The sequence below is a fragment of the Shewanella algidipiscicola genome (assembly GCF_003605125.1).
Classification (GTDB): Bacteria; Pseudomonadota; Gammaproteobacteria; order Enterobacterales; family Shewanellaceae; genus Shewanella; species Shewanella algidipiscicola.
Map to the genome: position 1 here is coordinate 1 of NZ_QPQT01000014.1, position 57,671 is coordinate 57,671.

Annotated in this window: 44 protein-coding genes and 4 tRNA genes (1 of these 48 running past the window's edge); 24 read left to right on the top strand and 24 right to left on the bottom strand. The window is 46.3% G+C overall.

What is annotated here, in order from left to right; all coding sequences use genetic code 11:
* The 8 genes from DVO77_RS14740 to DVO77_RS19390 all read left to right on the top strand — a co-directional run.
* The coding region (locus DVO77_RS14740; RefSeq protein WP_119978860.1) for a type I secretion C-terminal target domain-containing protein at positions 1-5,209 on the top strand (5,209 nt) is incomplete at its 5' end.
* Positions 5,210-5,342: 133 nt separating this feature from the next.
* On the top strand, positions 5,343-7,523 hold the full coding sequence (locus tag DVO77_RS14745) for a type I secretion system permease/ATPase (protein ID WP_119978861.1): 2,181 nt from the start codon (positions 5,343-5,345) through the stop codon (positions 7,521-7,523).
* Positions 7,516-8,898, top strand: coding sequence for an HlyD family type I secretion periplasmic adaptor subunit (locus tag DVO77_RS14750; RefSeq protein WP_119978862.1), 1,383 nt, complete (start codon positions 7,516-7,518; stop codon positions 8,896-8,898). The genes DVO77_RS14745 and DVO77_RS14750 overlap by 8 nt, the downstream gene beginning before the upstream one ends.
* A 31-nt stretch (positions 8,899-8,929) precedes the next feature.
* Positions 8,930-10,342 carry a TolC family outer membrane protein gene (locus DVO77_RS14755; RefSeq protein ID WP_119978863.1) on the top strand — a complete coding sequence of 471 codons (1,413 nt, stop codon included), beginning with the start codon at positions 8,930-8,932 and terminating at the stop codon, positions 10,340-10,342.
* Positions 10,342-10,947 carry an OmpA family protein gene (locus tag DVO77_RS14760; protein WP_110459077.1) on the top strand — a complete coding sequence of 202 codons (606 nt, stop codon included), beginning with the start codon at positions 10,342-10,344 and terminating at the stop codon, positions 10,945-10,947. Before DVO77_RS14755 ends, DVO77_RS14760 begins: the two co-directional genes overlap by 1 nt.
* A gap of 19 nt (positions 10,948-10,966) precedes the next feature.
* The gene (locus tag DVO77_RS14765) at positions 10,967-11,674 is read left to right on the top strand and encodes a transglutaminase-like cysteine peptidase (RefSeq protein WP_119978864.1); all 708 of its coding nucleotides are present in this window, start codon (positions 10,967-10,969) and stop codon (positions 11,672-11,674) included.
* Positions 11,675-11,682: 8 nt separating this feature from the next.
* Positions 11,683-13,605 (top strand): bifunctional diguanylate cyclase/phosphodiesterase, encoded by a 1,923-nt coding sequence (locus DVO77_RS14770; RefSeq protein ID WP_119978865.1) that lies wholly within the window; start codon positions 11,683-11,685, stop codon positions 13,603-13,605.
* 127 nt (positions 13,606-13,732) lie between these two features.
* Positions 13,733-14,122 (top strand): hypothetical protein, encoded by a 390-nt coding sequence (locus DVO77_RS19390; RefSeq protein WP_119978866.1) that lies wholly within the window; start codon positions 13,733-13,735, stop codon positions 14,120-14,122.
* A 22-nt stretch (positions 14,123-14,144) separates the two neighbouring features.
* Here DVO77_RS19390 and DVO77_RS14780 read toward each other — a convergent pair.
* The 4 genes from DVO77_RS14780 to DVO77_RS14795 form a co-directional block, all read right to left on the bottom strand.
* Positions 14,145-14,221, bottom strand: a tRNA-Pro gene (locus DVO77_RS14780).
* 51 nt (positions 14,222-14,272) lie between these two features.
* A tRNA-Pro gene (locus tag DVO77_RS14785) sits at positions 14,273-14,349 on the bottom strand.
* Between the two features lie 63 nt (positions 14,350-14,412).
* Positions 14,413-14,488 (bottom strand) — tRNA-His (locus DVO77_RS14790).
* Between the two features lie 45 nt (positions 14,489-14,533).
* A tRNA-Arg gene (locus DVO77_RS14795) sits at positions 14,534-14,610 on the bottom strand.
* 236 nt (positions 14,611-14,846) lie between these two features.
* Between DVO77_RS14795 and DVO77_RS14800 the strand changes: the two genes are divergently transcribed.
* Positions 14,847-17,489 (top strand): sensor domain-containing diguanylate cyclase, encoded by a 2,643-nt coding sequence (locus DVO77_RS14800; protein WP_119978867.1) that lies wholly within the window; start codon positions 14,847-14,849, stop codon positions 17,487-17,489.
* Positions 17,490-17,518: 29 nt separating this feature from the next.
* Here DVO77_RS14800 and rep read toward each other — a convergent pair whose 3' ends face one another.
* On the bottom strand, positions 17,519-19,531 hold the full coding sequence (gene rep / locus DVO77_RS14805; protein ID WP_119978868.1) for a DNA helicase Rep: 2,013 nt from the start codon (positions 19,529-19,531) through the stop codon (positions 17,519-17,521).
* Between the two features lie 169 nt (positions 19,532-19,700).
* Here rep and ubiK point away from each other — a divergent pair, with 169 nt between their 5' ends.
* From ubiK to DVO77_RS14825, 4 genes are all read left to right on the top strand, one after another.
* Positions 19,701-19,961: a ubiquinone biosynthesis accessory factor UbiK gene (gene ubiK, locus DVO77_RS14810; RefSeq protein ID WP_110459072.1), complete on the top strand. Its 261-nt coding sequence runs from the start codon at positions 19,701-19,703 to the stop codon at positions 19,959-19,961.
* Positions 19,962-20,095: 134 nt separating this feature from the next.
* Positions 20,096-20,905, top strand: a complete 810-nt coding sequence (locus DVO77_RS14815; protein ID WP_162924200.1) for a phosphatase PAP2 family protein — start codon at positions 20,096-20,098, stop codon at positions 20,903-20,905.
* A gap of 25 nt (positions 20,906-20,930) precedes the next feature.
* Positions 20,931-21,416 (top strand): Lrp/AsnC family transcriptional regulator, encoded by a 486-nt coding sequence (locus tag DVO77_RS14820; protein ID WP_119978869.1) that lies wholly within the window; start codon positions 20,931-20,933, stop codon positions 21,414-21,416.
* A gap of 275 nt (positions 21,417-21,691) precedes the next feature.
* Positions 21,692-23,050 carry a sodium-dependent transporter gene (locus DVO77_RS14825; protein WP_119978870.1) on the top strand — a complete coding sequence of 453 codons (1,359 nt, stop codon included), beginning with the start codon at positions 21,692-21,694 and terminating at the stop codon, positions 23,048-23,050.
* 200 nt (positions 23,051-23,250) lie between these two features.
* On the opposite strand, the gene DVO77_RS14830 is transcribed toward DVO77_RS14825, so the two are convergent.
* The 7 genes from DVO77_RS14830 to ilvC all read right to left on the bottom strand — a co-directional run bounded on the left by DVO77_RS14830 (position 23,251) and on the right by ilvC (position 33,131).
* Positions 23,251-24,393 (bottom strand): pyridoxal-phosphate-dependent aminotransferase family protein, encoded by a 1,143-nt coding sequence (locus DVO77_RS14830; protein WP_119978871.1) that lies wholly within the window; start codon positions 24,391-24,393, stop codon positions 23,251-23,253.
* 260 nt (positions 24,394-24,653) lie between these two features.
* A complete protein-coding gene (ilvA, locus tag DVO77_RS14835; RefSeq protein WP_119978872.1) occupies positions 24,654-26,204 on the bottom strand; it encodes a threonine ammonia-lyase, biosynthetic in 1,551 nt (516 codons plus the stop codon).
* A gap of 1 nt (position 26,205) precedes the next feature.
* Entirely contained in the window at positions 26,206-28,056 is a 1,851-nt protein-coding gene (ilvD, locus tag DVO77_RS14840; protein WP_119978873.1) for a dihydroxy-acid dehydratase, read from the bottom strand.
* Between the two features lie 161 nt (positions 28,057-28,217).
* On the bottom strand, positions 28,218-29,141 hold the full coding sequence (locus DVO77_RS14845; RefSeq protein WP_119978874.1) for a branched-chain amino acid transaminase: 924 nt from the start codon (positions 29,139-29,141) through the stop codon (positions 28,218-28,220).
* A gap of 22 nt (positions 29,142-29,163) precedes the next feature.
* Positions 29,164-29,466 (bottom strand): acetolactate synthase 2 small subunit, encoded by a 303-nt coding sequence (ilvM, locus tag DVO77_RS14850; RefSeq protein ID WP_119978875.1) that lies wholly within the window; start codon positions 29,464-29,466, stop codon positions 29,164-29,166.
* On the bottom strand, positions 29,463-31,136 hold the full coding sequence (gene ilvG, locus DVO77_RS14855) for an acetolactate synthase 2 catalytic subunit (RefSeq protein WP_119978876.1): 1,674 nt from the start codon (positions 31,134-31,136) through the stop codon (positions 29,463-29,465). The genes ilvM and ilvG overlap by 4 nt, the downstream gene beginning before the upstream one ends.
* A gap of 513 nt (positions 31,137-31,649) precedes the next feature.
* Positions 31,650-33,131: a ketol-acid reductoisomerase gene (gene ilvC / locus DVO77_RS14865; RefSeq protein WP_119978877.1), complete on the bottom strand. Its 1,482-nt coding sequence runs from the start codon at positions 33,129-33,131 to the stop codon at positions 31,650-31,652.
* Between the two features lie 179 nt (positions 33,132-33,310).
* Between ilvC and ilvY the strand changes: the two genes are divergently transcribed.
* Positions 33,311-34,201, top strand: a complete 891-nt coding sequence (ilvY, locus tag DVO77_RS14870) for an HTH-type transcriptional activator IlvY (RefSeq protein WP_119978878.1) — start codon at positions 33,311-33,313, stop codon at positions 34,199-34,201.
* A gap of 33 nt (positions 34,202-34,234) precedes the next feature.
* Here the strand turns inward: ilvY and paeA are convergent, their stop codons facing one another.
* On the bottom strand, positions 34,235-35,551 hold the full coding sequence (paeA, locus tag DVO77_RS14875) for a polyamine export protein PaeA (RefSeq protein ID WP_119978879.1): 1,317 nt from the start codon (positions 35,549-35,551) through the stop codon (positions 34,235-34,237).
* A gap of 383 nt (positions 35,552-35,934) precedes the next feature.
* On the opposite strand from paeA, the gene DVO77_RS14880 reads away from it, so the two are divergent.
* The 3 genes from DVO77_RS14880 (at position 35,935) to DVO77_RS14890 (ending at position 39,582) form a co-directional block, all read left to right on the top strand.
* Complete coding sequence (locus tag DVO77_RS14880) at positions 35,935-37,458, top strand: YifB family Mg chelatase-like AAA ATPase (protein WP_119978880.1); 1,524 nt, start codon at positions 35,935-35,937, stop codon at positions 37,456-37,458.
* Between the two features lie 264 nt (positions 37,459-37,722).
* Positions 37,723-38,607, top strand: a complete 885-nt coding sequence (locus tag DVO77_RS14885; protein WP_119978881.1) for a 1-acylglycerol-3-phosphate O-acyltransferase, YihG family — start codon at positions 37,723-37,725, stop codon at positions 38,605-38,607.
* A gap of 27 nt (positions 38,608-38,634) precedes the next feature.
* Positions 38,635-39,582: a 1-acylglycerol-3-phosphate O-acyltransferase, YihG family gene (locus tag DVO77_RS14890; RefSeq protein WP_119978882.1), complete on the top strand. Its 948-nt coding sequence runs from the start codon at positions 38,635-38,637 to the stop codon at positions 39,580-39,582.
* 305 nt (positions 39,583-39,887) lie between these two features.
* Here the strand turns inward: DVO77_RS14890 and DVO77_RS14895 are convergent, their stop codons facing one another.
* Both DVO77_RS14895 and DVO77_RS14900 read right to left on the bottom strand, forming a co-directional pair.
* On the bottom strand, positions 39,888-40,991 hold the full coding sequence (locus DVO77_RS14895; protein ID WP_119978883.1) for a branched-chain amino acid aminotransferase: 1,104 nt from the start codon (positions 40,989-40,991) through the stop codon (positions 39,888-39,890).
* A 173-nt stretch (positions 40,992-41,164) separates the two neighbouring features.
* Positions 41,165-42,583 (bottom strand): lipase family protein, encoded by a 1,419-nt coding sequence (locus DVO77_RS14900; protein ID WP_119978884.1) that lies wholly within the window; start codon positions 42,581-42,583, stop codon positions 41,165-41,167.
* A gap of 198 nt (positions 42,584-42,781) precedes the next feature.
* Between DVO77_RS14900 and DVO77_RS14905 the strand changes: the two genes are divergently transcribed.
* Together DVO77_RS14905 and DVO77_RS14910 are read left to right on the top strand one after the other, a co-directional pair.
* Positions 42,782-43,372, top strand: a complete 591-nt coding sequence (locus tag DVO77_RS14905; RefSeq protein ID WP_110459090.1) for an outer membrane beta-barrel protein — start codon at positions 42,782-42,784, stop codon at positions 43,370-43,372.
* Positions 43,373-43,694: 322 nt separating this feature from the next.
* Positions 43,695-43,901 (top strand): cell division protein ZapB, encoded by a 207-nt coding sequence (locus tag DVO77_RS14910; RefSeq protein ID WP_110459054.1) that lies wholly within the window; start codon positions 43,695-43,697, stop codon positions 43,899-43,901.
* 23 nt (positions 43,902-43,924) lie between these two features.
* On the opposite strand, the gene DVO77_RS14915 is transcribed toward DVO77_RS14910, so the two are convergent.
* The 6 genes from DVO77_RS14915 to DVO77_RS19140 form a co-directional block, all read right to left on the bottom strand.
* Positions 43,925-44,137, bottom strand: coding sequence for a DUF1107 domain-containing protein (locus tag DVO77_RS14915; protein ID WP_110459053.1), 213 nt, complete (start codon positions 44,135-44,137; stop codon positions 43,925-43,927).
* A gap of 405 nt (positions 44,138-44,542) precedes the next feature.
* Positions 44,543-45,154, bottom strand: coding sequence for a thiol:disulfide interchange protein DsbA/DsbL (locus tag DVO77_RS14920; protein ID WP_119978885.1), 612 nt, complete (start codon positions 45,152-45,154; stop codon positions 44,543-44,545).
* Positions 45,155-45,283: 129 nt separating this feature from the next.
* On the bottom strand, positions 45,284-46,288 hold the full coding sequence (locus DVO77_RS14925) for a serine/threonine protein kinase (RefSeq protein ID WP_119978886.1): 1,005 nt from the start codon (positions 46,286-46,288) through the stop codon (positions 45,284-45,286).
* A complete protein-coding gene (locus DVO77_RS14930; protein WP_162924201.1) occupies positions 46,285-46,596 on the bottom strand; it encodes a DUF3630 family protein in 312 nt (103 codons plus the stop codon). The genes DVO77_RS14925 and DVO77_RS14930 overlap by 4 nt, the downstream gene beginning before the upstream one ends.
* Complete coding sequence (locus DVO77_RS14935; RefSeq protein WP_110459049.1) at positions 46,566-46,862, bottom strand: hypothetical protein; 297 nt, start codon at positions 46,860-46,862, stop codon at positions 46,566-46,568. The genes DVO77_RS14930 and DVO77_RS14935 overlap by 31 nt, the downstream gene beginning before the upstream one ends.
* A 366-nt stretch (positions 46,863-47,228) precedes the next feature.
* Positions 47,229-47,996, bottom strand: a complete 768-nt coding sequence (locus DVO77_RS19140; protein WP_119978887.1) for a hypothetical protein — start codon at positions 47,994-47,996, stop codon at positions 47,229-47,231.
* Between the two features lie 603 nt (positions 47,997-48,599).
* On the opposite strand from DVO77_RS19140, the gene DVO77_RS14950 reads away from it, so the two are divergent.
* The 4 genes from DVO77_RS14950 (at position 48,600) to DVO77_RS14965 (ending at position 53,219) form a co-directional block, all read left to right on the top strand.
* Entirely contained in the window at positions 48,600-48,986 is a 387-nt protein-coding gene (locus tag DVO77_RS14950) for a nitrous oxide-stimulated promoter family protein (RefSeq protein WP_110459089.1), read from the top strand.
* 265 nt (positions 48,987-49,251) lie between these two features.
* Entirely contained in the window at positions 49,252-50,148 is an 897-nt protein-coding gene (locus DVO77_RS14955) for a hypothetical protein (RefSeq protein WP_110459047.1), read from the top strand.
* A gap of 93 nt (positions 50,149-50,241) precedes the next feature.
* Positions 50,242-52,323 carry a S9 family peptidase gene (locus tag DVO77_RS14960; RefSeq protein WP_119978888.1) on the top strand — a complete coding sequence of 694 codons (2,082 nt, stop codon included), beginning with the start codon at positions 50,242-50,244 and terminating at the stop codon, positions 52,321-52,323.
* A gap of 317 nt (positions 52,324-52,640) precedes the next feature.
* Positions 52,641-53,219: a lipid-binding SYLF domain-containing protein gene (locus tag DVO77_RS14965; RefSeq protein WP_110459045.1), complete on the top strand. Its 579-nt coding sequence runs from the start codon at positions 52,641-52,643 to the stop codon at positions 53,217-53,219.
* Between the two features lie 1,097 nt (positions 53,220-54,316).
* Here the strand turns inward: DVO77_RS14965 and DVO77_RS19070 are convergent.
* From DVO77_RS19070 to DVO77_RS14975, 3 genes are all read right to left on the bottom strand, one after another.
* The gene (locus tag DVO77_RS19070) at positions 54,317-54,505 is read right to left on the bottom strand and encodes a hypothetical protein (RefSeq protein ID WP_162924202.1); all 189 of its coding nucleotides are present in this window, start codon (positions 54,503-54,505) and stop codon (positions 54,317-54,319) included.
* A 277-nt stretch (positions 54,506-54,782) separates the two neighbouring features.
* Positions 54,783-55,187 carry a DUF1801 domain-containing protein gene (locus tag DVO77_RS14970; RefSeq protein WP_094182979.1) on the bottom strand — a complete coding sequence of 135 codons (405 nt, stop codon included), beginning with the start codon at positions 55,185-55,187 and terminating at the stop codon, positions 54,783-54,785.
* A 900-nt stretch (positions 55,188-56,087) separates the two neighbouring features.
* Positions 56,088-56,660 carry a hypothetical protein gene (locus DVO77_RS14975; protein WP_119978889.1) on the bottom strand — a complete coding sequence of 191 codons (573 nt, stop codon included), beginning with the start codon at positions 56,658-56,660 and terminating at the stop codon, positions 56,088-56,090.
* Positions 56,661-56,997: 337 nt separating this feature from the next.
* Between DVO77_RS14975 and DVO77_RS14980 the strand changes: the two genes are divergently transcribed.
* On the top strand, positions 56,998-57,671 hold the 5' portion of the coding sequence (locus tag DVO77_RS14980; RefSeq protein ID WP_119978890.1) for a LysR family transcriptional regulator. 289 nt of this gene lie beyond the right edge of the window; only the first 674 of its 963 coding nucleotides appear in the window; it begins with the start codon at positions 56,998-57,000; the stop codon falls past the right edge of the window.

The following is a 57,671-nucleotide window of genomic DNA, read 5'->3' on the forward strand; positions in this document are numbered from 1 at the left end:
CCTAACCGATGGCGTCTATGAAGGGGCCGAAGATTTCACTGTCACCATCGACAGCGTCACCGGCGCCGATGCCACCATTGGTACTGACAATAGCGCCGACACCACCATCGTCGATGCGCAAAACCCTCCAAGCATAGGTAATATTACCAATGTAGCCGTATCTGAAGAGGGTCTAACCGATGGCGTACCTGATAATATCGGCGATACGGATACAACTGATGCAGTGATCGCTAATGGTACCATTGAGCTGCAGGATCCAGACAACGACGAGCTGGAAGTGACTCTCAGCGGACCCGCCGATATTACCTCTGGCGGAGTCGATGTCACTTGGAGTTGGGATGCAGACACTCAAACGCTTACAGGCTCAGCAGGCTCAACTGTCGTGATGAGTATTTCGCTCAAAGCCCCTGATGGTAACAGCAGCGGTGATTGGACTTATGAAGTCACACTGCATGCACCACTGGATCATCCGGTTGCCAACGTTGAAGATGTGCTCAATCTGAATTTCGGTATTGATGTAGCGGATGGTTCTGGAGCGACAGACTCAAGTTCATTCCAAGTTACGGTCGAAGATGATTCGCCCGTTGTCGATTTTGAAGCCATTCAGAATGGGGTTAACACGATTGGCACCTATACAGGAGTCATGAACACGTCAGGTGCTGATAAAGACTATAGTGCCGATCTAAGTAGCAACGTCAATGGATGGGATGCCAACTCTAATACATACTTTGGCGCTTCAGACATCACCGCTGGGGGTAAGACTGTCTTCTTCTTCGTCGATCCGGCCAAGCCAGATCAACTGCTTGCCTATACAAGCAATGAAAATCCTGTGGCCGTTTATGATGAAGATAATCCAGAACAAACATTGATCTTTACGCTCAGCACAGATCCAAACAATGACAGCTATCAACTGGATATACTGCAGAGCATAGATAAGCTCGAAGAGATCGACATAGGTGCATTAGCCGGTGGTAAGGGAGGGATCAGTGGCACCGTTTATGTCACATATGACAGCGCTTCTGACGAATACAACGTTTATAACGATATAAACGCTATTCCCTTAGATGCCAACGTTTCCTTTACCTTATTAGGCCAAGACGCCAATGGTAACCCAGCCGACGTCAATGGTACTAACAATGGTTTCGGGGTTGCTAACCCATGGGTTTCAGAGGGAGAAACTCTGATCATTGAGTACGCTGAAACAGTTGCCAGTGCAAGCTTCAACTTTAATGTGGGTAATGGCGATCCTGAGATGGTGTACTTCAAGGCTTATGATGCCAGCGGTAATCTGCTAGGTGAAGGCGAGATAGGCCCTAATGAAGTTATTAGTGATCTCGGTGCCATAGACTATATAGAACTAAGCGCTGTAACAGCTGATGGCGCCAAGTTCCAACTAACGGGCACGACAGCTCAGGAAATTGTAAGCTCCACAGAATCTTTGGATCTAGGCTTTAACGTTGTTGTCACAGACAGTGATGGCGATCAAACCGATAACAATCTTGATATCCATCTAGAAGCCCCTGGAGAAAACCCAAGCGCTATTATTTCCCACGCATTGGCTAACTTAGACGAATTTGGCTTGCAGGATGATAACCTAGATACGGATCAACAGTCACTGCGATTCAAAGCTGGCGACAGTGAGCTTTCCAACTTTGGCTTCAACTACCATAATGATGATTTCAGCGGAATTACTGTTGAAGGTATCAGAGAAAACTTCCCATTAAGCTGGAGACTGGAAGACGGTTATCTGATTGCCTCTATGCCAGGTAATGGGCCCAATAAAGATGTGCTTAAAATTAGCCTCGATTGGTCAGCCATCGAGGCAGGCAGTGAAGGTAATGTGATTGTTCACGCCGAACTGATGGGCAATCTACCACATAACATAGATGTCGACTCCTTAAAGATTTCGGGAATTGAGATTGTCGGCACAGATAACAACAATCAGACTGCAGTATCGACTCTGGATGTTAAAGTCGACAAATACACTGCGGCTGTGGATGACTTCAAGGAAGTCAGCGAAGGTCAACTGGCTATCGGTAACATTTTTGAAAATGACACAGGTGAATTCAGCAATGGTCAAGACCTAGAATTGACTAGCTTCACTGTAGCCGGAGATAGCCAGGTTTACAGCGCAGGAGAGAGCGTTACAGTCGAAGGTGGCAGCCTGAGCATAGACTTAGATGGTAACTATACCTTTACACCAGACACGAACTGGAACGGTACTGTGCCTGTTATCACCTATGTGACCAATAATGGTGATACTGCGACCCTGACCATCAAGGTCAACAGTGTCAATGATATTCCCACGATTATCACGGCAACAAATACTATCGTCTCAGAGGAAGGACTTATCAATGGCTTGCCAGACTCCGTTGGCAGCAGTGATACAACTAACAGTACCGTGGCAAATGGCACCATTGAGCTTCTAGATGCAGATGGCGATGCCTTGGCAGTCACCCTGACCCCACCAAACGGTGTTACCTCTGGCGGCCAGGCTATCACTTGGCAATGGGATGCAACGACTCATACCCTGACCGGCTCAGTTGGAAGCTCGGCCGTGATGACAGTAACATTAACGCCTCCAGCCACTAATGGCAGCGGTGATTGGAACTATGAGGTTAATTTACTAGGGCCCATCGATCATCCAGATACCAGCATCGAAGATGTCAATGATATGACTTTCATTATTAATGCTGTAGACGGTAATGGTGGCTCTGTTTCAGGTGGTTTTGTGGTCAGCGTTGAAGACGATGCTCCGCACCTGCCCGATACCACACCGGTAACGGTAACAGAGACAGATATTCCTGACACTTTAACAGGTACATTCGATCTCACTTTTTCCGATGATGAGAGTGGTGATAGAAGTGAACTGGACTTTAATGGCTTTACCATCACAGCTAGGGGCTTTACTTCGTCTACAGACCATACTCTGATCTCAGCCAACATCAATGGTAGCGAGTCGGGGATAGGAGTCTCTAGTGTCGGTGCACCTTATCACAACATCGACAATGAGGTTGATTTCCGCGAATTTGCTGATGGTACCGGCGTATCTGAAGAGATCGTCATCGATCTTGATCCCAACACCTTGGCATTTGGCATGAAGATAGGATTTGCCAACATCTTTGGTGGTGAACTCGAAAGCGGCGTGGTTGAATTCTGGCGCGATGGCCAACTGATATCCACCCAAACCTTTAGCTCCGATGATGATAGTGGCGACTATGCTGCCAACTTCAGCGTACAGGATGGTGGCTTCGACCGAGTCGTAATCAAAGCCACCGACAATGGTACCCCTCTCAATAAAGAAGATAACAGCGATTTCACTATTGAATCCATCGAATTTACCGGTACAGGAAATGCACCTGCGATAGCCTATGCTTCAGGTGAAATATCAGCCGAATGGGGGGCCGATGGCCAGGGCAGTCTGGCATTAGTCGGTATGACCGACAGCCCTCTCTTCTCAGCCTCTGGAGAGGCAATTGAAATAACAGTATCGGGCAACACTCTACTGGGACAGACAGATTCTGGAGACTTAGTTTTTAAACTGGAATTTACGCCAACCAGTGGTCATTGGGATTTCTACCAGTATCAGGCCATGCAAGGTACCGATGATGGTGATTTGGACTTTGCCGTTGCCGTAACCGACCGTGATGGTGACTCCTACACGGGAAATATTGCCATTGTACCTGTATTCAATTACGAAGTTACCGAAGCGGGTCCAGGCGATCAAACGCTTGATCTTAACAACGCCGAAGATATTGTTATTGGTGATTTTGATGGCACAGTCATTAATCCAGGACAGGACTATAATATCGCCTTTATGGTTGATAGTTCCGGTAGTATTAGCCGTAGAACACTAAACACAATGAAAACCCAGCTTGAACAGGTATTCGAAACCCTCAAAGAGAGTGCCGATGGACAGCAAAGTGGTACCGTCAAAATATTCTTAGTGGATTTTGACACTAGAGTAGGCAGTAGTATCAGTGTCGATCTGAATAACTCTCAAGCACTGGAAAAATTACAAGACATATTAGACAACATGAAAAGTGGTGGCGGAACTAACTATGAAGATGTCTTTACCACAACAGCCAACTGGTTTGCCAATGGCGATGCTCAGGATAATAGTGATGCCACCAATTTAGCTTTCTTTATTACTGACGGAAAGCCCACCTATTACATTAAAGATGATGGTTCTTTGGGAGGAAATGGTCAAAATACCACAGCGACAACCATTGCAAACTCCAAAGCAGGTTTTGCACTCCTTACAGATCAAGGCATCATAGTCGAAGCCATAGGTATGGGCTCTAATATCGATGAAGACGACTTGGAGTCTTATGATACGGACGGCGATGTACAAACCAATATCGATGCCGACGAACTTGCCGACGCCATTCTCGGCGATCAAGTCTCCAACCAGCCAGGATCAGATACGATTGACGGCGGCGCAGGTAACGACATCATCTTCGGTGATGTTGTTAGATTTGACAATATTCAAGGTCAAGGTTTTAACGCTATCAAGACTTATGTGGCAGGTAAGCTTGGGCAAACAGAGGTAACCAATGCGGAGATCCACAACTATATCCGCGACAACGCCACAGAGTTTGATAGCTCAAGCAGTAATGATCGAGCCGATGCCATTAATGGGGGTGAAGGTAACGACACCCTCTTCGGCCAAGGTGGTGACGATGAGCTTAATGGCGGTAGCGGCAATGATTTATTGTTCGGCGGTACGGGCAATGATGAACTGATTGGTGGTGCAGGTGAGGATGTTCTCATTGGCGGACTAGGTGATGACACCTTAACTGGCGGCGTTGACGCTGATACTTTCGTCTGGCAACAAGGCGATACAGGTACCGACCATATTACTGACTTTAACGTCTCTCAAGACAAGCTCGATCTAAGCGACCTGCTTCAAGGTGAAACTATAAATAACTTAGAAAATTATCTGCACTTCACTGTAGAAAATGGCAACACAACTATCGAAATTGATGCCAACGATGACGGTAATATAGATCAGATGATTGTACTTGATGGTATCGATTTATTTGCTGAGCTTGGTGTTAACAGTGATGCCGAAGTGATTAATTCACTCTTAGGGACTAATGGCGATGGAGCGCTAATCATAGACGATGCAAGTTCTGCTTATTCTAGTAGCAGTACTGAACCGTTAACCCTCTTCACCCCACAAGAGCTTGATACCAAAATTATGTAGTGGATACATAAGATTTGATAGCGCTAATTAGCAACGCTAATTGGCGCTATCAATCATTTTGTTATGTGCGGTTTATACTTCTATAATAAAATCACAACAATGTTTAATAAAATCTTAAGGATATGTTTTTAAGGTGCACTCTACAGCGTCTCCAAAAACTGAGCAATGGACGATTTCAGCCTCGCAACGAGTGACTGTAGACCCTTTGTTAGACAGTTTAGTATTATTAACCGAGTATTTCGGTAGTCCCTGCTCTAGCGAATCTCTGGCCGCAGGTCTACCGCTGTCTGGCAGTGTTTTAACTCCTGAACTTGTACCTCAAGCGGCAGGCAGAGCCGGGCTCACAGCCAAACTAACCCGCAAAGGTTTAGATCAAATTTCGCCTATTTTCCTCCCCTGTATCCTGCTGCTTAAAGACCAAAAGGCCTGCTTACTTCGTGAAATAGATTTAGAAAACGATCGCGCCGTCATTCAGCTGCCCGAAACCGGTGGTGAAGAGCAGCTGACCATAGAAGCGCTCGAAGCTATGTATGTGGGCTATCTCTTTTTAGTCAAGCAACAATATCGTGGTGACATGGGCTTTGATATGCACCTACACGATAATAAAACCCACTGGCTATGGCAGACCCTAAAAGATTCAGCGCCTATCTACCGTGATGCATTAATCGCCTCGGTATTAGTTAACTTATTTGCACTGGTATCGCCGCTATTTATCATGAATGTCTACGATAAAGTGGTACCAAACCTTGCCTTTGAATCTCTGTGGGTATTGGCGATTGGGGCGGGTATTGCGTATATCTTCGATTTTATTATGCGACAGCTACGCGCCTACCTAATTGATGTTGCTGGTAAAAAAGTCGATATTATCGTGTCATCACAGCTCTTTGCCAAAGCCATTGGTATCCCATTAGAAAAACGTTCTCCCAGTGTAGGGGGAATGGCTAGGCAATTGGGTGAATTTGACAGTATTCGCGAGATATTAACATCGGCCACTATCACCACCTTAGTGGATCTTCCGTTTGCCATATTTTTCGTCATCGTCATCTATATCGTGGCTGGCGACTTGGCAATTATCCCCTTAATTGGGGGCGCCATTATTATCGTCTATACCTTATTTATGCAGCCTCGGCTTAAGGTCGCTATCGAGGAGAGTAATAAATTTGCTAGCTTAAAGCATGGCCATCTTATTGAATCGCTTGCCTCTTTAGAGTCAATCAAATCTAGTGGTGCTGAGGGGCTAGTGCAAAAAAGCTGGCAACAGATGATAGGCCACACCGCTAACTGGCAATTAAAGGCAAAAAAAATATCAACATCAGTCACCAATATTGCCAATTTCATAGTGCAACTGTCAGTCGTTTGCGTGGTTATTTTAGGGGTTTATCGAGTCGCAGATAACGCAATATCTATGGGTGGCATTATTGCCGCGGTGATTTTATCGAGCCGTGCCATCTCGCCAATGGCCCAGTTAGCCGGCTTAATGACCCGTGGTAATCATACCGCCAGCGCCCTGCGTCAGCTCGATCAGATAATGACGCAAGAAGATGAGTTTCAACATAAGGGGCACTTGGTCAGCAAACAGCGCCTACAAGGGCAAATTAACGCCGACCATGTCAGTTTTAACTACCCGGGCTCTGAACGACCAATACTGCACCCAATGACTTTATCTATATCACCGGGTGAGCGCGTTGCGATTATCGGCCGTAACGGCTCAGGTAAAAGTACCTTGGCTAAACTCCTTGTGGGCTTATATCAGCCCACTAAAGGTAGCCTGCGCTACGATGGTCTCGATGCTGCCCAAATACATCCTACCGATTTACGACGTAACTTTGGCTATTTACCACAGGACATTACGCTATTTCATGGCACCATTCGTGACAACATTCTATTTGGAACGCGCCAAGTGACCGAGCATCAATTGATTCGTGCAGTACAACTCTCGGGCGTCAACCAATTTACCGATATAGAGACCGAAGGCTTAGATCAACAAGTAGGTGAAGGTGGGCAATCTTTATCACGCGGTCAGCGCCAAACCATTGCCCTTGCCAGAGCAACCCTTAACGATCCACCCGTTTTACTCATGGATGAGCCTACTGCAAGCTTGGATGCCCGCGCCGAAAAGCAATTTATTCGCGCCATGAAAAACGTCACTAAAGAGAGAACTTTACTGCTGATCACTCATAAAATGCATCTGCTTAGCTTAGTCGATCGCATCATAGTATTAGATCGTGGCCATATCGTGGCCGACGGTCCGAAAGACACCGTACTCAATCAGCTCACCAAAGGGCTATTATCAGGAGGTCCAAAGAGTGAGTAAACACTTAACGACCCATGATTTAGAGATGGTAGATGACGTTTATGGCGCCATGATGACCGATGCACCAACTAGCCATAGGCTGATTATTTGGGCTTTGTCGGCATTAGTTGTGTGTTTTTTATTGTGGGCCTATTTTGCCGAATTAGATCGCGTCACTACTGGCATGGGTAAAGTCATTCCCTCGTCGCAAATTCAGGTGATCCAAAGTTTGGATGGCGGCATTATGCAAGAGCTATACGTTCAAGAAGGGATGATCGTCACTAAGGGGCAGCCTTTAGTACGTATCGATGATACCCGCTTTAAATCTGACTTTGCCCAGCAAGAACAAGAGGTTTATAGCCTGCAGGCTAATGTATTGCGCCTGCGCACCGAACTTAACAGTATCACCATTTCCGATGTCGCATCGGATTGGCGCGAGCAGGTCAAAATTGTTAAACAGCCACTACTGTTTTCGCAAACACTCATAGATAACGAACCCGACTTGGTTCGACGTCAACAAGAAGAGTATGAGGGACGCCTTGATAATCTCAGCAACCAACTTGAAATTTTAGCGCGCCAGATCCAGCAAAAACAACAAGAAACCCAAGAGCTGGCATCAAAAATATCAACGTTAACCACCAGTTTTCAGTTGGTAACACGAGAATTAGAGCTAACACGTCCACTGGCTAAAAAAGGCATAGTGCCAGAAGTTGAGCTACTCAAACTCGAACGTATCGTCAACGATATTCGCGGTGAACTGGCTTCGGTTAGATTGTTACGCCCAAAGGTTAAGGCATCACAAGATGAAGCAATTTTAAAGCGCCGAGAAGCATTATTTGTATTTGCCGCTGATACACGAACTCAGCTCAATGAGATGCAAACTCGCCTGTCTCGTATTAATGAGGCGCAAGTGGGCGCGCAAGACAAAGTCAGCAAAGCCGAAATAGTCTCGCCAGTCAACGGCACCATTAAAACTGTTCATATCAATACCTTAGGTGGAGTTGTTCAGCCTGGCATTGATATTATCGAAATTGTACCGTCAGAAGATCAGCTACTGATTGAAACCAAAATTTTGCCAAAAGATATCGCGTTTTTACATCCTGGCTTACCCGCCGTTGTTAAAGTGACCGCTTATGACTTTACCCGTTATGGTGGTTTAAATGGCGTTGTGGAGCACATCAGTGCCGATACAACACAGGACGAAGAGGGGAACAGTTTCTATCTTGTAAGGGTTAGAACTGAATTATCAAGTTTGACGAAAGACGATGGAACCTTAATGCCCATAATTCCGGGGATGTTGACCTCGGTAGATGTAATAATTGGGCAAAGGTCCGTGCTGGAGTACATACTTAATCCAATTTTAAGAGCAAGAGATACTGCTCTACGTGAACGTTAAGTTCACAAAAATTAACCAGGGGGGTTACAACATGAGTAAGCAAACTGTACGTCAGCTAAAACGCAGCGCCATGGCGCTAGCTATTAGCGCGATGTTACTACCAGGAGTCGGTTCTAGCCAAACACTAGAACAAGCAGTCGCTCACACACTGGATACCAATCCTGATATTCGTATCGCGTTTAACCGTTTTAAAGCACGTGAAGAGCAAGTGAGCCAAGCATATGCAGGCTACATGCCTACGGTCGATATTAGCGGTGGTTATGGCTGGGAGCAAACCAACAGCCCATCAACCCGCAGGAAGGCCGGCCAAGGCGATGTTGATAGCGATGGCGTTATCGAGCTCACTCGTGGTGAAGCCGGCTTTAGCATCAAACAGATGTTATTCGATGGTTTCTATACCTCTAGCGAAGTCGATCGTTATAGCTTTGAAGCCAGCGCCGATCAATGGGCACTGTTTGCCGCAGCCGAAGATATTGCACTCGATGTTGCCAATGTCTACATCAACTATATCCGCGCCGAACAGGTATTAACCTTGGCAGAAAAAAACCTGCAAAGTCATAAAGACATTTACGACCAAATTAAGCAGCGTACCGATTCTGGCTTAGGCTCTATTGCCGATTTATCACAGATAACGGGTCGTCTTGCACGCGCCAATGCCAATGTGATTTCGGCGAAAAACAATTTTTATGATGCCAAAGCGCAGTTCATCAGAATTGTCGAAAAAGAACCTGAAAACCTCATTGTCCCTGTACCCGATGATGACATGCTACCAGCGGACTTAAACAGCAGTATTCAAATTGCTCAAGACAATCATCCGGTACTAAAATCGGCGGCTAGCGATATCTCGGCAGCCGAATATGAACGCTCATCGGCACAATCTAATTATTATCCCAAGCTGACTTTAGAACTGGGTGGTAATTGGAATAACGATATCGACGGTGAAGATGGTTATTCACCGATTGCCTCGCAAAATGTGGGCGGGCATAGCAATGACTTAGTGGCCATGGTTCGAGTCAAATATAACTTGTTTGCGGGTGGTAAAGATGTGGCTCGTGAAAAAGAGGCCGCCTACAAACTGGGCGAAGCGAAAGAGATTCGCCAACGCGCTTATCGTCAAGTCGTCGAAGGGGTTAACTTAGCCTGGAATGCCTATGAACTGCTCGAGCCTCAAAAGATGTATATCCGTGACCATGTTATTGCTGCCAAAGATACTCAGGTAGCTTATAGCCAGCAGTTTAATCTAGGTCAGCGTACTCTGCTCGATTTACTCGATACAGAAAACGAACTATTTGAAGCACGTAAGGATTATTTAGAAGCCGAGTACGATGAGATCATTTCTGAATACCGCATTCTCAATGCCACAGGAAAATTATTAGAATCACTTCGTGTTACTCGTCCCGATGTATGGAAGGGTGAACGTGAATATGAAGGGGGAGTTAAATAATGAAAGCTCTATTAATACTCGTCAGTATCGCCTTAATTGGTGGCTGTTCTATGCGTGACACAGTCAACATGGACACTCCTACAGAGCAGGCATTTGACCTCAATGACAATGACAGAGATGGTGTCATTGTTGCCAGAGAGCGCTGCAACAACACCATCGAAGGGGCAACTATCGATAACTATGGCTGTGGTAAAATCAAACCGATTAACGAACGGCAAGAGTTAAAAATATTGTTTGCTAACGATTCTTTCTACATTGATCCTCAGTATTATGACCAGGTAGAAACCGTTGCGACATTTATGAGACAGTACCCTAATACCCAAGTTACAATCGAAGGCCACTGTAGTAAAACAGGCTCTTATGATCACAACTTAACTCTGTCACAAAACAGAGCAAATGCGGTAAGCTCATTACTGTCAGAACGTTTTGGTATTGATAATGGTCGAGTGACTGCCATTGGCTACAGCTATGACCGCCCCGTTGATCCGACTCACACGCCAGAAGCGCATAAACGCAATCGCCGCGTGATCGCTGAATTAACCGGGGAAGACACCACTGCCGATATGAAGTGGAATATCTATACTGTGGACGAAGAAGTTAAATAACCCAAAATAGTCGGAGAACATGAACACAAAATTTGGCGGACATCGACAATTATTAAAGGTCTGCCAACTTAGTGTGGTGGCGATGACCTTAGGGTTCTCATGCCTATATGCCTCTCCGACTCATCAACTGGACGCAAACCGTATCACCTCAACTTTAGAGAGCAGATACGGTGAGCGCGCCGGGAAACGCGCTAAAGCCTGGTTTAAGGTACTTAATGAAGCGCAGGGACTGAACGAGCTAGAAAAAATCACTAAAGTGAATAATTTTTTCAATCTATTTCGGTTTGTCGACGACATTAAGCTTTGGGGTGATAGCAACTACTGGGCTAGTCCAATGGAATTTATTGGTGTCAATGGCGGTGACTGTGAAGACTTTTCTATCGCAAAATATTTCACCCTGCTGCAACTTGGCATCGACGATGACAAATTACGCATCACTATGGTCAAAGCCACCTCAGTTAACCAATACCACATGGTGCTGGCCTATTATGAAACACCAGGCTCAATTCCCTTAGTACTTGATAATCTCGATCGCACCATAAAACCAGCAACGCAACGAAACGATCTTATTCCTGTATACAGTTTCAATGGTCGACAGCTGTGGTTAAACAAAGAGAAAGGACGAGGTGTGCTTGCAGGCTCATCTGAACGTCTTGAAAAATGGAATGATCTCAAACAAAGATTGGGTGTAGAGCGACTGAGAATGCCCAAATTAAGATTGGAGTAGCTAGAACAATGACACTGTTTCGACAGATATACTCACTGCTTTTGGGCCTATTTTTGGTCGTTGTCGTTAGCTTGGCTTACGTGCAGTTTACCGAGACCCAAAGTTTCTTAACCAAACAGATGGAATCTGACCTGAATAACACCAGCCACAGTTTAGGGATCATGCTAGTTCCCGACTTAGAAGCTGGCGACATTGTCGGCGCCGAAACCTTGATAAATGTGATCTTTGAAGGCGGTTACTATCAGCAAGTCAAACTGACATGGTTGATTGATGGTAAGCAACAAGTATGGGAAAACTCAGTTAAAATTGAAGGCGTTCCGCAATGGTTTATCGATCTAGGCTTTTTTGATACCATCAGCCGCGAAAGCACCATCACCTCAGGTTGGCTCCAATTAGCCAAGCTAGAAATAACCGCTCACCCAGGCTTTGGGTATAACGAGCTATGGCGCACCATGACTAATTCTATTATAGCGATTTCTATTCTGTTTTTAATCGCCATTATGCTGGCTCGCTTCGGACTTACCTGGATTCTTAAACCTCTGCACGATATCGCGGAACACGCCACAGAAGTGTCCAAGCGCAAGTTTGGTCCAGATTTGCCACTGCCAAAAACCACTGAGCTAAAGTCGGTCGTATCGGCCTTTAATAGCATGTCTCATCAGCTGAAAAAAATATTCAACTCACTCGATGAAGAAGTGACTGAGTTAAGAAAGAAAAATTTAGTCGACCAAGTTTCAGGCCTGCCTAACCGCCAATACATGATGGCACGTATCCATAGCTGGCTAAGCGAGCCTAATAATGGCGCATTAATGATGGCTAAGTTCGACTGGCTAGAGGAGGTGCACAGTAAATATGGTTACCAAGTACGTGATGAGACCATACGTTTACTTGCACAAAGACTGCAACAACAGCTCGATGAAATAGCGCCTTCTGTAATTGCCCGTATTGCTGCGTATGAATTTGCTTTTCTAATCACCAGCGCCGAACAAGAGCAAAGCAGCAAATACTTACACACGCTCATTAGAACTGTGAATCAGGAAATGTCTAAGGCAGGCTGTAAGCCTAATGAACAATTTGCTATCGGTATCGCCCACCGTACAGATTCGATGACAGTTTCAGAGTTGTTGTCACAAACAGACAATGCATTACAACAAGCTATCGCCGAAAATAACGTTTTCCACTGGTTTGAAAGCGATGAAAAACAGCTCTATAGCAAAGAGCAGTGGCGCGAACAACTTAGCGCGGCGATCACGGAAAAGCGCTTTCAATTTAAATGGCAGTCCGTGTATCTCAATAATCAAACCACAGTGTTACAGCGCGAGCTGTATTGCCAATTAACCATTGGCGAGACAGAGATCCATGCAGGACAATTTATGCCTTATGTTGAACTCTTATCATTGGGCTCTTTACTGGACCGCTGTCTTATCGAGTCCATTGTAGACAATGGCATTATTGAAAAAAATGATGAACCTATTGCGATTAATCTGACATTCCACAGCCTACGTGACCTTGAATTTCACAAATGGTTAAATCAATTTCTCCGCAATAGCCATTTTAGCCAAAGGATTGTTTTTGATATTCCCGAAGCGGGTATCTATAGCGATCCTGACGCCTGTCAGGCTCTGTGTGCCATTATTAGAGATAATGGTGCACACTTTGGCATCGACCATTTTGGTCGTCAATTTGGCTCAATGGCTTACCTACAGACACTACGCCCAAGTTATGTCAAATTGGATCAGTCCTTCGCTTACTACGATGAAAATGAACACAGTAGCGAACTCTGCCGCGCCCTAGTTAACGTGGCTAAAGGCCTCGATATTCAGGTCATTGTCACAGGTATCGAAGAGCAAGCGCAGCTAGCTAGGTTTGAACCACTCAAAACCGAGGCTTATATGGGTTATATTTCTCCACCAGAAAAAGTGCTCAACTAATAATAAAAAAGCTGCCAATGGCAGCTTTTTTATTATTCACAGACCAGCAGTAAAGACTGCAACAGACGGATAAAAATCGATGGGCTCTGGTTAAACTTCAGGATGTAAGCCGGCAACACGAGTGCAGATGCAGAGCAACCAGCATGATGATCGCCAGCATAAATCGCCGCCATTACAAATAAGACAAATAAGCTTCTCTGTCACAGCCCATACACTAGGACCTGTAGATCTTTGCTGGTTGAATTTTGCTCGAGACAAAAACGTTTTAATCGAGGCGAGTGGATTGCAGCCTAGTCATCTAAGCAAAATTCACTTAACAAAGAGTAAAGCGTTTTTAGCCGAACTCTTCGGGCAGCGTTTGTTGGGTATTTCTACTGCGTTCTCAGCTTTTTATGTTAATAACTACACCACAAAGCTTCTGCCTTGTATAAATACCCAACAATTCGCGGCAAAAACAACCTTGAAAGATCAACAGGGCATACAGGGCAACATAGCCAAAACGAAAAAAGCCTTCTGACTATTCAGAAGGCTTTCGAAAGTGGTCGGTGATAGAGGATTCGAACCTCTGACCCTCTGGTCCCAAACCAGATGCGCTACCGGGCTGCGCTAATCACCGAAAATCTTTAATTTATTGCAAATATCGAGACAGGCTCGCTATTTTATAATGTGGTCGGTGATAGAGGATTCGAACCTCTGACCCTCTGGTCCCAAACCAGATGCGCTACCGGGCTGCGCTAATCACCGAGTCTCTACTTAAACAGTAGTAGATGTTTAATGAGGTCACCCTCAATGTTGGATAAGAAGTAATGGGGTGACTGATGGGACTTGAACCCACGACAACCGGAATCACAATCCGGGGCTCTACCAACTGAGCTACAATCACCACTGATATTACTGCTTACTTGCTAACTTTAACCTCAAATCCAACTGGTGCACCCAGAAGGATTCGAACCCTCGGCCTCACCCTCCGGAGGGGTGCGCTCTATCCAGCTGAGCTATGGGTGCCTGCCTTGTTAGCGCCGCATATAATATGGATTAATTACCTGTTCGTCTATAGCAAACATCGATTTTTTTATGCGTTTGCTCAACTTTTAACAGATTTACGCCTCTGACAGCCCATTTAGGTCAAAATTCACTGCAGTAGTCAAAATAATGACTTGGTACTGTTTCTTTTTTATGCTATTTATAACCCTCATCTAATACAGTCACAGATATGATAATTATAAGAAATTGGCGGTGTCATGTTTAGGGAAGAAACAGACCAACTTGCAGATCGTGATATAGACAAATTAAGCAAAAGGATTACCCGCTTAAAAAGTCTGGCGCGAAAATATAAGCGCTCTGAGGTGATTCAGAATGCTTTACTCGATATTTCCAATATTGCTGCAAGTGCAAAACGTGCCGATGATTTTTATTCAGGCGTTCAACGAAACCTCAACAAACTTTTACCTGCTGATAATTTTTTCATTGCCCTACTTAACAGTAATACCAATGAGTTGAATGTTCCCTTTTTCATCGATGAAAAAGATCCCCACCCCAGCCAGCTTTTTCCATCGGAAAAAATTTCCAATGCGCTATACAGCGGATTGACCGGCTATGTGTTTCGTCAACAACAAGCGTTACTATGCGACAATGACAAGTTTAATCAGCTAATCGCAGCCAAAGAAATTGTCAGTCGCGGTTCTACTTGCCATCAATGGCTTGGGGTTCCTATCTTCAGCGGTGGACAGACCATAGGTGTACTGGCCGTTCAAAGTTATAATCCAGAGATCAGTTATGGCGATATTGAACTCGAACTGATCACCTTTATTAGTCAACATGTCTCAGGTGTAATTGAACGGGTGCAGTATCAGCACAACCTTGAAACCGCTATCGAGCATCGAACCAAAGAACTGAGTCTGGCTTACGACAAGCTCAAGCAAGAGGTGAATGAAAGACGCCGAGCAGAGCATCTGCAAAAATCACTATTTGAAATTGCCGAACTGTCTAACTCAAATATCGATGACACTGTGTTCTACACTGAATTACATCGGGTGATAAGCCATCTGTTACCCGCTAATAACTGCTACATCGGCTTGCTCGACGACAGTGGCCGCTATTTAAACTTTCCCTTCTATGTGTCTCAATTAAACACTGATATACCCTCTATACGTCCGCTCGCCGACGGTTTAGTTGAATTTATACTGAAACACAAGAAACCCATATTACTCGAAAAGTCTGATATCAAAGCACTGATCGACGCTAAGCAACTGTATGCTATCGCGCCCCAACTCAATCATACAGATACCATTAATCAGTGGATCGGCGTACCACTGTTTATCCAAGGAGTGGTCAAAGGTGCCTTGACCATTTACAGCTTTAGCGCTTCTCACACCTATCAAGAAAAAGATCTCGGCCTATTAACTTTTGTGTCGCAGCATATTGCCACCGCTATTGAACGTAAATTATCGGCCGAATCATTAAAGCAAAGTTATGAACAGTTAGAAGAAAAAGTCGCCCAGCGTACTCGCGCATTAGCCATGCTTAACCAAGACTTAGAAAAAGAGATCAGTCAGCGGCGCAAAGTTGAGCAACAGTTAGTACATGATGCCTGCCATGATATTCTGACCGGCTTACCTAATCGGGCACGGTTTATGGAGCGCTTAGGTCAAGCGGTTAAACATGTCAGACGCCATGGCTTAGACCGTTTTGCTTTACTGTTTATCGACTTAGATCGTTTTAAGCTGATCAATGACACCTTAGGACATTTACAAGGCGATCGTTTTTTGATTGAAACGGCTCGACGACTTAACCTGTGTATCCGTGATAACGACACACTGGCACGCATTGGTGGTGATGAATTTGTCATCCTGCTCGATAGCATTCACGACAGCAATGACGCAATTGAAGTAGCCGAACGGATTCTCGGTAAACTATCGATTCCTTACCAGCTAGCCCAGCAGAGCTTTACCTCCGGGGCCAGCATTGGTATTGCATTTAGTGGTCAAAACAACAACGACACCAGCGAATCTTTGCTCAAAGATGCCGATACAGCTATGTATCAGGCAAAATCGAATGGTAAAGGCTGTTATGTTGTCAGCGACAACCGCACAAGAGGAAAACAGGCACACGACATCACTTTAGAATTAGAATTGCGAGAAGCCTTAGTCAACAAAAGTTTAGCTCTACAATACTTCCCCATTATGACTCTAGACAGTCAAGAAATATTGGCCTATGAGCCAAGACTCTATTGGCAACATGAGCAATTGGGTAAGCTTAAACAGGCACAACTCAGTAATATCGCAGAGCATTGTAATCTCACCAAAGAGCTCGACCTTTACTTATTTGAGCAACTTAATCTCGATTACCCTCAGCTAGTGACCCTAAGTGGCCCGATACAACTGCATTTACATGTTTCTAGTCGCCACTTAAAACATAAACATGCGGTGCGCAAACTTAAAAATCGCCTTAAACAGAGCTGCAGCAAACCTGAAATGATCTGGATGTTTTTTAATGAAAAAGCGTTTGTGCAAGATACTGAAAGCCATATCAATGCGTTTGAAATGTTACATAAACTCGGCATCAATCTCGGGCTGCATGCCTATGGTAGCGCCCACAGCGCCTTGAGTAGCCTTAGCTTTTTACCATTAAGCGGCCTTAAGCTTGACCCCAGTTATATTAGCCACTTAAGTCACCCTCAGCATCAAAAGCTGCTTACCGCCCACCAACTCGCTGCTAACGCATTAGATTTAAAAATATTTGTGCAGGGGGTCAAAACCGAGGTTCAGCACCAACAGCTGCTAAACCTCGGTTTCCATCAGGGGCAGGGACTGGCACTCGGTAAGTCGATTGATTCAAAAACCTTACCCCAAACCAAGCGGGAATCTGATAGTTTGTATGCCTAATGACTCAACGCCATAAGGTCAGCGCAACACTACTTCTTAAACATATCACGTATGTTGGCAATATTGGCTTTACCTGATTGCACCCGCTGCTGCTCGGTTTGTGCAGGCTTGCGGTTTTCCCAAATCAGATCGTCTTGAGGCAACTCAAGCAAGAAGCGGCTAGGTTCACAACGCATTACCTCGCCAAACTGACGCCGCTCACGGCAGATCATAAACCACAAGTCCTTTTGTGCACGGGTAATGCCCACGTAAGCCAGACGCCTTTCCTCCTCGACGTTGTCTTCGTCGATACTGCTTTGGTGCGGCAAGATGCGCTCCTCAACCCCGACCATAAACACGTAAGGAAACTCCAGCCCTTTGGAGGCATGCAAGGTCATTAGCTGTACTTGATCGCCCGCTTCATCTTCGCTGTTACGCTCCATCATGTCGCGCAATGTTAAACGCGTCACCACCTCAGGTAAGGTCATGCCCTCATCAAGATCGTCACCTTGCAGCATTTCGGTCACCCAGCGATACAGCTCCGAGATGTTTTTCATGCGCATCTCAGCAGCCTTGGCGCTGGTGCTGGTTTCGTATAGATAATCTTCGTAATTGATATTACGAATAAGGCGCTTAACCGCTTCTACGGGTTCACCACGATTGGCCTCTTCACCCATATCGACGATAAATTTGCCAAACTTATATAACGACGCCATTGCCGCAGGTGGTAAATGATGATTAAGCTCGCCTTGAAAAATCGCCTCAAACATCGAAATTTGTTTTTCGTTGGCATAATTGCCTAAACGTTCCAGTGTCGCAGGGCCAATACCACGTTTAGGCAGATTAACTACCCGTAAAAAGGCATTATCGTCGTCAGGATTTACCACTAAGCGCAAATACGCCATGATATCTTTAATCTCGGCGCGGCCAAAAAATGAGGTGCCGCCACTGAGCTTATAGGGAATGCGATTGGTCATTAAGGCACGCTCTAACAAGCGTGATTGATGGTTACCACGATACAAGATAGCGTAATCACCAAACTGGGTTCTACCAACAAATTTATGCCTGATCATCTCGGCAATCACCCGCTCAGCTTCTTGCTCTTCATTGGCTGCCATCAATACCCGCAGCGGCTCGCCATAGGCCAGCTCACTGAACAGTGACTTGTCATATACGTGGGGATTATTGGCAATCAATATATTGGCGGCGCGCAAAATACGCTGGCTGGAGCGATAGTTTTGCTCGAGTTTAATCAGCCTTAATGAGGGGAAATCTTTACCCAATAACACTAGGTTTTGTGGTTTAGCGCCACGCCATGAGTAAATAGACTGATCGTCATCACCCACCACAGTAAAGCGGGCACGCTCACCCACCAGCAATTTAACCAGCTCATATTGGCTGGTGTTAGTATCTTGGTACTCATCGACCAATAAATATTGAATCCGCTTTTGCCAACGCTCTCTCACCTCTTGATTATGCCTTAGCAGCAACGTAGGCAATAAAATGAGGTCATCAAAATCTAATGCGTTATAGGCCTTCATATGCTGAGCATAGCGCTGATATAACAAGGCAAATAACTGCGACTGCTCATCTTTGGCGAGTTTGCGCGCCTGAGCGGGGATCACCAAATCGCCCTTCCAGTTTGAAATAGCAGTCATTAACAGGCGCAGCAGATCTTTATCCCCATCGAGTTCGTTTTCAGTTAACTCTTTAAGTAGCGCGAGGGAGTCTTGATCATCAAACAGTGAAAAGCCGGGCTTTAATCCCAATACTTTATACTCACGTTTAATGATCTCCAGCCCTAAGGTGTGGAAGGTTGAAATCCATAAACCGCGCGCTTCTTTACGCCCCATAGATTGAGCGACACGCTCTTTCATCTCGCGAGCCGCTTTGTTGGTAAAGGTCACCGCGGCAATCGTTTTGGCTTGATATCCGCACTTTTGTACCAGATAAGCAATTTTATTAATGATCACGCGTGTCTTACCACTACCTGCGCCAGCTAAGACGAGGCAAGGGCCTGAAACATAATGAACAGCATCATTTTGACCGGGATTGAGCTTCATGAATTTACAACTACCAAGCAGATAAAAGGGTCTAAATTAGAGGCAGATCATACCAGAATCTGCGCCCATCTATTGAGATAAAATAACCAGCGGCTTTTTAATTTGTTATCCGCAGTAGCTCAGGTACAATTCTCAGCATATTGACTTGATTGCCCAGAGGCGAAAAACCATGATTAACCCAAAGAAAATTGAAGAGATGGCTAAGCAGCTTAGCGATAACCTTCCTAGTGGCCTAAAACAATTTGCTGGCGAATTCGAAGATAAAAGTAAGCAAATTTTACAAAATCAGCTGATGAAACTCGATGTGGTGTCACGCGAAGAGTTTGACGTACAACAACACGTTCTGCTTAAAACCCGTGAAAAACTCGAAGCCCTACAAGCCCAAGTCGATGCCTTAGAAGCCAAGCTCAACCAAGCCGCAGGTGAATAAGCAGAGCCAAGGCGATGTCGGCGCGATGTGATATCAATATTGATGTTGATTCAACGAATCAAGCTTGAGCAGTAAGGGCAACCTGCAAGGTCGCTGTAACCTTTGATTTAACGGTTTTGTGCGAGGTAACTGGTGTGCAAGGTAACATTGTGACACTCTCAAGGCGCTTGCTATCGGCGCTGACTCTTGGATGGTTACTCCTACTCCTAGTGCCAGCAGGGCTGTTGCTGAGTGGTACGTCGCTGTTTCCGTTAATCGCGCTTGACTCCCCTTTGGCCGAGTTGCTCTATTGGGTCACCACCTCAGGCACTGCGCCATATGGGGCCTTAACCGCCATAGTGTTACTCGGCGTTTGCTTCACCATGGTGCCTCGCCGACAATTTATCGCGCTGGTGCTCGCCGTAGGTCTGAGCATGCTCACCACCTTGGGGCTCAACCATTTTTTGAAACCCTTTTTTGGCGAGCCTAGACCCAACGCGGCTTTGATGGCGCAGCAAAGCCTGCTGCAATTAGAGGAGTTTTATCAACTTCCGGCCGCCCAGCGCCGTCCTATGGTAAGCCAAGCCCTTAACCAGCTTACAAATGTCCCATCAATGACCACAGCACCCGAGATCAAGTTGTCGAATAAAATTGCCGCTCACTGGCAACACGAAGTCGGCTTCTCTTTCCCCTCGGGCCACACCTTATTTGCCGTCACCTTGTCGATGGTGTTAAGTTATTTTCTCTTACTCAGCGGTCAATACCTGTTGCCATTATTCTTAGGCTTATGGAGCTTAAGCATGGGATTGAGCCGCATGTTACTGGGAATGCATTGGTCGCAAGATGTACTGGCGGCTACGGTCATCGGCGGATTAATGGCCTTGCTGTGTATCGCAATTATCCTTCAGTTCCAGCAAAAAGTATTACCCACTAGGGCGACTGTATCGAATCACGACGCCCGATAGCGACACCTTCATTTACGAGCACCCGATGACAACAATGCAACTCGATAAAATTGATATTAAAATCCTATCGCTACTTCAACAACATGGGCGCTTATCGAATCAAGAGTTGGCTGCGTTAGTTGGCCTGTCTCCCTCGCCCTGCTCGCGCCGAGTTAAGGCCCTTGAAGATAGTGGCATCATTACTGGCTACGCCACCTTGGTGAGTCCAGAGTTCTTTAATCTGCATCTCACTGCCTATGTGCAGGTCAGACTGGAAAAACACAACCAAAGGGTTCTCAATGCGTTTGAACAAGCAATGAACCACTACGACGAAGTACTCGAATGTTGCCTGCTCACAGGCAGTGACGCCGACTATCAGCTCAAGGTGTTAGTCGCTGATATGGAGGCCTTTAAACACTTCCTGCTAGAGAAGCTCACTACCAACCAAGATATCGCCGGTATTCGCTCAAGCTTTGTGCTCAAACAAGCAAAAAACCACACCGCGATACCATTGCCTAAGTCATACGACTGACCTCTCCATAAGCCAACCTCAGCCAAACATTGAGATAATCTGCACGCATTAACGATTATTTACTCACGCAATCTAATTGCGTCACTCAACCATGCCGAGCAATCAACACAATATAATCACGCAAAAATAAACTATCTGGCAATAAAAGCCCAACACTAAGCATTTTTAAAGAAATACTCGTTAAAGCGAAGGCACTTTAAAGCAATATTTACCTGTTGACCTACTCATTGTAAACGCTATGATGCGGCCTCTTTGCTAAAGGAGCGCACAACCCAATGAGTTCAAACGATTCAAGCCATTTTAGTTCAAGAGTTGGCTTCATTATGGCCGCAGCGGGCAGCGCTGTCGGTGTTGGTAACATCTGGGGCTTTCCAACCCAAGCGGCCACTCATGGCGGCGGTGCATTTCTGCTGGTTTATCTGGTTCTCATCCTTATCCTTGGCTATCCCATGTTAGTTGCTGAGCTGATGATTGGCCGCCATGGCCAAACCAACCCTGCCGACGCCATGGCTAATGTTGGTCAATCCTCTTACAGTCGTTATATCGGTAAAATTATCGGTTTTGCCTCTATCATCACCGCCACCTTGATCTGCACTTTTTATATGATCTTATCTGGCTGGTTTGTCAGCTTTGCTGTTGCGCCCATAGCCGAAGTTACCGGTTTTAAGCAAACGTCAACCTGGCTAATGGCCTTCTCCGTTGAGCGAAACTTGCTTTTTACCATCGTCTTTACCTTGATGGTTGTAATGGTTATCCGCCAAGGCGTGCAACAAGGTATCGAGCGTTGGTCTAAACGGCTAATGCCAATGCTGTTGGTAATATTGGTGATGGGCGTTGGTTATATTCTTACTCTGCCTGGTGCTGCTGACGGGTTAACTGCACTACTGGTGCCTGATTTTAGCCGGATTTTGGAAACCGAGGTCTTAGTCGGTGCGCTGGGGCAGACCTTCTTTTCTTTGACCATAGGCACTGGCGCTATGATGGTTTACGGCGCCTACCTCAATAAGCAGGAAAACATTGCTACGCTCTCCGCTTATGTCACCTTAACCGACACCTGTGTGGCCTTTCTTGCAGCGTTAATGATCATCCCGGCTATGTATGTGGCGCAGCATAATGGCGTGCAGATCTTCAGCGCCGACGGTAGCCTGTTAAATGCCGATACTCTGGTCTTTACGGTATTGCCCGCGCTGTTTGACACCTTAGGTGGTGTGCTAGGGCCGCTGATTGCCATCATCTTTTTTATACTGATGACCATTGCAGGCTTAACGTCTGCCATCTCGATAGTCGAAGTACCGACCAGCTATATTGTTGAGAAAACCAACATAGAGCGCCACCGCGCAACTTATTTGGTAGCGGGCGTTATCATGCTTCTGTCGACTATCATGGTATTTAACTTTGAATGGTTGTTTGGCTTGATCATCACCATCACTACCGAGCGCGCCCAGCCCCTGATTGCTTTGGGTATCGCAATCTACCTTGGCTGGGTATGGAACCGACACAGTCTCATGACAACAATCCGAGCCCAAGAAGGCGCCAATGCCGATGGTCTTTTTTGGAAAATTTGGCCTATTTACGTCAAATTTGTTTGCCCGGTATTAATCACCCTTATTATAGTGCAGTTGGTTTCTGGTTAACCATTAATAGCTCAAAGGCACCGCTTGATTAATGCTGCTCAATTAAGAGTTGAAATGAGCCATTGACCGATCTTTTAAAGTCTTCACAATCAAATTCGCTTAACAGCAATGGTGATCCTGTTTGCTATAACGCTAATTATCAGCCACAAAAAAGGGGAATTTAATTTCCCCTTTTTTAGTGTGCCAGCCATCAGCCGTGACTAACGCAGTACCTCTTCAAGCGCTCGTAAACATAAGGCCACATTTTCACGCCTTGCACTAAAGCCCATCAAACCGATACGCCATGCTTTACCCGCTAACGCGCCAAGGCCTGCGCCTATCTCTAGATTATAGTTTTCCAATAATTGCTTACGCACTAAGGCATCATCGACCCCTTCAGGAATATAGACAGCATTGAGTTGCGGCAAACGAGATTGCTCATCGACTACAAATTTAAGCCCTAATGATTCTAATCCTTCGCGCAGCACTTGATGCATGTTTTGATGTCGCGCCCACGCGTTTTCAAGCCCTTCTTCGGCAAGTAAACGAAGTGATTCGTGCAATCCATACAGCGCATTCACAGGAGCGGTATGATGATAGCTGCGCTTGCCACCAGCAGCTTGATCGCCGCTCCAATAGCCCATCACTAAGCTTTGATCTAAAAACCAGCTCTGTACGGGTGTTTTACGTGCTTTAAGTTTCTCTACCGCCGCAGGCGAAAACGACACAGGCGATAATCCTGGCACACAGGAGAGACATTTTTGGCTGCCCGAATAGATAGCATCTATGCCCCATTCATCCACTTTAAGCTCTACACCACCTAATGAGGTCACCGCATCGACAATAGAGAGACAATCATGCTGCTTGGCAAGCGCACATAGACGCTTGGCATCTGACAAGGCGCCAGTTGAGGTTTCTGCGTGGACAAAGGCTAAAAACTTCGCATCAGGGTTAGCTTTCAGCGCGGCCTCAACATCGCTAACCGACACAGGCATGCCCCACTCGTTGTCGACGACCACCGCAGTAGCACCAACGCGCTCAACGTTTTGACGCATCCGCTCGCCAAACACCCCGTTGCGGCACACTATCACTTTTTCGCCGGGCTCAACTAAATTAACAAAACAGGTTTCCATACCCGCACTGCCAGGCGCCGATACCGCCAGAGTCATGGCATTTTCAGTTTGAAACGCATATTGGATCAACGCTTTAAGCTCATCCATCATGCCCACAAACAGCGGGTCAAGATGACCAATTGTCGGACGAGCTTGAGCGGCCAATACTTCAGGGTAAACGTCCGAAGGGCCTGGACCCATCAGCGTTCGACGTGGAGGGTTAAATGCGTTTACTTTCGGTGCTGCTAACATCTTCTTTCCTCTATAAAGCCTTCGCTTTATCCATTAGGGTTCGGGCTAACTGTTGGTTTATATGGAAGCAAGAGATTGACGCCTGCCCTACCACATCCCTACGTATTCACAGTTATGTCTGTGCCATGAGTGGCATCTTATTAGTGTCGTTAATTATTCGCGCTTAGTATACGAATTCAATGTGTTACCCATAGCAAGATAACATATAAAAGGACGCAGCAGCGTCCTAAAATCGTCTCATTTAACCGCAAGCATATCGACTAATCTCGATTATCTAAAAACAGCTTATAGGCTGGGCTATCGGTTTCCTCTTGATAGACAAAACCTACATCGGTTAAAAACTGCTGAAACGCGATAGCATCGCTTTCTGGCACTTCAAACCCCGCAAGTACCCGACCATACGCGGCGCCGTGATTACGATAATGAAACAAACTGATATTCCATTTACTCTGCAAAGTTGTCAAAAACTTAAACAAGGCACCGGGATGCTCTGGAAACTCAAAGCTAAACAGGCGCTCCTCAAGCTCCTCTGGCGGATGCCCCCCCACCATATAACGTACATGCAGTTTTGCCGTCTCGTCATGGGAGAGATCTTGCACTTCAAAACCATCGCCCTCTAATCTGGCAACTATCTCATCGAGCTCAACCTGCCCCTGTGACAAACGAATGCCCGCAAACACCACCGCCTTATCACGACTGGAAAAACGATAGTTAAACTCGGTCATGGCACGCTTGTCTAATAGCTCACAAAAGCGTAAAAAGATACCGGGACGCTCTGGCACTTTAACCGCCAAAATAGCCTCTTTTTGCTCACCCAGCTCACAGCGCTCCGACACATAACGTAGGCTGTGAAAGTTTACGTTGGCACCGCTTAAGATAGCAGCGACCTTCTGGCCTTTACCCTCGTCACCAATATATTTTTTCAGTCCAGCCAGTGATAAGGCACCTGCCGGCTCGGCTATCGCGCGGGTGTCTTCAAAAATATCTTTAACCGCAGCGCAGATCTCATCAGAGGTCACGGTCACCACGTGGTCGACATATTCACGTGCTAATCGAAAAGGCTCTGCGCCAATCTGTTTTACCGCCACACCATCGGCAAATAACCCCACTTGCGATAACACCACACGCTCATCGGCTGCAAGCGCCGCTTTTAGACAGGCAGAGTCTTCTGGCTCGACCCCGATAATCTTCACCTGCGGCATAACCGCTTTGTAATAAGCGGCGATACCCGCGATCAGGCCGCCACCGCCAACAGGCACAAAGATCACCTCGAGATCGCGCTGTTGCTGCAACATCTCTTGCGCAATCGTACCTTGACCTGCAATAACCGCCTCATCATCGAACGGGGCGACATATACGCGCCCCTCATCTTGAGCGAGTTGCTGGGCATACTCATTGGCCATATCGAAAGACTGACCATGCAGCACCACAGTGCCACCGAGACGGCGCACCGCATCGACCTTAATTTCGGGAGTGGTTTCTGGCATCACGATCACCGCGCTTATTCCACGCGCCGACGCCGACATCGCCACCCCTTGGGCGTGGTTGCCGGCAGAGGCGCATACTACGCCGCGCTCACACTCTTTTGCATCAAGCTGAGCGATACGATTATAGGCGCCGCGCAGCTTAAACGAGTGCACAGGCTGCATATCTTCGCGCTTCAAAAACACTTGGCAGCCTAAACGTGCAGAGAGCTTATTCAGGCTAGAAAGCGGGGTGATTTTTGCCACATCATAGACAGAAGATAACAGTATCTTCTGCAGATAATAGTGCGCTAAATCTAACTGAGATTGTGAGGCTAATGCCAACATATTAATCCTCCAGCTTGCTAACATCTCGCACTGCGCCTTTATCGGCACTGGTCGCAAGCATGGCGTAGGCTTTAAGCGCAAGCGATACTGCGCGCTGTCGATCTTTGGGTTTCCAAGCCTGTTTGCCACGCGACTGCATCTCTGCGCGGCGACTCGCCAGTTCTATCTCGCTAACCGCCAGCTTAATGGTACGAGCAGGGATATCGATTTCGATTCGATCCCCGGTTTCAACTAAACCTATGGTGCCACCAGCTGCGGCTTCTGGTGAGACATGACCGATAGATAAACCCGATGTGCCGCCAGAGAATCGGCCATCGGTAATAAGCGCGCAAGCCGCACCAAGGCCTTTAGATTTCAGATAACTGGTTGGGTAAAGCATCTCTTGCATGCCAGGGCCACCTTTAGGGCCTTCATAGCGAATGACCACCACATCACCCGCAACCACTTCACCACCTAAGATACCGGCGACGGCATCATCTTGGCTTTCATAAACTCGAGCACTGCCCACAAAAGTATGATTCGCTTCATCGACGCCAGCGGTTTTGACGATACATCCATCCAGCGCAATATTGCCCGACAAGACAGCTAGGCCACCCTCTTGGCTAAACGCAAATTCACGGGTACGAATGCAGCCCGCTTTACGGTCGACATCGACACTTGGCCAGCGGCAATCTTGGCTAAAGGCTTTGGTGGTTGGAATACCGGCTGGCCCTGCTGAGAAAAACTTGTGCACCGCTGCATCACTACTTTGGGCGATATCATATTTAGCCAATACCGCTTTAAGGCTTTCACCGGCAACATGGCTCACATCGGTATGCAGCAAGCCGGCTCTGTCTAGCTCACCTAAAATGCCCATTACGCCACCAGCACGATGGACATCTTCCATATGATACTTGGGTGTCGATGGCGCCACTTTACAAAGGTGCGGCACCTGACGCGACATTCTATCGATATCGGCCATGGTAAAATCGACGCCGCCCTCTTGAGCCGCTGCTAACAGATGCAATACGGTATTGGACGAGCCGCCCATGGCGATATCCAGTGCCATGGCGTTCTCGAACGCTTTAAAGTTGGCAATATTGCGTGGCAAGGCTGATTCATCGTCATGCTTATAGTAGCGAGTCGCCAGCGCCATTACGCGGCGACCCGCCTCTAAAAAGAGTTCACGGCGATCGGCATGGGTCGCGAGCATCGAACCATTACCCGGCAAAGATAAACCTAGCGCTTCGGTCAAACAGTTCATCGAGTTGGCGGTAAACATGCCCGAGCATGAGCCGCATGTTGGGCAGGCGCTACGCTCAATTTTTTCACTGTCTTCATCTGAGATACGGTCATCCGCCGCGGCCACCATGGCATCAACCAGATCCAGCTTAATGATCTTATCCGATAGCTTAGTCTTGCCCGCTTCCATCGGCCCGCCCGAGACGAACACCACAGGAATATTAAGACGTAGCGCCGCCATTAACATACCAGGGGTGATCTTGTCGCAGTTTGAGATACACACTAACGCATCGGCGCAGTGGGCATTGACCATATACTCAACGCTATCGGCGATCAGCTCACGTGACGGTAGACTGTAGAGCATGCCGCCGTGGCCCATGGCAATACCATCATCAACCGCGATGGTATTAAACTCTTTGGCGATACCGCCTGCGTCTTCAATGGCGCCCGCCACTAACGAGCCCATATCTTTCAGGTGGACATGCCCCGGCACAAACTGAGTAAAGGAGTTGGCAATGGCAATAATCGGCTTACCGAAATCGTTATCTTTTACCCCTGTCGCTCGCCAAAGTGCACGAGCACCGGCCATATTGCGACCTTCGGTACTGGTAGCTGAACGTAATTTTGCCATGAGATTGCTTCCTTTTTATCGATAGGCGATATCACATCGCCTAGCTTTGAATGTTTGCCCTCTGATAACGCTATCGCATTGTCGGGCTTTTAACTAACCTAATCTTTTATAGCAACAACTGATGACTCTGTTATACAAACAGCGACTCTGTCGTCAACCGCTTAGAGTGGCTCTAGCCAACCCCACTTGTCTTCTGTTTCGCCATTAAATAGCCCAAAGAAGCTCGCTTGAATGTCTTTAGTAATAGGCCCGCGCTTACCCACGCCTACCTCGATACGGTCCACACTTCGCACCGGCACAATTTCGGCGGCGGTACCTGTCATAAAAATCTCATCGGCTAAATATAAAAACTCGCGCGACATCGGCTCTTCCACCACTTCATAACCCTTATCTCGCGCCAAGGTAATAATGGTGTCACGGGTGATGCCCATTAAGATCGCTGCCGTGGCTGGCGGGGTATACAGCTTATGCTTTTTAATGACGAACAGATTAGCGCCCGCGGCTTCGCTGACGAGGCCATTGACATCGAGAGCGATACCTTCGTCAAAGCCATTACGTTTTGCTTCTGTGGAAATTTGCAAAGATGACAGATAGTTACCACCGGCTTTCGCTCCAGTCGGAATGGTATTTGGCGCAAGACGATTCCAAGAAGTTACCGCCACATCGACGCCGCGCTCCATGCTGTCTTCGCCTAAGTAGGCACCCCAAGGAAACGCAGCCACCATTAATTCACATTTGGCATCTTTAGGCGGAGTGATCCCCATCCCCACATCACCATAAAACGCCAATGGGCGGATATAGGCACCATCTAACTTGTTGGCGAGCACAATATCTCGGCAGGCTTGCATCGTTTGCTCAAAGCGATAAGGAATTGGCATACGGTATATTTTTGCCGAATCATACAGTCGCTGCACATGCTCAGTTAGACGAAAACCCGCTGGACCAAGATGAGTCGCGTAAACACGAATCCCCTCAAAGACTGAGGTACCATAATGCAGCGCATGCGACATAACATGCACCTTAGCATCGCCCCACGGCATGATCTCACCATTAAACCAAATCAATTCTGCAGTTTTTGCGGCCATAATATTTTCTCATCTATAGGGCTTAGGCGTTTAGGGCGCTAGCGGGTTGTATTTGTCTTGTAGATAGTCTTGTCGTGAGTTTTGTTGATAGCTGTTCGGCCGATAACACTTTGCACTCGGTGACATCAATCAGTTTATTAAGCTGATGGCTGAGCAGCTCTAGGGCTCGCTCGCTCTCCACCACCATGTCGACCTGTGTGGTGCCGTTAGCAGCCAACTGCATATCTAGGGTAGTGACTTTAAAACCGCGATGGCGCACGACACGTAATACGCGCTCTAACACTTCGGGCTGCTGAACTAAGGTTAAGGCTAGGTTATAGATCATGTCTGTTTCTCCATCTCATCCATCATGTCGCGGTTACACGCCCCAGGAGGTACCAGTGGCCATACGTTATGGGCTTCATCGATTCTCACATGCAGCAGAAACGGCCCTTGAGTGTTAAGCATTTCATCAAGCGCAGCGTCAACCTCAACGCTGTGGGTAATGGTGCGCCCTGGAATATCAAACGCCGACGCCATAGTGACAAAATCAGGGTTATCGGACAGGTCGGTTTCACTAAAGCGCTCTTCAAAAAACAGCTGTTGCCACTGTTTAACCATGCCCAACTTCTGATTGTCGATAAGCAGAATTTTGAGTGGAATTTGACGACGCTTAACTGTGGTGAGCTCCTGCACATTCATCATAAAGGAACCATCGCCCGATACCGCGACCACACAGGCATCGGGACGCGCGACTTTTGCGCCAATCGCGGCCGGCAAACCAAACCCCATAGTACCAAGGCCAGCGCTAGACAGATGATCTTCAGGGCGTCGAAACCACATGTGCTGCGCAACCCACATCTGGTGCTGACCCACATCACAGGCAATCACACTGTCTTCGGGTAATTTATTTGCCAGACTATTGAGCATTTTAGGTGCAAAAATCAGCTCGCCTGGCCTGTCATAATTCCATTGATGTTGTGCCTTCAAACCAGCAATTTCAGCCAACCAAGGGGCGATAGCCATCGGCTGGGCAATTGCAGGCAATATTTGGCGTAGATCCCCTGCAATGGCCACATCTGGGCGACGCAGTTTACCGAGCTCGGCGACATCGATATCCAGATGCAATACTTTGGCATGTTCGGCAAAGGTGGCTAACCGCCCTGTCACGCGGTCATCGAAACGCGCGCCCACCACGATAAGTAAATCGCACTCCTGCACGGCAATATTCGCCGCTTTGCCGCCATGCATCCCCAGCATACCCAAGTAACCTTCACTATCATGGGTAATACTGCCAAGCCCTTTGAGCGTCGCGACCGAGGGGATACCAGTCACATCGATGAAATTTCGGAGCTGCTCAACCGCACCCGCCATGCCCACACCACCACCCACATACAGCATGGGTTTGCTCGATTTTGCTAGCAGTACTCTGGCCGCTGCAAGCTGACTTGCATCCGCCTGAGGCTCTGCCATTAAGCCCAATAGCGGCGTTTTGTAATCGAGCATGGCTATTTGAATATCTTTAGGAATATCAACCAGCACTGGGCCTGGACGGCCAGATGCGGCAATCTCAAAGGCGCGATACAGAGTCGGTACAAGCTCATCGATATCGGTCACCATAAAGCTATGCTTGGTACATGACAGCGACATACCCAATACATCAATTTCCTGAAAGGCATCGGTGCCAATCACGGCAGTGGAAACTTGACCGGTAATAGCGACCAAGGGAACCGAATCAAGCAGGGCATCGGCCAGCGCAGTCACAAGGTTGGTCGCACCCGGCCCCGATGTGGCAAAACAGACCCCAGTTTTACCACTCGCTCTGGCATAGCCTACGGCAGCAAATGCGGCCCCTTGCTCATGACGACTGAGCAGATGTTCAACCGGCGCGCCATACAGGGCGTCATAGATGGGCATAATTGCGCCGCCTGGATAACCAAATACTGTGGTTACACCATGCGCGGCAAGTACTTTGATAACGGCGTCTGCGCCTCTGATCTGCGGCCCTATTTCCATGTACTACATCCTGCATTTTAAGTGTTGTCGGGGTTAAGCAAACGGCCTAAACCGCTAAAAACAAAAAACCCCCGGTCCTTTCGGAGCGGGGGTTCTTGTTGCAATCTTGACCTAATTAGGTGGTTTGATGCGCCATACGATGCCCCCGCTGTGATTTAATAATCACCACGGTAATAATCTCGATAATGAGCAGGGCAGCTTGGTTAAACATAATGTATGGGTAATTCCTAATCAGTGTGTTTGCTTAAATTCGGTATCTACAATGTTAAAATTCAGTAGACCTTTTAATCAATACCACAAAGCCTGTGAATAACACAACCAAAACCTGCAGCTATCTGTAAAAACTGTTAATCGTCTCTGTCGAACGACGACTTCAGATAAGACTACCGCGATAACCTTTCCACTCATCGGACAAAATTATCCGCTATGTTCAGTCATCCTAGAGCAAACATAGCTTGGTATTTATTGCTTTAAGCCCACTGGTTTAAGCTGGGCTAATTGATATTGAATTAATTAAGCTTCTTCAACGATGCGCTTCATTTCGGTCATATAACCGCGAAGTTCAGCACCGATATATTCAACGGCGGTATGACGAATCGCCTCGTTAACCTCGATTAAGCGCAGGTTATCGACACCATTGCCCTCATCTTTAAGCCCACCACCTAAATACTCTGGTGACATCTGGTTGACATAATCACGCAATAACGGCACTGCAGCGTGGTTAAATAGATAACAGCCATATTCGGCGGTATCTGAAATAACCACGTTCATCTCATACAGGCGCTTACGTGCAATGGTGTTGGCAATCAGCGGCGTTTCATGCAGTGACTCGTAGTAAGCCGACTCTTCGACAATACCGGCTGACACCATGGTATCGAACGCCAGCTCTACACCCGCTTTAATCATGGCCACAAGGAAGATACCCTTGTCAAAATATGCTTGCTCATCAATCGCTTCATCGCACTGTGGCGCATTTTCAAAGCCTGTTTCATTAGTCTCGCTGCGCCACTTAAGCAAGTTAGCGTCGTCATTAGCCCAGTCTGCCATCATGGTTTTCGAAAACTCACCACTGATGATGTCATCCATGTGCTTTTCAAATAACGGCGCCAGAATGCCTTTTAGCTCTTCTGCCATCTCAAAGGCTTTAATTTTTGCAGGGTTAGATAGGCGATCCATCATGTGAGTGATACCACCGTGCTTAAGTGCTTCGGTGGTGGTTTCCCAGCCTTGTTGGATCAGTTTCGCCGCATAACCAGGCTCTACACCGTCGGCAACGAGCTTGTCATAACCTAAAATGGCACCCGTTTGCAGCATGCCACATAAAATAGTCTGCTCACCCATCAGATCAGATTTCACTTCGGCGATAAATGATGAGTGCAGCACGCCAGCGCGGTCACCGCCCGTGGCGCTCGCATACGCTTTAGCCACTTCAAAACCGTCACCCTTAGGATCGTTTTCTGGGTGTACGGCAATCAGGGTTGGTACACCAAAACCACGCTTATACTCTTCACGAACCTCAGTGCCCGGACACTTAGGCGCTACCATGATCACCGTGATATCTGGGCGCACTTGCATTCCCTCTTCGACAATATTGAAGCCATGAGAATAAGACAGCACTGCGCCCTGTTTCATCAATGGCATCACACTATTAACGGCATCGGTGTGCTGTTTATCGGGAGTCAGGTTAAGCACTAAATCCGCATCAGGAATGAGCTCTTCGAACGTACCAACGCGGAAACCGTTACCGGTCGCCTTTTGATACGAAGCGCGCTTTTCTGCAATCGCCTGTGGGCGAAGTGCAAATGAGATATTGAGGCCCGAATCACGCATGTTCAAACCTTGGTTAAGGCCTTGAGCGCCACAACCTAGGATCACAATATTCCACTCTTTAATGTAATCACAGCCTTGGCTAAATTCGCTGCGGTCCATAAAACGACATTGACCTAGCTGTGCTAATTGTTGACGCAAATTCAGAGAATTAAAATAGTTAGCCATCAGATATTCCACCTTTGAGTGAGGACTTAAAAACGGGCTCAACCGACGATGGCTAAGCTGTGATTAAAATCACTATAGCCTATGGCGCTTATTGCTTAAAATGATATATTCGAAACATCACATTGCATTTTATGCAACAATATTCTTAACGTTACACTACAAGGCACCGAGGGGATTTCGTGGATATTCGCACCATCAAATTGTATCTGCACCTGTCTAACTGCCTGCACTTTGCGAAGACCGCCCAGCAGATGCATGTGAGTCCTTCAACATTAAGCCGCGCTATGCAGCGCTTAGAAGAGGAGGCGGGCGCTAAACTGTTTGAACGGGATAACCGTAACGTGACCCTGACAAGTGCAGGGGTGGAATATCGCCACTTTGCCGAACAAACTTTAGATAATTGGAACAAACTGAAATATCGGCTCGATCCTAAGCAAGATAGGTTACGTGGGCGACTTAATCTTTACTGCTCGGTAACGGCAGCATATAGCCATCTGCCCGGGTTATTGGACCGTTTTAGAAGCGAGCACCCATTGGTGGAAATCGCCCTCATCACTGGCGATGCGGCTAACGCTGTAGATATGGTGAAACAAAACCGTGCCGATATTGGTATCGCCGCCAAACCAGACACCCTGCCAGAATCACTTAGCTTTATTAAAATCGACGATGTGCCTCTTGTTATCATCGCACCCACCTTTAAATGTGCGGTGCAGGAGTTACTGTGTGAGTCGTATATCCCTTGGGATAGACTACCGTTTATCATCCCCGAACATGGTCCGGGGCGGCAACGTATCGATAACTGGTTTAAGCAATTAGGGCTTAATGCCAATGTCTATGCCCAAGTCTCTGGCCAAGAAGCCATTGCCTCTATGGTCGCGCTAGGCTGTGGCGTCAGTATTACTCCAGAGGTGGTGATCAATAACAGCCCGGTAAAAGATAGGATCCAGCAGTTAGCATCACCTGTCGCAATTGCGCCTTTTGAGTTGGGGTGTTGCAGTAAAAAAAGCCGCGAAGACGAGCCCGTCATCGCGGCATTTCTGCAAGAGTTACAACGCATGAGAAGGTCGTAAGCCACGCCAAAGTGTTAACCAACATGCCCACAACTAGTCGATGGGGAGCAAAGGTTCATCCTGCGTATCGATGCGTGTCACCATCAACTGGTCAACTTTATAGGCGTCAATATCGACCACTTCAAACTTGTAACCAGCGTAATTAACAAACTCGGTACGCTTAGGGATTTTACGTAGCATATGCATCATAAAGCCGGCAATGGTTTCGTAATTTTGGCTCTGTGGAAATTGCTCAATGTTAAAGGCACGCATCACATCTGTGATGGGCGTTACCCCATCCACCAGCCATGAGTCTTTATCACGGGCAATGATCTGCTCTTCACTCTCGTGCAACGACCACGCGCCCATCACCGCGCTTTGCAGATCGTTGGTAGTGACAATCCCCACAACCAAGGCGTATTCATTCATCACCACGGCAAAGTCTGAGCGGGTATTTTTAAAATATTCCATGGTTTCAGACAGGCTCAAACTATCAGGGATAATTAAGCAATTACGCACCAATGGGCTGCCCTTAAGGGTGATGCTTTGACCATTAATCACTTGGATCAACAACTCCTTAGCGTCTACCACCCCTTTAATGCAATCAAGCTGGCCATCACACACTAAAAACTTGGTATGTGGATCGTTAGTGATTTTACGCTTGATATCCTCTTCGCTGTCCTGCAGCAAAAAATAGACCAAACTCTCACGCGCCGTCATCGCCGAAGTGACAGGAACGGTTTGCATTTCAAACACATTCTCCATCATCTGCTGCTCACCCTTATCGAGTACGCCCGCCTCGGTCCCCGCAGCCATAACCGCGTAAATATCATCCGAGGTCACCTGATCATTACGCACGGTTTGAATTTGCAATATTCTAAACACAAAAGTGGCTAAGCCATTAAAAAACCACACTAATGGACGCAGTATCACTATACATAACATCATAGGGCCAACCAAGGCCACAGCCACACGCTCGGGGATCGCCATCGCGATCCGTTTTGGCATTAAATCGGCAATCAAAATAAACAGGCTGGTAACTATGGCAAATGACAAGATAAAGCTTAACTGCCCCAGCCAAGGTTCAGTGACCCAGCCAGTTAAAGCCGCTTTAACATAGGGGGTAAATGCCGACTCACCGACAATACCGCCCATAATCGCCACAGCATTAAGCCCTATCTGTACGACAGTAAAAAAACTGCCTGGTTGAGCCTGTAGTTTAAGCACTCTTTCCGCCCGTAAATCACCTTCATCGACCATTTGACGCAAACGGATTTTACGCGCCGCAGCCAAAGCAATTTCAGACATGGAGAAGAAGCAACTGATGCCAATTAACAACAAAATAATCAATGCATTATCAACAAAACTCATTTTACACCTAATTCTTCAAGGCAGTGGTCAATAGCGACCGAGCAGCCACCTCTACGCGGTACATTGGCACTTAAGTCATATGTACATCTAATCGTAACAAGATGTGAGCTGCCAAAGGTATCGGCTCTAGTGCCAACAGGATGCAACAAGATCAAGATAATGTCAGCTCAAGCCCATCGAAAACCCAATCTCGATGCCAATATGCCGCTCGACAAGATAATGTCACAATCTGGCGTCTATATATCAGAAAATAGCCAATAGGCAACATAAATCGACATATTTTGCTTAAATAACGGGCCTATTTTTAACTGCTACACTTACACTTGCGTACTTAGCGCTACTTCTTACAACCTACAAAAGACTAAAAACAAAAGGATTTGTTTATGGCGATTGCCTGTGTCACCACCAGAGCCAGTTTAGGAGTCGAAGCTCCCGAAGTTATCGTTGAAGTCCACCTCAGTAACGGTTTGCCCGCCTTCAATTTGGTCGGTCTGCCGGAAACCTCAGTCAAAGAGGCTAAGGAACGAGTGCGCAGCGCGATAATCAATGCTGGATTTGAATTTCCGCAGCGACGAATAACCGTCAACCTCGCCCCAGCGGATCTCCCTAAACAGGGAGGCCGTTATGATCTGCCGATCGCCATCGGCATCTTGGCGGCATCGAAACAGATCCCTGTCGCCATGTTAAAAGATCATGAATTTGTCGGTGAACTCGCATTATCTGGGCACATTCGTCAATGTCAGGGCCTCTTGCCTGTGATCGTTTTTGCCCGCAAGCACCACAAGTACTTAATCTTGCCCCTCGGCAACCGCAGCGATGCCGAATTAGTCGGATACCACAACAGCTTTTTTGCCACTCACTTACAAGGGGTCAGTGCCTACCTTCACGGACAGCAATCCCTACCGAGTATTGCCACAGGTTTAGAGTGGATTGCTAGCGATGCGCCGCCGCAATCAACCTGCTTAAGCGATGTGATCGGTCAATATCAAGCCAAGCGCGCCTTAGAGATTGCCGCAGCAGGTAACCATAACTTATTATTTTTGGGGCCTCCTGGCACAGGTAAAACCATGTTGGCCAGCCGGATCATTCAGCTGCTGCCGCCTTTGAGTTATGACGAAGCGTTAGAGGTGGCGGCGATCCATTCTGTCGCGGGGCAGACCGTACCCAAAGCCCAATTTTATCAGCGCCCTTTCCGCAGCCCCCACCATACTAGTTCGCCTATCTCACTCGTCGGCGGGGGCAGCCACCCCAAGCCAGGCGAGATCTCTTTGGCTCACCGAGGCGTCCTATTTTTAGATGAAGTCGCTGAATTTCCAAGAAAAGTGCTCGACTGTTTACGTGAGCCTATGGAAACTGGTGAGGTCGTCATCTCACGGGCGGCGGCTAAACTCACCTTCGCCAGTCGCTTTCAGCTTATCGCAGCCATGAACCCCAGTCCCTGCGGCGATACCGCTAACGCACGGGCAACACAAGATCAAATACAGCGCTATCTGTCACGCTTATCGGGCCCATTTATCGATAGGTTTGACCTGACCATAGATGTCCCACGACTGCCCGAAGGCACCTTGACGCAGCAACAGCACGCCGCCGAAACCAGCGCGACAATAGCGAGCAGAGTGAAGGCCGCTCGAGAACGCCAACTGAGCCGTGCTGGCGTATTGAATGCTGAGCTGAGTGGCAAACAGCTGACGCAAACCGGAGGATTTTCGCAAACGGATCTGGAATTTTTAGAGCAAAGTGTCAATAAACTTGGGCTTTCAGTAAGAAGTTATCACCGACTGCAGCGTGTAGCTCGCACTATTGCCGACTTAGCACAATCTCAAACGGTAGATCGCAGTCATATCGCCCAAGCCTTAGGTTATCGCGCCATGGACAGGCTACTTAACAGCCTGAAAAATAGTTATTAACGCCTCTAACCTATTAATCATTTTGCGCTTAGTTTTCAAGTTTGATGTTTTTATGGAAGGCTTGAGCGATGATGCTTAGCCTGCTGCGATGGCTTATGTTACAACAGCCCCCTCCCACCACGTAAAGAATCGCACTTTTGAGCAATTGATACGGCGTTAAAACAAGCAGTATAAAAAATGAAAAATACCCTCTGATATTAAGAGCATTGAGCTAAAGCCTTAGGCCGAGTAACATAGGTCTCCAAATTTTTTATGGGGAATTTAATGGGCTCTGTTATATCGCTAATCAGAGGCAGCCTAGCATTTAGCTGTTATGTGATTAACACCATCTTCTGGGTAATACCTATCTTATTGGTAAGTATAATAAAAATAATCCCAATCGGGCCATTACGCACTGGGTGTAGTTATATACTCGATCATTGCGCGACAGCATGGATCAGTGTTAATACCTTCATTGAGCGTATCTTTCATCCGGTCGAGATTCTAATTGAAGGCGATGCCGAGCTGTCGCCAAAAGAGTGGTATATGGTGATCGCGAATCATCAATCTTGGGTCGATATTCCGGTACTACAACGCATATTTAATCATAAGATCCCATTTTTAAAGTTTTTCCTCAAACAACAGCTAATTTATGTGCCCGTTCTGGGCTTGGCTTGGTGGGCACTCGACTTTCCTTTTATGCGCCGCTATACCAGCGCGCAACTGCGTAAAAACCCTAAGCTTAAGGGCAAAGACATAGAGATCACCCGTAAAGCCTGTGAAAAATTTAAATATAAACCTGTGAGTGTAATGAATTTTGTCGAAGGTACCCGCTTTACTGCGGCCAAACATCAAAAACAAAATTCTGAGTTTAAACATTTGCTTAAACCCAAGGCTGGCGGAATGGCATTTGCTCTGTCAGCGATGGGCGGACATATCCACAAGCTGGTCGATGTGGCTATCTATTATCCTGGCAATACCCCCAGTTATTGGGATTACATCTCGGGTAAAGTCAAGCAGATAAGAGTCCATATAAAGGTATCTGATATCGCTAGTGAAATGCGTGGGGACTACCTAAACGATAGAGCGTTTAAAATCGGTTTCCAGGATGAGTTAAACCGTATTTGGAAAGAGAAAGATAGCGTATTAGACAAGCTAGCTAAGCAATAACATGTAATAAAAAGGGACTTCTAAAAGATGTTAAATTTTTTGCCCGGCCCAGTATTATTCGCCCTCAGCATGATGTTGTTGATCATCAACACTGTCTGGTGGAGTAGCCTCATTTTTATAGGCGGTCTAATCAAGCTTCTGGTACCGATAACCGCCTTTAGAAATATGCTGACCCACATAATGAACCGCTTTATGTGGGGCTGGGCGTGCTGTAACGGCGGTATTTTATATCTCATCGCCAAGATAGAGTGGGATATTGAGGGGCTAGAAGGGCTACGTAAAGATGGTTGGTATCTACTGATTAGTAATCATCTTAGTGGCTTCGACATTGCTGCTCTCACCTACGTATTGCGCAACAACATCCCGATGTTAAAGTTTTTTCTCAAAAAAGAGCTACTATACGTCCCGTTTCTTGGGCTAGGTTGTTGGGCCTTGGATATGCCATTTATGAACCGAACTAGCGCTAAGCAACTAAGGAAGAACCCTAAGTTAAAAGGTAAAGATCTACACACTACGCGGCGCGCCTGCGAAAAATTTAAAACTATCCCTACTGCTATTATCAACTATGTCGAGGGCAGTCGTTTTACTAAAGAAAAACACGCACGCCAACACTCACCTTATCGCTACCTGTTACGTCCTAAAGCGGGTGGCATCGCCCTTACGATTTCGGCCATGGGCGAGCAATTTACCAACCTATTAAATGTAACCTTGGTCTATCCAGATTCTAAAGGCGACACCCTTTCAGAAGTGATGCAAGGCAAAATCAAACAGATTGTGGTCCGCATAGAAACCTTGCCCGTTCCAGAGGTTGATGATGCTCGCTATTTTAATGATGCTGATTGTCGCGCTCAATTTCAACGCTGGCTCAATGGAGTTTGGCTGCAAAAAGATGAGCAGATCCATCAAATTTTGCAGCGTTATCACTCACACCAACTAGTGACTGACAAGCTAACATCTAGCCCAACTCAGCAGTAACTCCCGCTACCGATAAGCGCGCCCAGTCATAGCGCGCTCATTAACCACTAAATGTGGCCCTAGTTTCCCGTTAGTCATGCATTTTTGATTCACTCTTGACGGTTAACATGCCACTCGATTGTGTTGTCAACCTCATAAACTAATATTGTGATCCTCAATGACGCACTGCGCCAATACGATGCCTGAGCGTGCTAATGTCACCATATTACTCGACGAATAGAGCCGCCAAATGGCCTAAACATTAGATAAAAAACATATAAAAAAAGCGCTAAGAAAAGCGCTTTTTATGAATATCACGGTAATGACTAATGCGATATAACTGGTTCAACTCGCTCAACTCGTCCAAGCCAACCGCTTGGCGCTGGGCGCAGCCCTTTTTGAATATCGGTTAACACTTGGTAAATACGCCGAGTATGCTCACCCACTTCACCATTACCTACCGTGACCACACGGTTATCTTCGAAAATATAAGAACCTACCGGAGAGACCACCGCTGCGGTGCCAAACCCACCCGCTTCGATAATTTCACCAGACTCAATATCATGAATAAACTTATCCAGCATCACCGTCTCTTGGCGCACTTCGCAGCCTAACTGCTCACCTAAATCCAATATTGATTGCGAGGTAATGGACTTTAAAATGGTATCGGTAAATTTAGGGATAATAATGGTGCCATCTTTGAGCACATGGAAATGGTTCATCGCCCCGACTTCCTCAATCTGCTGGTTATTAGCATCAAGATAAAGCACCTGCGCAGCACCATACTCGGCAGCAGCCTTACCTGCTTTCAACGACGCTGCATAGTTACCCGCCGCTTTAGATGCGCCAGTACCACCAGACACCGCACGATGAAAACGCTTACTTATAAGCAGACGAATTGCCTTATCGAAGCCATCAGCATAATAAGCACCACTCGGGCTCAGCATCACACAAAAGGTGTATTGCTGACTCGGACTCACCGACAGCCTATCTTCAGTGGCGAAGATGAACGGCCGAATATACAAACAAGCCCCCTCTTGCATCGGGAACCATAAACGATCGACGTCAATTAAGGCATTAATACCCGCCAGCTGCATCGCTTCGGGCAACGCTGGAATACAGAGAATATCGGCACTGGTATTAAGACGCTCGGCATTTTTATCTAAACGAAAAGTATAGATCTCACCATCTTGGTGCATAAAGGCTTTGGCGCCTTCAAACACGGATTGGCCGTAATGCAGTGCAATAGCACCAGGCGCGACCTCAAACGGGCCATAAGGGACAATTCTCGGATCTCGCCACTCACCGTCGCGATAATCCATCAAAAACATATGATCAGTTCTTAGGTTACCAAAACCCACATTGGTTTCGGGCTCAAACTGCTCAGTACGACGTTCACATGCAGGTTTTAAATTATAGTTTATGTGCATTGCATACCACCTTGATTACTGAATAAGCAGACTATGGATGCATCGCAATAAAGTCAAGCCAAACGACAGCGTTCAGTAAGCCCGTAGGCATATGCTTTAGTACAAATTTATGGACGCCAAAGTAAAAATTTTATGTGTTAACTAACCCTAAACTCGTGTCTGAAAAGTCAGCGTTAGTAGTCCTTTGCTTTAGTCTGCTTAAAATCGGGCTCTTCACCGACATGGGTCAATTGAACAGTATTTGCAGCAATATGGCGCTGAATAATCAAGTCCAACATCAAGGTTTTGTCCGCAGTAATCAATTGCGCTAACTGTGCTGGCATACAATGAAATTCGGCACTTTTATAATAAGTAAAACCACTTTCTGGCCGAGCGACCAACTTAATCCCCAATTTACCTGCACTGATTTTGGCTAGCTTTCGGGCATCTAGATACAAGGTGATCACATTGCCATTGACACTATTACGCTGCTTATCAATCACTAAGCCTCGCGGTAATTTACCCGGATGATAGTCATCACCCGCTAACAGATAGAGATCAAAGTCGGTGACCCGATAGCCCAAATGATCACTAATACGCAGCACCAACATACAACAGGGTGAGCCCGTACGTTGACTGGCTGACGCATGTGACATTTGCGCGGATAATTGTCGATAGTCATGGCTGTTCGTTACCGACAAACACGCTAATATCCTTTGCACCACCGGCTTTTTATCGGCATTACGCCGAGTGACAGAGTTCAGGATCCCCATTTTCTTATGACTGTGGCTAGCCCGCGGCAACACTTCAAATGCGCACTCTTGCTGTGGCTGCTTTAATTGTTGCAGCGTAAACCGCTGCTCGAATTGGCCATTATAACTGCGACATTGAGCCTCACCTTGCTGTAATACACCATAGACAAAATTCATGTTCGCAGCGCATACCCGCACCACCCCATCAGAGCCAACTTCGCCTGTATAGCTATTCACATAGTCATATAGGGCCGAGTCGATACTTTCGCCAGTGAGTACAAACGGATAAATCTGTGCTGATAAAAGATCCCAATTGAGCCACTGCAGGTTGAGTCGATACTGACCATCGCTGCCAAGCTCTAACCAATCTAATACCTGCTGGCCCGGCTCAACCCCATCAAACCAGGCTTTGAGACGACTCACACGCGACTTACCCAATTGTGCTAGCGCTGAACCATGGTTCGCTGGGGCCAACATCACTAAATGTGTTAATGGTGAGCGCGATAAGCTGGCCCTTAATTGCTCAGCAGATCCACCAGCCCCCCCTTGACCTAAGTGGCTTACCCCATCGGTAGCCGAGCCATAATATCGCGCCAACCATTGGCGGATAAGGGGGCCGCCCGTTGAATGGGTGATGACCGAAAACTCGCTATCACCGAGTTCACGCAAGCGCGCCGCTTCAAATGCAATAGCAATATCATCTAAGGTCACCGCATCATTAAAGCTAATGTAACGCCCCAAATAGATATGCTGTACTTGCAATGCTAATGACGCAGGCGCCAACTTAACCAAGGCTTGTGGCAATTCGCCGTAAGTGGTGGTGCTAGTCACTCCCCACCCATGTATAAACACCAACTTCATGGTCTGATCCCCTCTCTTCAACTTAACGGTTTGCCAACCATAGCGATGGATTGTTTGCTCGAGCAGATTATCTGTGGCTTTGTTGATAAAAAAGGCTTAATTATTCATCTAGATATTATTCAGTTATCGTTCAGCTCGCTTGAAATACTATGGCCTCAACGAAAGACAGTAACACTTTATTTCATCAAGGAGCATATTATGAGCAGCAAACAATTAGCCCTAGCAGTAACCGTTGCAAGTGTATTATCAGCCCCAGCCATGGCCGCTGATTGGTTCATCGGTGGCGGTGTAGGCGCCCAGCAAAATACCTATAAGGGGGCTGGGCAGGGAGTCGATCCCGAATTTAATAATGATTATTTTTCTATTAAAGAGCGTGAGAATGACGCCGTATACGAAGTCAGAGCAGGTGCGTACTTAAATGATAATAATCGTATCTATACCACTTACTCCTATAATTCAGACGATCTAGCCAAGCAGCAAAGTTTACTGCTTTCATATGACTACTTGCTTGGTCTTGATGCCAGCAATAAGCTCAACTGGTTTGTTGGTGCTACGGCAGGGGTTAATCACGTCAGTCCCGACACCTCATACCTCTCGTCAAAAGACCGTTTTGTCTGGGGTGGTCAAACGGGATTGATGTATAAAATTAACGATAATTTAAGCTCAGAGATTGGTTACCGCTACCTTAAGCAAGACTATGATGCAGGGATCAGCACAGATGCTGGTTCAGCCTCGTTCTCACTTGACGATAGCCAGCAAGTCTACCTGTCTGTTGATTACCGCTTCTAATCTAGACTCGTTCACCACACAAGGCCGTTATCTATGGATAACGGCCTTGTGTTAATAAGTCATTCCCCCTTTAAATTGAGTGACAATGACGAATATATCGCTTTCCACGCCCTAAACAGATCTAACCCCACGGCATCGCAATCGCTAAGCTTATCTCGTTAAAATAACGGCAAAAATGTTACCTATGCCAGCAAGCATAAAAATAAACGATGTTTAATCGAATTATCGAATGATTTTTAGACAATTAGTATAAATTAGCTATTCACTGTGATAGCGGCGCTGATAGAATCATAGACCCATCCAGAAACTATTAGGACTCCCGATGAGCCTTGAACTACTGTCCAAGCTGGAGACAAAAATCCAAGCTGCACTCGAAACGATTGAGCTACTAAAAATGGAGCTCGAAGAAGAGAAACAAAAGAACAGCAGCCTAAGCGAAAAAAACCAACAATTGAGCCAAGATCTTCATTCATGGAATGAAAAAGTCACTGGCCTTGTGGGTTTATTAAATGACGAAGTGAGCGAGTAAATTCACTCACTAACAGCGAAGATCTAAACCATCTTCGCTTCGTTATGCTGACGTTCTATTAACTGATTCAACTCGATAATAGCTTGCTTCACTCGAGGTAAACTTTGTCGTGGCAGTAAAAACCGCCCTTTATCGAATTCCAGTCGACCCAAATCCTTGACCCAGATAACACCTGAAACAAAAATGCGTGCATGTTTTACAATGAGTTTAGGGGCGTAAACGGGGAAAAACCTCATGAGACCTCCAAGCAAACGGCTCTGCGTTATTGTAATTATTGTTAAATTTGACCTCATTAATCCCCAGTAAGTTTCCTCTCAACTCACCTTTTTTTAGCTATTGTCGTAACACATCACATAAACGGGAATAATCGCCTTGTCTATCAGACCAATAAACAGCACTCGCCATTAAAATGTCACTTGCCAACTATTTGACACACTGATAGATTAGCCCGGTTACTCAGGGTAAATAGGGTTTGATAGCCCAATAACCGTATTTTCAGCATGGCCGAAAATGCGGTTTTTTTTTGCCTGCACAGCCCGAGCAATGATGGGGATTGAATCGTTAATCACACCCATAACCCCATGATGAATTGGCACAAAAAAAGGAGCTCAGAGGCTCCTTTTTATCATTGACAGTAATACTTACTTAAGCGTTGTTAAGTAAAAAGCAATGTCTAGCAGCTCATCATAAGATTTAATCGCCCCTGTTTCGACACGATACTTACCATTAACCACTAACGCTGGTACACCAGACAGCTGAGCGTTTTCGGTAGCGCGCTTCATCTGCGCCATCTGTGCGCTGACCATAAACGAATTGGCTGCTGCATCAAACTCTTTACCCGATACGCCATTGGCAATAAACACTTGGCGAATATCGTCACGATTAACAAAGCGTTGCTTCTTGTCATGAATAGCGGCAAATAGCGCTTGCTCAATCTTATCTTCCACTTTTAACTGATGCGCAATGGCAAACGCGCGCGACATTTCTGTGCCCATTTCACGACCAATAAACTCAACGTGATTTTGCTTAAACACTACGCCTTCGGGCAGGTTAGCCTTGATCTGTGGTACCTGTACCTTGGCAAAGCTATAACAATGAGGGCAATAAAAGGAGAAAAACTCAGCAATTTCAGGTTTAGCCGTCGCAGGGCCCTTATTTACCACAGTGTAGTGCACACCCTCTTTATAATCGGCAGCCAATGCCGCCATAGGGGCCATTAATAATGCCAATGCAACCAGTAACGCTTTTTTCATGATGCTTCCTTTTGGGTGCTAATGCACCATCGACAATAACAATTTCGAACATAACATAATGTGCTTTGGAGTGTACCTCAAGCGCATTAGTTCATTTTTTTCTGTTACAAGATACTCACTTCCCCCTGGTTAATATTGAGGGATTAAACTAAGTGGCGGCTCATCTAATAGGGCCAACTGCTCTTTAAAGGCCAAAATTTGCTGCTCCCAGTACTTTTCCTCGGCGTACCAAGGAAAGTTCATCGGAAAGGCAGGATCTTCCCAACGGCGGCTCAACCAAGCATTATAGTGCAACATTCTCATGGCGCGAAGCGGCTCGATAAGCTTGAGTTGGCGCTTATCAAACTCGCAAAACTCTTCATACGCTTCCAGCAAGATTTCAAGTTGTAAGGTTTGCTGCTGCCGATCACCGGCTAGCATCATCCAGAGATCTTGCACTGCGGGGCCCATTTTGGCGTCATCGAGATCGACAAATCCCGGCCCGTCTGGGGTCCACATAATATTACTCGGATGCAGATCACCGTGCAGGCGCATCGATGTTGCATCTACTTCGGCCCATAAGCGTTTTGCCTTGGTAAGCACTTGCTCGACTATGGTGAAGTAGGCTGTCTCTAGGCTCTGCGGTACATGACCCGAAGCCTTTAGCCAAGCGAGTGACTCATCGCCTAACAATGCAGGGCTTAAGGTTTCGCGGAAAGTGAAGGTTTTGGCTTGTGCGTATTGATGCATGCGCCCGACAAAACGGCCCACCTCTTCGAGTTGGTCAAGATTATCCACTTCAAAGGCACGTCCTCCCATCGATGGAAATAGTGCAAAACGAAACCCCTGATAATGATGTAATGATTGCCCCTCAATCAGCACTGGCGTGGCGATGGGGATCTCTTGCTGCGCCAGCTCGGCTGAAAACTCATGCTCTTCTAAGATCTGCGCATCGCTCCAGCGCTCAGGTCGATAAAACTTAACCACATAACGAATTTGTCGATCGCAGCGAAATTGATAGACTCGGTTTTCATAGCTATTGAGCGCTAACAATCCTGTTTCTGGATAAATACCTAAGGACTCAATCGCATCGAGAATTAAATCTGGGGTTAATGCCTGGTAGTGAAAACCCGCAGGGGTTGACGTATCGCTCATCGAGAAGACTCCAATAATGTCGCTAAGTACTCTAACACCTCAAACTCTTCATCTGACTCAACCGAAAGCCAGCAGATATCGCCGTAAAACTCATAGTGCAGCCCAATCAGCGTGCCTTCGAAATCTAACTGCCACTGATGCCTGTCGGCTCCCCAGTGACGCTCAATGACTCGGCAATCCAACCTTTGTACTAACGGAGTCGCAAAAGCCTCAAACTGATCAAAATCAATGTCACCATTGATCATTAAGCTCTTTGCATTTTGATTAAGTGAATAGTTCATCGTGTCGGTTGCTCGAAACGGTCGCATTGAATGCTCCCCGCTTCCCCCTCTTTACATTGATAACCACATTGGTAGGCCCCCTGGCCCGATTGACTCAATCTTGCCATACCGGCCCCCTTGGCGAGGCATTGCTCTACCTGCTCATAATAACCGGCAATGTAGGGGGCCAGCTCCCCTTCGCTCACCTTATCTTGCTCGGGATAATAAAATAATGTCCATTGAGGCACTTGCGTGCATGCCGTCAATGACAATAAAAGCGCGCAGCAGGATAATAATTGATAGCGAGTTTGCATAACTTCTCCAAATAACGGCAATGTAACCTCTCCGTGAGCCTCAACCTAAACGCTCTTAAAAACGCTTATGGGTTTCCATCCATGGCCCATCGACAAGCATTAAATACACCAGACATAAATGTTCCAGACATAACGCCTATTTGTTTCCATCCATGGTCAATCGACAGACATAAATGTTCCAGACATAACGTCTATTTGTTTCCATCCATGGCAAATTGACATAAATGTTCCAGACATAACGTCCATTTGTTTCCATCCATGGCAAATTGACATAAATGTTCCAGACATAAAAAAGGCGACACCCTGTTCGCCTTTAACGTCAATATAAATGCCAGTTTACACGGCTTATGTCCGTGTTGCAGTAGATTACTGCGATGCCTTGGCCTTGGCTCTTTCGATACGCTCCATGCGTCCCTCAAAGCCGGTAATGGTGCCGTCGCTTAAACCATAATCGATAGCCAATTGACACAGGTTCAATGCAGCATCGTACTGACCACAATCATTGAGCAGGGTCGACAACTGCATAAAGCCAGTGCCTTTTTCTTTCTCTGGAGCCGCTAAACTGGCAAAAATCGACTGGTAGTGAGGTGATAACTGGGCGCCATATTCACAATACTTCTCTTGCTTGCGCTGTTTATAACACTCACCTATCACCTGCAATAGGGCGTTGTGTTTTGTATCTACCGAAAGTGCTTGTTGATACTCATCAAGCGCCTTCTGCAACTTTTCGTTAGCCCAAGACCCATCTGCAAGCGGTAATACTTTATCGTCTGGCTCTGGCTCTGGCTCTGGCTCTGGCTCTGGCTCTGGCTCTGGCTCTGGCTCTGGCTCTGGCTCTGGCTCTGGCTCTGGCTCTGGCTCTGGCTCTGGCTCTGGCTCTGCAGCAAGCTTAGCCACTTCATGCTCAGTTGCAACAATGGGGTCGATCTCTATCGACGGGGATTCATCGGCGACTGTCGATTCGGCTTTATCGACTGGCGCGGTTGTCGACACCACAAGATCCTTATCTTCGCCCGATACGATCTTCTCAACAGGTTGTTGTACCTCCTGTTGCTCCTCTTGGGCTAATCGCTGTGCTCTTCTATATAAGAATATGCCGACAGCTACTAGCAAAATAATGGCTATATATTTCATTATCATCCACCGTTGGTTGATCGCGCCTCATGTTCGGGCTGATTTTTGTTTACATAATATGTACAGATAGTAACCGATATAACTCATCGATTCTCTTGCTATAAATCAATTATTTATACCTCTTTTTCACTCGGGTATCAAAAAGTAAGGCTAAAAATGCCATTTTCGGCTTAAGTTTGCGGTTAACTCATAGCAATACAAGTTTAAAGCAACACTAGGGCCTGTTGATCTTTGCTGGTTGAATGTTGTTCGAGACAAAAACATGTTAATCGAAGCGAATGGATTGCAGCCTAGTCATCTAAGCAAAATTCACTTAACAAAGAGTAAAACGTTTGTAGCCGACCCCTTCGAGCAGCGTTTGTTGGGTATTTTAACTGCGTTCTCAGCTTTTTATGTAGAATAACTACACTACAAAGCTCCTACCTTGTATAAATACCCTGCGATTCGCTGCAAAAACAACCTTGAAAGATCAACAGGCCCTAATAATGTTTATCTTTAAAGTACTATTTTGTGCGCACCTTCATAAAATATGTGATGACTTTTGTGTTCAATATCTACGCACGCTACTCTCAACATAACCTAGCAAATAACTCGGGTAACCCAATGGACGACGTACTGCTCAATGGTAGATTAAAGCGTGAGTTTGAGACTATTAAGGCAATGGTCCAGATTTATTGTAAGGCTCACTGCCCAGCCAAAGGTAAGCTTGAAGCGTGTCAGCAATGCCAGGATTTCTTGGCCTACGCACACACAAAACTCGACCGCTGCCCCTACGGGCAGGCCAAGCCTACCTGCAATAAATGTCCGGTACATTGTTATAAACCTGAGCTAAAAGCCAAAGCACGCCAAATCATGGTATTTGCCGGGCCACGCATGCTGCTGCCGCACCCGATTATGGCAATGCGCCATTTGTGGGCCGAACGTGCCCCCGTGCCAAGCAAGCCTCCTGTTGCAAGCTCGAATCGACACCAGCGCCTGGCTCAAAAATAATGGCACTGGCAAGATCTATAGCGTCTCACAACACTCATATTATGGTTCTACTCAATACTTAATGGCTAAAGCAGACCCGAATAACGTTAAATACTTTATTAAAACAAAAGCTTAATCAGGTCAGTCCATTTAAGGTCAATATTTTTCAGTAATAAATAGCTCGCTGATTTACTTGCTCGCCCAAACACTCTGGAAAATCCCCACTACGCTTAAAAATAATACAATTTACTTGCGTCAACGCCGCAAATGCATTGAATATAGGAAAATGACCTACAACGACTTTTTATACGAAGGCTATTGGTGGCTCTCTCTGATCGGCGGACTTCACTGCATCGGATTAGGCCTCTATATTCGTCATGTTTATCGCGATAAACATGACAACCACAAGTTATTGGGCGCAATATTTAATCTGTTAGCCTTATACTTTTTAACCGGGCTTATCAGCAAAACCAATTCTCCAGTGCCCTTACCCATGTTGTTTATTCTGATTATTCCGGTGTATTTTCTGCAGATGCCACTGCTGTATCTTTACTGTTATCGCAGCCTACACAATATCCATCGTGACATTCGCATGTCTGGTCACTTCTACCCCGCGCTAGCACTCATGGTGGTCATTAGCTTAGCCTTTGTACTGGACGCCAATGTTTACCTCAACCTCAGTGATGACCCTATCACCAATCTAAGTCATGTCACTGTATTAGGTGCGGTATTACCTGCACTCCTGAGCCTGCAAGCTCTTATTTATTTCTATTTGATCATCAAATTACTCAATCAATTTCGGGGACGCTCGCGCCGAGTCCATCAAGACAGCCTTAAAGACATTAAATTTAGATGGCTACTTGTATTGACCTTGGCAATGTTAATCAATTGGGTCGTGCGCACCGGACTCGTCATATTGCCCTTTTATTTTGGTGACCATGTGTCTATCACTGCCCAAGCCATCACCCGCTTATGTTTATTATTAACCGTCTACGTTTTGGCCTTATATGGCCTAAAACAGATCACCCTTGCCGCCTATCTGAGGGGACGCCTGTCGTCAAAAATGACCGATCCCAATCAACGCCCATCCAGTCAGCAACTACTCAATGCCGAAGAACTCAATTACCTGCAACAGATCTTAAACGCTGACGATACCCAAGATAACCCTGCAAATAAACCCTAACACATTTGCGCAAAAACCATTTTGAGTTAAGGTATCTCACGGCTGCTAAGCCACTTAAAAAATAATGATAAATGCACTACTGAAGGGATCAAGATGGGAAGAGTAAATAAGCTCACCGTACTTGCGGTGATCTCCACAGGACTAATGGCACTAACAGGCCAAGTTGTTGCTACCGAACGCAACCACCAGATCACCAATAACGATTTTTTCGACATTGCCAATATGAGTCATGTGCAATTAAGCCCTAACGGCAAACAAGCGGTATGGTTAGAATCGCGTTGGGATAAAGCGTTAGATAAAGCACAAAAAGATCTTTGGCTAGTCGACATCAAATCACGAAAAACCAGCCGCCTCACCTTCACCAACGAAAGTGAAGCTAGCCCGCAGTGGAGCCCGGATGGTCAATATATTTACTATATAGGTCAACAAACACACGAAGATAAAAAAGCGCCATACAATGGTAAAGCCCAAATCTTTAGGCTGTCGCTACAAGGCGGCGAAGCCGTCCCTGTGACCAAAGAAACCGAGGGTGTTAAGGCCTTCCAAGTCGGACACGATGGTCACAACCTCTATTTTTTGGCTAATAAAACCACCACAGAAACCGATATCTGGGCCGATATGCGTGCCAGCCACAGCACCCCGAAATATGGCCACGGTAAGATCACCACTAACCCTCTTTATAAGTTAGATCTCGCGCATTACCAGCAAACATTACTGCTCGACGACGATAAGGTGGTATGGGAATTTAAGGTTACCCAAGATGCCAGCCAAATTGCCCGTATCACCACTGCCGATAATGAATTGGTACACTATGAAGGTTGGTCAAACCTCGAGGTATACAACACCCGCACTAACAGCAACATTGTGCTACCCGATAGCGCTTGGCGCCAAGATGCACCATCACCTTATGGCTGGTTGCTCGGTCTCGACTGGCACGCCAACAACCAACAGCTAGCCTTTAGAATCGATTTCGATGGTCATCCGGGTAAATTATTTGTCGTTACACCACAGCAAAAACCAGCCAAACCGCTCGACATTAAACGCAGCGGCGATATCACCCTCAATGGCAGCGACATCCATTGGCGCCCCAATAGCGATGAGATCTGTTATCGCGGTGCCGACCATGGCCGAGTTAAACTGTTTTGCACCGACATCAACCAACAACAGCAGGGTGACACGCGCACTGTGATCGCCGGCGATTTGGTGATGGGCAGCTACAGCTTCAGCCATGACGGCAAAAAACTCGCCTTTAACCACAACGGGCTCGATCATTTTAGTGATCTGTTTATTGCCGATGCCGCCAGCAAAAAAGCCAAATATAAGCGCATCACTAACATCAATCCGCAAGTCGATAGCTGGATTTTACCTCAAATATCTGTGGTTAAATGGACCGCGCCAGATGGTACTCAAGTCGAAGGGATCCTCGACTTACCCGCCAACTACAAACAGAGTGACGGACCACTGCCGCTAATTGTACAACTGCATGGCGGCCCAACGTCCGCCACACCGTACGCCTTGCAGCATCGCTCCTACGGCCGCTCAACCTTTACCGCCAATGGCTGGGCACTATTGTCGCCCAATTACCGCGGTTCGACGGGCTATGGCGATAAATTCTTAACCGACCTTGTAGGCAAAGAGCATGACATCGAAGTTGCCGATATCATGTCGGGAGTCGATCACCTTATCGCGCTAGGCGTTGCCGACCGTGACAAAATGGCGGTGATGGGCTGGAGTAACGGCGGTTACCTCACCAATGCCCTCATCAGTACCACCCAGCGCTTCAAGGCGGCGAGCTCTGGTGCCGGGGTGTTCGACCAACGCCTGCAATGGATGCTCGAAGATACCCCAGGCCATGTAATTAACTTTATGCAGGGCCTCCCTTGGGAAAAGCCCGACGCTTACACTCATGGCTCTTCGCTCACCCACGCCAGTAATATCAACACACCGACCCTAATTCACATTGGCGAAAACGATCAACGCGTGCCACTGGGCCATGCTCAAGGGCTTTATCGCACTCTAAAACATTACCTTAATGTGCCTGTTGAGTTGTTGGTGTATCCCGGTGAAGGTCACGGACTGAGTCAATATCAACACCGACAAGCCAAAATGGATTGGGATAAAAAATGGTTTGAACACTATGTATTAGGTAAAGAGCAACCTAAAGCGGCTAAGTAAAATCGTGTCATAAATGACAACCACAGTGAGCAGGGCTGAACCTTAGCTGACAACACCCAATAAAAGCGCCTTAATAGGCGCTTTTTTCATCAAATAACATTCAATTTTTGGCTATCTGTGCGTATGCTATTAACAGTCCACATCAATAGATGAAAGTTAGGCAGGGGTTGATAAGGCAAGTGACAGACCAAATATAATCCTTAGCGCGATTCATCCTATGCCGTACAGCTTCTATGCTGACTTTTACCATCGCCGCTTTATGAAACGAATATTGATAACAGTGGGTATAACCTTATTTGAATACAAAGGAGTGCATCATGAAAAAGTGGATATCACGTTTGACCGCTAGCTGCTGTGTCATTGTTGGCTTACTATTTTCCCAAGCCTCATTTGCCACCGATAGCTACAGCGAAGCACTAAACAACTTTAAGAAAGCCCCAGACACCCAAGAATTTTTTAATAGCGCCTATGGCTACGCTATCTTCCCCACCGTAGGTAAAGGTGGCATAGGGATTGGCGCAGCATATGGTAAAGGTCGCGTTTATCGTGGCGGTATTCATACTGGCGATACCAGCTTGTCGCAACTGTCGATTGGTTTCCAGCTCGGCGGTCAGGCATACAGCGAAATTATTTTCTTTAAAGATGCCAAAGCGTATGAAGAATTTACCAGCGGTAGTTTCGAATTTAGCGCTAATGCATCCGCGGTCGCGATCAATGTCGGCGCCAATGCCCAAGTGGGCACCACAGGTAACTCGGCGGGTGCGGGACAATCGGGCAGCAACAAAGCTGCAAGTGCCTCATACATCAATGGCATGGCGGTATTTACCGCCGCTAAAGGTGGCTTAATGTATGAAGCGGCGCTCGCAGGCCAATCCTTCACTTTTGAACCCAAATAGCCATCATCTAGCAGAGGGAGCCAGATGGCTCCCTCTGCTCTATTTAAACTTCTTCCCGCCTAGCTTATGGTTTTTAGCTGAAGTTTTTAGCTGAATTAGTTTTTAGTTGAATTGGTTTTTATTTATTGATGGTAGCGTTAACCTGCATCGTTTTAAATTGCTTACCGCAGGCTATTCGTGCAGGTGCTTCTTCGGCATCGCTGACTTTTTGTTAAACAAGAGCCATCCCTAGGCGCTCTGCGATTTCATCCCTGAAATCGAAGGCCTCAGCCGCACCTACACCGACTTATCTATCTCTTCGATTTAACCTGAACGGGTATGACTCGGACAATCAAAGGCTAAATTGTTTTTGGGCAAAAGTATCTTGGCCTTCGAATGAAGGTGTTGGCATTTTTTGGCTTGTAGCATTTAGTCGAGTTTGTTTTTATTGATTGATGGTAGCGTTAACCTTCATCATTTTGAATTGCTTGCCGCAGGCCTTTCGTGCAGGTACTTCCTCGGCACCGCTGTAAACCCATCCTTGGGCGCTCTGCGATTTCATCCCTGAAATCGAAGGCCTCAGCCGCACCTACACCGACTTATCTATCTCTTCGATTTTGCGTTACAGGTGTCATTCTGGGCATTAAAAGCTAAATTATTTTTGGACAAAAGTATCTTGACCTTCGAATCAAGGTGTTGGCTTTTTTGGGCTTGTAACATTTAGTCGAGTTAGTTTTTATTGATTGATGGTAGCGTTAACCTTCATTGTTATGAATTGCTTGCCGCAGGCTATTCGTGCAGGTGCTTCTGTGACACGGTGAGTGAAGCCCAGCTTCGCGCTTACGAACGAGAGGCATGGATGCCGAACTGGCTTTTAGACATGGACGTTGTTCAAGTACAATCCCTGTAGGCTCTGCCGTGACATCCATGTCACGGAAGGTCACAGCCGCACCTACACCGACTTATCTATCTCTTCGATTTTGCGTTACAGGTGTCATTCTGGGCATTAAAAGCTAAATTATTTTTGGACAAAAGTATCTTGGCCTTCGAATGAAGGTGTTGGCTTTTTTGGGCTTGTAACATTTAGTCGAGTTAGTTTTTATTGATTGATGGTAGCGTTAACCCACATTGTTATAAATTGCCTGCAGCATGCCTTTCGTGCAGGTGCTTCTGTGACACGGTGAGTGAAGCCCAGCTTCGCGCTTACGAACGAGAGGCATGGATGCCGAACTGGCTTTTAGACATGGACGTTGTTCAAGTACAATCCCTGTAGGCTCTGCCGTGACATCCATGTCACGGAAGGTCACAGCCGCACCTACACCGAGTTCTTAATCTCTTCGATTTGACCTTACTCGTGTCATTCGGACAATCAAAAGCTAACTTATTTTTGATCCAAAGCTTGTTAGGACTAATGTTCTAATTGGTATGTTTCAGATTAATATTTGTATAGATTAACGCCCGGCTAAGGGGTTGACAACGCACCGCCGAACTCAAAAAACACACCGTAAACACTGAACTTTAATTTTGTACTAAAGCCGCCACGCGTTGGCAATCCCTCTTGAGCCGTTTGTTATGTGAATTTTTTCAAGCACCCAAAAGAGGAAAGTTTTTACGCTGCTGATAGGTTAAAGCTAGCTCTAAACAGGATTTGATTGCTGTTTCTGGCAACGGTTTCGATAAGGACAGCACTATTGCTCTGTTTCCCTGAAACTCCAGTTCTTCACAATACAATTCCCGAAATGTATCGACTAGCTTAGTTTGGCAATTAAAAAACAGGTAATAATTATTAGGAGACTTCAGCTTCCAATCCATTCTTAGTGGACTGCCTGTTTTTACGCTGTAGCTTGGCTCACCCCATTTTAGAGATTCATCGACATCACCCAGATCCAATTCAGATACGATTTGAAAGACTAGATTTCGCAGTTCCTCTAACCTAATACGAACATTTTCCGGATATTCATCGAAGCGATCTTTGACTACCTTGTCCATTGGAATCTCCCATTCACATAACAGCTTATTGAATAGCTGCTCAATAAACTGCTTAAAATTTAACTTACAGCAACTATGACACGCTAATACATTGAAATAAAGCGATAAAGTGAACATCGCATTCATAAAAGTTGAATAAGTTCCCCGCAAAACTGAACGAGTTGATGTAGAGGTCTCTACAACTAATTATAAAATTGCAGGCAGTTTATCGAGCATAAAAACAGGTTTTTTGCTCTGTTTTCTAGCGCGCATCGAACGTGGCGAACGTTTGTTAGCTTTTGAACTAACGGCTCACACCAAGTGAAGCTAAATCGAAGAGACAGAATAACCCGGTGTAGATACGGCTGAGGGTACCGAAAACAGGGACGTTTTCGTTAAGCGGCCAAGGACGGCGAAAAGCGCCCCGAAGCAGTATCTGCACATTAGCCTGCTGCAAGCAATTAACTCACATTGAAGGTTCAACCTTCACCACTTTCAATAAATAAAAATGCAGCCAGCCGCTACTCAAGCAAATGTCATTGTTCTTCATGCCAAGGCCAACAAACTTTGGGGCAAAAACACGTTAGTTTTTGATTTGCTATTCGCTCCAATTGAAGCCAAATCGAAGAGGCGTTAGAGATCGGTGTAAGCGCGGTTTTGGCCTTCGAAATCATGGATGATTTCGCAGAGCCCACACGGACGTGCTCACAACGATATCCCTATCTAAAAGCCAGTTAGACAATCCCTGTCTCTCGTTCGTTAGCATGAAGCGACGCTTCACTCACCAAACCAAAAGAGCGCTTGCACATTCCCCGCCGGACAGGCGATTAATAACAGTGAAGGTACACCTTCAAACACACTCTCAAAAAACACGCCGCTCAAGCAAACATCAAATACCTAGCCTTTATTCCAAGGCCACGGCTATTCATGCCCCCAAGGCGCTGGCGGCAACGCTACTGGCTTGGTCAAATCAAACTCCACCTTAAAATCGCGATTTTCTCGAGTTAAGCGATACATAAAACGGGTATCGGTGATCCCCATGTGCCACACATTGGTGACTGACTGGCTAAGGCCATTTTGCTTGAAATTATCGATAGAGAATTGATCGACCGGAAATGATTGCAGCTGGGCGCTGCCACTGTCGATGGTATCGCCACCATACATAGTGACTTTATCTTCGCTGCCATCTTGATGACGATGATCGTGCTTTAATCTAAGTCCGGTATCGATTTTGGTTATCACCCAAGTACGTGAATGATCGTCACCAACATGAAACGGTACTTTTAACTCGCTATCTCGGCATTCTCGCACATGCATCACCAGCTTTTTACCGCTAAATGCCGAGTCGGCACTATTACCTGCCGTTACGACTCCCTCATATGCCTTGCCGCAATGCTTGGTGATGGCATCAAAAAACACATCTTGCACCGCTACATTTTGCCCTTGAGCCGCACCTGAGGCCAACAAAGCAATCATTAATCCTACTCGTTTCATTATCTATTCCTTATGCTAATAAAGTCCCTAGTCTAAGTGACTTAGTTGAAACCAAGCTTAATCCCTAACTCAAGTAGCGCCTTGACTACAAGTAACAAGATCACAATTAAATAGATTATATTTAATTTCAACTATTTAATAGAATTAATTCACACTTTCAATGTAAAACCACCGAAAACATTAATTTCATCAACAGCAATAAGGACATTTCGACTATTCAAAAACAGGAACCATTTCATGTTTTAAGTAATTAACCTTTATCAATGTGATCTTAAGCTTAGTAATTGCAAAATAATAAACTCATAGTAATCCTTCAAATGGTGGGGGGATTATAGAAATGAAAATGGACAACCTTAATTACACTCAATTGAAAGTTTTATTGTCCGTATACAAACATGGACAAGGAAATTTAGCCGCAACCGAATTAGGCATATCCAATTGTACTGTGAGCAGGACGTTAAATTCATTACGTGATGTATTTATGGACTCATTATTCATTAGAAAATCAAACGGATTAATTCCCACTAAAAAAACTGAAGAACTCATTCCTCATGCAAAATTACTAGTAGAACAATATCAATTGCTTGAAAGAAAACATTCAATATTTTCTCCAAGTCAATCTGGTGGTCATTTTGTTATACGGGCATACGATGAATTTGTTTACGCTGTCCATAATGTTATAGATGATTATATTTTACCCGAAGCGCCAAATTTAAGGTTCGACGTTCGCGCTCTCAGTCATGATTGTAGTCAAGAGGTCATTAGTGGTGATATCGATTTCGTCGTCGTTTACGAGGGTTTCGATGATAACCGGCTTAACTATGAAATTTTTTCTGAAACGGGTGATATATATATTCTTGCTAATAAAGAACACCCTGTTTTCTCCGAATTCATGTCCCTAGAATTACTCGCAAATTATTCACTTCTTGAAATAGATAACTATAACGATCTTATCTGCCCCTTACTGGTCAACCTCTGTCGTGATAGTGGATTACAAATGGATGTTGCAGG

Coding starts and splice junctions, on each gene's coding strand:
- DVO77_RS14755 (WP_119978863.1), top strand. CDS start 8,930: ATGAGTAAGCAAACTGTACGTCAGCTAAAACGCAGCGCCATGGCGCTA.
- DVO77_RS14760 (WP_110459077.1), top strand. CDS start 10,342: ATGAAAGCTCTATTAATACTCGTCAGTATCGCCTTAATTGGTGGCTGT.
- DVO77_RS14765 (WP_119978864.1), top strand. CDS start 10,967: ATGAACACAAAATTTGGCGGACATCGACAATTATTAAAGGTCTGCCAA.
- DVO77_RS14770 (WP_119978865.1), top strand. CDS start 11,683: ATGACACTGTTTCGACAGATATACTCACTGCTTTTGGGCCTATTTTTG.
- DVO77_RS19390 (WP_119978866.1), top strand. CDS start 13,733: ATGCAGAGCAACCAGCATGATGATCGCCAGCATAAATCGCCGCCATTA.
- DVO77_RS14800 (WP_119978867.1), top strand. CDS start 14,847: ATGTTTAGGGAAGAAACAGACCAACTTGCAGATCGTGATATAGACAAA.
- rep (WP_119978868.1), bottom strand. CDS start 19,531: ATGAAGCTCAATCCCGGTCAAAATGATGCTGTTCATTATGTTTCAGGC.
- ubiK (WP_110459072.1), top strand. CDS start 19,701: ATGATTAACCCAAAGAAAATTGAAGAGATGGCTAAGCAGCTTAGCGAT.
- DVO77_RS14820 (WP_119978869.1), top strand. CDS start 20,931: ATGACAACAATGCAACTCGATAAAATTGATATTAAAATCCTATCGCTA.
- DVO77_RS14825 (WP_119978870.1), top strand. CDS start 21,692: ATGAGTTCAAACGATTCAAGCCATTTTAGTTCAAGAGTTGGCTTCATT.
- DVO77_RS14830 (WP_119978871.1), bottom strand. CDS start 24,393: ATGTTAGCAGCACCGAAAGTAAACGCATTTAACCCTCCACGTCGAACG.
- ilvA (WP_119978872.1), bottom strand. CDS start 26,204: ATGTTGGCATTAGCCTCACAATCTCAGTTAGATTTAGCGCACTATTAT.
- ilvD (WP_119978873.1), bottom strand. CDS start 28,056: ATGGCAAAATTACGTTCAGCTACCAGTACCGAAGGTCGCAATATGGCC.
- DVO77_RS14845 (WP_119978874.1), bottom strand. CDS start 29,141: ATGGCCGCAAAAACTGCAGAATTGATTTGGTTTAATGGTGAGATCATG.
- ilvM (WP_119978875.1), bottom strand. CDS start 29,466: ATGATCTATAACCTAGCCTTAACCTTAGTTCAGCAGCCCGAAGTGTTA.
- ilvG (WP_119978876.1), bottom strand. CDS start 31,136: ATGGAAATAGGGCCGCAGATCAGAGGCGCAGACGCCGTTATCAAAGTA.
- ilvC (WP_119978877.1), bottom strand. CDS start 33,131: ATGGCTAACTATTTTAATTCTCTGAATTTGCGTCAACAATTAGCACAG.
- paeA (WP_119978879.1), bottom strand. CDS start 35,551: ATGAGTTTTGTTGATAATGCATTGATTATTTTGTTGTTAATTGGCATC.
- DVO77_RS14880 (WP_119978880.1), top strand. CDS start 35,935: ATGGCGATTGCCTGTGTCACCACCAGAGCCAGTTTAGGAGTCGAAGCT.
- DVO77_RS14885 (WP_119978881.1), top strand. CDS start 37,723: ATGGGCTCTGTTATATCGCTAATCAGAGGCAGCCTAGCATTTAGCTGT.
- DVO77_RS14890 (WP_119978882.1), top strand. CDS start 38,635: ATGTTAAATTTTTTGCCCGGCCCAGTATTATTCGCCCTCAGCATGATG.
- DVO77_RS14895 (WP_119978883.1), bottom strand. CDS start 40,991: ATGCACATAAACTATAATTTAAAACCTGCATGTGAACGTCGTACTGAG.
- DVO77_RS14900 (WP_119978884.1), bottom strand. CDS start 42,583: ATGAAGTTGGTGTTTATACATGGGTGGGGAGTGACTAGCACCACCACT.
- DVO77_RS14905 (WP_110459090.1), top strand. CDS start 42,782: ATGAGCAGCAAACAATTAGCCCTAGCAGTAACCGTTGCAAGTGTATTA.
- DVO77_RS14910 (WP_110459054.1), top strand. CDS start 43,695: ATGAGCCTTGAACTACTGTCCAAGCTGGAGACAAAAATCCAAGCTGCA.
- DVO77_RS14915 (WP_110459053.1), bottom strand. CDS start 44,137: ATGAGGTTTTTCCCCGTTTACGCCCCTAAACTCATTGTAAAACATGCA.
- DVO77_RS14920 (WP_119978885.1), bottom strand. CDS start 45,154: ATGAAAAAAGCGTTACTGGTTGCATTGGCATTATTAATGGCCCCTATG.
- DVO77_RS14925 (WP_119978886.1), bottom strand. CDS start 46,288: ATGAGCGATACGTCAACCCCTGCGGGTTTTCACTACCAGGCATTAACC.
- DVO77_RS14930 (WP_162924201.1), bottom strand. CDS start 46,596: ATGCGACCGTTTCGAGCAACCGACACGATGAACTATTCACTTAATCAA.
- DVO77_RS14935 (WP_110459049.1), bottom strand. CDS start 46,862: ATGCAAACTCGCTATCAATTATTATCCTGCTGCGCGCTTTTATTGTCA.
- DVO77_RS19140 (WP_119978887.1), bottom strand. CDS start 47,996: ATGAAATATATAGCCATTATTTTGCTAGTAGCTGTCGGCATATTCTTA.
- DVO77_RS14950 (WP_110459089.1), top strand. CDS start 48,600: ATGGACGACGTACTGCTCAATGGTAGATTAAAGCGTGAGTTTGAGACT.
- DVO77_RS14955 (WP_110459047.1), top strand. CDS start 49,252: ATGACCTACAACGACTTTTTATACGAAGGCTATTGGTGGCTCTCTCTG.
- DVO77_RS14960 (WP_119978888.1), top strand. CDS start 50,242: ATGGGAAGAGTAAATAAGCTCACCGTACTTGCGGTGATCTCCACAGGA.
- DVO77_RS14965 (WP_110459045.1), top strand. CDS start 52,641: ATGAAAAAGTGGATATCACGTTTGACCGCTAGCTGCTGTGTCATTGTT.
- DVO77_RS14970 (WP_094182979.1), bottom strand. CDS start 55,187: ATGGACAAGGTAGTCAAAGATCGCTTCGATGAATATCCGGAAAATGTT.
- DVO77_RS14975 (WP_119978889.1), bottom strand. CDS start 56,660: ATGAAACGAGTAGGATTAATGATTGCTTTGTTGGCCTCAGGTGCGGCT.